This window comes from Pseudoroseicyclus sp. H15, from assembly GCF_054353345.1.
Genome location: NZ_JBTHJE010000006.1, coordinates 112367 through 167385 on the forward strand (window position 1 = coordinate 112367; position 55019 = coordinate 167385).

Genomic DNA, 55019 nt, shown 5'->3' on the forward strand with positions numbered 1-55019 from the left:
GGAGACGGTGTTCGTCACCTACTCCTCGCCGCCGGTCGAGCGCATCATCGAGGCCATCCAGCAGATGTGGAAGGCCAACCTCAACATCGACGTCGAGATCCAGGCCAGCGAATGGCAGGTCTACTACCCCGAAGTGCAGAAGGTGGAATACCAGATCGCGCAGATGGGCTGGGGCGCCGATTACCCGCACCCGATGACCTTCCTCGACATCTTCCTGTCCGACAGCCCGAACAACCTGGCTGGCTGGCAGAACGAGGAATACGACGCCGAGATCGCCGCCGCCAAGGCCGCGACGGACGAGGCGGAATCGCTGGCCGACATGCGCGAGGCCGAGGCGATCCTCATGAACGATCACATCATCCTGCCGATGTACCACCGCTACGCCTACATGATGATGTCGCCCGAGGTTGAAGGGTTCTGGCGTTCGACGCTGAACGTCCCCTACTTCCGCGACGTGACCATCTCTGAGTAAGCGGCTCGGGGGCGCCCTTCGGGGCGCCCCTCACAAAAGCACCGGGGCGCCCCTCGCCGGGCGCCCCTTCCCCAAAGGAACCCTGGCGCCCCCGGCATTGATCGTGCCGCACCCGCGCCTAGAGTGACCTCAAGGCCGTAGGGCGCCCGCCCTGAAGACCGGCCGCCATCCCCAACAGGAAGGGACCACATGCGCCTCAATTCCCTCATGGCCAGCCTCGCCGCCGGCGTCTCCGTCGTCGCGATGGCCCCGGCCTTCGCCGAGACCCCGGCGGACACGCTCGTCATCGCCGACGCCATCGACGACGTCATCACGCTCGACCCGCATGAAGTGGGCGAGATCGGCGGCGTGCTCGTCTCCACGCAGGTCTACCAGACCCTCGTGACGGTCGACGTCAACGACGCCACCAACATCATGGGCGTCCTCGCCGACAGCTGGGAGATCAGCGACGACGGCCTGACCTACACGTTCCACATGAACCCCGAGGCGACCTTCGCCTCCGGCAACCCGGTCACCGCCGAGGACGCCGCCTACTCCTTCCACCGCATCGTCAAGATGGACGGCCGCACCGCCTTCATCATCACGCAGTTCGGCTTCACGCCCGAGAACGTGGAAGAGCGCGTCGTCGCCCTCGATGACGAGACGCTGCAGATCACCATCGACGAAGCCTACGCGCCGTCCTTTTTCCTCGTGACGCTGTCGTCCTACGTCGGCGCCATCGTCGAGAAGGCCGCCGTGCAGGAGCATGAGGTCGACGGTGACTTCGGCAACGCCTGGCTGAAGACGGGCGAGGAATCCGTGGGCTCCGGCCCGTTCACGCTGGCGCAGTGGGACCCGTCGGTCGCCATCGTGATGGAGCGCAACGAGAATTACTGGGGCGATGCGCCCGAGATGAACCGCATCGTTCTGCGCCACGTCGCCGAGAGCGCCACCCAGCGCCTGCTGCTGGAGCAGGGCGATATCGACATCGCCAACAAGCTCTCGCCCGACGATCACGCCGCGCTCGCCGACAACCCCGATGTCGAGACAATCAACGGCCCCTCCTCGGTCATCTACTACATGGGGATGAACGAGCGCGAAGAGCCGCTCGGCAACCCGCAGGTGATCGAGGCGATGAAATATCTCATCGATTACCAGGGCATGGCCGACACGCTGGCCGCCGGCACGGTAAAGGTCCACCAGACGATGATCCCCGAGGGGTTCCTCGGCGCGGTCGACTACAACCCCTACAGCTACGACCTCGAGCGCGCTCAGGAGCTGCTGGAGGAATCCGGTGTCGAGCTGCCCATCGAGCTCGATATCGTGGTGTGGAACAACGCCCCCTACACCGATTTCGCGCAGGCCCTGCAGGCCACCATGGCGCCCGCCGGGATCGAGCTGAACCTGGAGGTCGTCGACGGCGGCCAGTGGCTCGACCGCTACCGCAACCACGATCTCGACGGCTGGATGGGCCTCTGGGGGCCCGACTACCCCGACCCCCATTCCAACGCCAAGGCCTTCGCGGTGACCGCGGCGGATTCGCCCGATGGCGTGGATACGCTGGCCGACCGCTTCGGCTTCGATCCGGGCGAGCTGTCGCCCCGCACCATGGCCGCCGTGCGCGAGCAGGATGCCTCTGTCCGCCAGAGCATGTATGAAGAGATCCAGCGCGAGCACACCGATATCTCGCCCTTCCTCTACATGTTCCAGGAACAGCGGGCCATCGGCGTGCGTGCCGGCCTCGAAGGCCTGACGCTCGGCGTCACCTTCGCCGACGACCGCTACTGGAACGTCACGAAGTAAGCCTCATAAACCATTGGCCCCGCCGCGCTTTTCCGGGCGCGGCGGGGCCGCCTCCTCCCCGCGGGGCCACCCCGCCCAAGCCGATTGCTCGCCCATGACCACCAATCCCGGCACCCGCTCGACGCAGGCGGCAGGGCGCGTCTTGCGCCTTGGCGGCAGCCTCGCCAACGTGGCGCTGACCATCGTCATCACGCTCCTCGGCCTCGTGGCGCTGACCTTCTTCATCGGCCGCATCGTGCCCATCGACCCGGTGCTGACCATCGTGGGCGAGAAGGCCCCGCCCGAGGTATATGACCGCGTCTACCGCGAGCTCGGGCTCGACCAGCCGCTGATCACCCAGTTTCTTTACTACCTGCGCGACATCTTCCGCGGTGACCTCGGCCAGTCCTACACGACCGACCGCGCCGTCCTTTCCGATATCCTGCGCTTCTTCCCTGCCACCTTCGAGCTTGCCGTGCTCGGCATCATCATCGGCGTCGCCCTCGGCGTGCCCGCCGGCGTCATCGCCGCGGTGAAGCGCGACACGTGGGTCGACCATCTCGTGCGCATCGTCGCCCTCATCGGCTACTCGGTGCCGATCTTCTGGCTGGCCCTGATGGGCCTCCTCGTCTTCTACGCCAAGCTGCAATGGGTCGGCGGGCCGGGGCAGCTCGATATCGGCTATGCCTATTCCTACACGCGCGTCACCGGCTTCATCCTCGTCGACACGGCGCTGAGCGGCGACTGGGCCGTCTTCGCCAATGCCGTCAGCCACATCGCCCTGCCCGCCCTGCTCATCGGATATTACTCCATGGCCTATATCAGCCGCATGACCCGCTCGGTCATGCTGGAACAGCTCTCCAGCGAATACGTGCTGGCCGCCCGCATCAAGGGCGCCTCGGAATACACGGTCGTCGTGCGCCACGCCCTGCGCAACGCCGCCATCCCGCTGGTCACCATCGTCGCCCTCTCCTTCGGCGGCCTCCTCGAAGGCTCGGTGCTGATCGAGACGGTCTTCTCCTGGCCGGGCCTCGGCAATTACATCGCGCAGTCGCTGCTGGGCGGAGACATGAACGCCGTGCTCGGCGGCACGCTGGTGGTGGGCACGATCTTCGTGCTGCTCAACGTCGGCTCCGACCTGCTCTACCGCCTGCTCGACCCGCGCACCAAGGCGGCCGCCCAATGAGCGAGACAGCCGCCCCCCGCGCCTCCGCCCTGCAGGCCCGCCTTGCCGAGCTCGGCCGCTTCGCCCGCGCCTTCCGCCGCAACCCACTGGGCATGGTCGGGCTCTTCATCGGCCTCCTCCTCATCCTCGCCGCGATCTTCGCGCCGTGGCTGGCAACGCATGACCCCTACCTGCCGAACTTCGGCGGCCGCCTCAGCCCGCCGGGGGCCGAATACTGGCTCGGCTCTGACGAGCTGGGCCGCGACATCTACACCCGCATCCTCTACGGCAGCCGCATCACGCTCTTCATCGTGGCGCTGGTCATCTTCACCTCCGCCCCAATCGGGCTCTTCATGGGGGTGGTTTCGGGCTATTTCGGCGGCTGGATCGACGCGGTGCTGATGCGCGTGACCGATGTCTTCCTCGCCGTGCCGAAGCTGCTGCTCGCGCTCGCCTTCGTCGCCGTGCTCGGCCCCGGCATCGTCAACGCCGCGCTCGCCATCACGCTGACCGCCTGGCCGCCCTATGCGCGCCTCGCCCGGGCAGAGACGCTGGCCGTCCGCAATGCCGATTACATCAACGCCATCCGCCTCGCCGGCGCCTCGCCGATCCGCATCATCGCGCGGCATGTCGTGCCGATGTGCACCTCGTCCATGCTGGTCCGCGTGACCTTCGACATGGCGGGCATCATCCTCATCGCCGCCGGCCTCGGCTTCATCGGTCTCGGCGCGCAGCCGCCGCTGCCCGAATGGGGCGCGATGATCGCCTCGGGCCGGCGGTTCATCTTCGACCAATGGTGGGTCGCCGCCATGCCCGGCGCCGCGATCTTCCTCGTCTCGCTCGGCTTCAACCTGTTGGGAGACGCCCTCCGCGACCTTCTCGACCCCCATGCCGTGAGGCGGACATGAGCGCCCTCTTGACCATCGAAGACCTCACCGTCGCCTTCCCCCGCGACGGCGGCGGCGAAGAGCCCGCCGTGCGCGGCGTGAACCTCACCATGGGCCGCGAAAAGGTGGGCATCGTGGGCGAGAGCGGCTCGGGCAAAAGTCTCACCGCGCGGTGCATCCTCGGTGTACAGGCCGTGCACGCCCGGCGCACGGCCCGTGCCATGCGTTTTGACGGGGTGGACCTGCTCACCGCCAGCCCTCGCCAGATGCGCCAGCTTCGCGGCGGGCGCATCGGCATGGTCATGCAAGACCCCCGCCACGCGCTCGACCCGGTGCAGCGCATCGGCGACCAGATCGTCGAGGCCATCCGGCTGGGCGACCGCAAGATCAGCCGCCGCGACGCCTGGGCCAAGGCCCGCAACATGCTGGAATCGGTAGAAATTCGCGAGCCCGACCGCGTGATGCGCCTCTACCCGCACGAGGTCTCGGGAGGCATGGGCCAGCGCGTCATGATCGCCATCGTCTTCGTGCGCGAGCCCGACCTCCTCATCGCCGACGAGGTCACCTCCGCCCTCGACGTCACCGTCTCCGCCCGCATCCTCGAACTGCTGGACGAGATGGTCACCCGCCGCAACATGGGCCTCATCTTCATCAGCCACGACCTAAATCTTGTGTCCCGCTTCTGCGACCGGGTGCTGGTGATGTACGCGGGCCGGGTGGTCGAAGAGATCGCCGCCGCCGACCTCCACAACGCCCAGCACCCCTACACGCAGGGCCTTCTCGCCTGCATGCCGCAGATCGGCGGCCCGCAGGAGCCGCTGCCGGTGCTGCAACGGCAGGAGAGCTGGCGGGACGAGGGAGCAGGCGCATGAGCGAGATCCAGATCGAGGGGCTGACCGTCTCCTACGGCGAGGGCCGCGGCCAACGGCAGGTCGTGCAAGGTGCGGATATCGCGGTGGAAAAGGGCGAGTGCTTCGGCCTCGTCGGCGAAAGCGGCTCCGGCAAGAGCACCATCCTGCGCGCCGCCATGGGCCTCGCCTCGCAATGGGAGGGCCGCATCGAGATCGCCGGGATCGACGCCCGCAAGGGCCCCCGCCCCGCCTTCCTGCGCAAGGTGCAGATGGTCTTTCAGGACCCCTACGCCTCGCTCCACCCGCGCCTGCTCATCGGCGAGGCCATCGCCGAACCCATGCGCGTCAACCGCCTGCCCCGCGTTGCGGAGCGGACATTGGAGCTCCTCGAAGCCATCGGCCTCACCGCCGCTCACCGCTACCGCTACCCGCACGAGCTCTCCGGCGGCCAGCGCCAGCGCGTTGCCATCGCCCGTGCCCTCGCGCTTGACCCCGAGGTGCTGCTGCTCGACGAGCCCACCTCGGCGCTCGACGTCTCCATCCAGGCGGAGGTTCTGAACTTGCTGAACAAACTCCGGGCCGAGCGCGGCCTGACCTACCTGATCGTCAGCCATGACCTGGCGGTGATCAGCCATATGTGCAGCCGCCTCGCGGTGATGAAGGAGGGCCGGATCGTGGAAACGCTGGGCCGAGAAGAATTGACCACCGGCGCCGCCGCCGAACCCTATACGCGCGATCTCATCGCGGCGAGCCGCTAGCATGGCCGTCGCGATCATCGGGGGCACGGGCTTTCTCGGCACCGCCATCGCCAAGGCGCTGGTGGCCCGCGGCGAGACACCCGTGCAAGTGGCCCGGCTGACCTCGCCCTACGAGGTGGTCGAGGGCAGCCTCACCGCCGCCGCCGACCGGGCGGACCAGCCCGCGCTGGAGGCGATCTTCGCCGAGCATGGGGTGACCGGCGTCATCGACGTGCTCACCCTGTCGCTGGAGAACACCCGCGCTCTCCTCGCCGCCACGGCGTCGGCGGGGGCGCGCTACGTGATGATCAGCGCCATCGACGTCTATGCCAATTACGGCGGGCTGATGGGGATGGAGACGCCGCCGGTGCTGGCCCGCCCCTCCCGCGAGGATGACCCGGTCCGCACGGCGCTCTACCCCTATCGCGGCAACCCGCGCCGGCCGAAGGGCTTCGACGATGCGCTGATCGACGATTACGACAAGGTGCCGATCGAGGCCGCCGCCCGCGAGGACGCGCGCCTCGATGCCACCATCCTGCGCCTGCCCGCCATCTACGGGCCGGGCGACAAGCAGGGCCGCTTCACCTGGATCACCGAGGCGCTGGCAGCCGGCGGGCCGATCCGCATGGACGAACGCGCCGCCGCCTGGCCGCAGACCTTCATCACGTTGCAGGATGCCGCCGCCGCCGTGGCCCTCGCCGCCACCAGCGACTGCGGCAGCGAGACCTTCAACATCGCCCCGCCCATCCAGCGGACAATGGGCGAGTGGGCCGCCCTCTTCGCCCGGCTGGCGGGCCGGGACGGCGCCATCGAGCTGCTGCCCCCCGGCAGCGGCGGCCTGATGCAGGAGCGCGCCGACACCACCAACATGGCCTACCCGCTCACCATGGACGGCACCCGCTTCGAGGCGCGCTTCGGCCCGGTGCAGCAGCGGCCCGAGGAAGAGGTGCTCCGCAGCCTGCTTCCGCAGACCGGCGGCTAGCCCTTCACCGCCCCCGCCGTCAGCGCCGAGACGATGAAGCGTTGCAGGGCGAGGAAGCACAGGATCGCGGGCACGATGGTGATGAGGCAGGCCGCCGCGAGCAGCTGCGTCGTGCTCGCCGTGGCGCTGCCGGCGTATTTGTAGATCGCGACCGAGATGGGCCATTTGCTCTCGTCCGACAGCATCAGGAGCGGCACGAGGAACTGCGACCAGTTGAAGATCAGGTTCAGCGTCACCGCCGAGGCGATGGCGGGCGCGGCCAGCGGCAGCGAGACAAGGAAGAAGATGCCCGGCCGCCCGTAGCCGTCGATCATCGCGGCCTCCTCCAGCGCCCGGGGGATGGCGTCGAACCCCGTCTTCAGCAGCCAGATGGTGAGCGGAATGCCGATGGCGATGTAGATCGCGGCGGTGCCGGTGTGCGTCTCCAGCAGGCCCAGTGCCCCCATGTAGCGGTAGAGCGGGATCAGGATCACGAGGCCGGAGACCATCTGCACGGCGAGGATCGCCATCATCAGCCCGCCCCGCCCGCGGAAGGTGAAGCGCGAGAAGGCATAGGCCGCCGGCGCCGCCACGATGGCCGAGCCGACCGCGCCGAGGGCGGAGAGCTTGAAGCCATTCCAGAGGTAGCCGGGGAAGCCGGTATCGGTGAGGACGGTGCGGAAGTTCGCCAGCGTCGGCGCCTCGGGGATGAAACGCGAGGCGCCGAAGTAGATCTCCTGCGGGGTGCGCAGGGCGAGGGAGATGAGGAACAGGATCGGCGCCACGAAGATCGCGGCGATCAGCAGCGCGGCCAGATAGGTGGCCGCGTTGGCGAGATGGCGCCTCATGCCTGCGCCTCCTCGCCGCGCGGCAGGAAGAGCGCGTAGACCAGCGCGAGGACGAGGCTGATGAGCAGCAGCAGGATCGCCAGCGCAGAGCCGCGCGCGAGGTCGTAATTGAGGAACACCGTGCTGTAGGTGAAGAGCGACAGCACCTCGGTCGCGCGGCCGGGGCCGCCGGCGGTGAGCGCGGCGATGGCGTCGAAGGCGTTCAGCATCTGGATCGTCACGAGGATGGCGTTGACGAGCAAGGCCCCCCGCATCTGCGGCAGGGTGATGAAGACGAACTGCTCCCACCCCTTGGCGCCGTCGATCTCCGCCGCCTCGTAGAGCGCGGGGTCGATGCCCTTGCGCGCGGCGTAGAGGATGATCATCGACACCGCCGAGCCCTGCCAGACGCTGGCGACGACGACCGAGACCATCGCCATGTTGGCATTGGAGAGCCAGGCGACGGGCGCGCCGCCCAGAAGACGGATCAGGCTGTTGATCGTGCCATAGGGCGCCTCGGAGAAGAGCACCTGCCAGATCACCCCATTGGCCACGCCGGGCACCACCCAGGCGGCGAGCACGATGGTGCGCAGCGTCAGCATCCCCCAAAGCCGCTCCCGCTCGCCCCGCACGACCAAGAGCGCGATGCCGAGGCCGACGGCAAGCTGGCCGAGCACGGCGAAGCCCGCGAAGACGAAGGTATTGCGCAGGACGAGGCCGAGCGCGGGGTCGGCGAGGATGCCTTCGATGGCGGCGGTGGAGTAGCTGACCTCGCCCCCGAGCAGCGAGGCATCGGTGAAGGCGAGGCGCAAGGCGTCGAGAATGGGCACGAGGTAGAAGAGCCCCAGAAGCGCGATGGTGGGCAAGAGCCAGAGCGCCGGCCCGCTGGCAAGCCGGGATAGGGGGCCGCTGCCGCCGCCCCGCTCTGCCGCCGCGCTCATGAAAGCCTACTGGGCGTCATAGGCGGCAAGCGCGCCCTGATAGGCTTCGTCCAGCGCCGCTTCGGGCTCTTTCGCCTGCGAGAGCACCTCACCCATCGCCACCTGGATGAGGCTGGTGACCTCGGGATAGAGCGCCACGGCGGGGCGGGCGACGCCGTCTTGCAGGCTTTCGGCGAAGAGCTGGTATTCCGGCGCCTGATAGACCTCGTATTCGTCGTAATAAGAGGCGAGCGTCGGCAGCTGGTTCTGGAAGGCGTTGCCGGGCCCGGCGTAGAGGCGGGCGATGTCCATGCACATCTCGATCTTCTCGGGATCGTCGGTCAGGGCAGCGATCGTCCAGCCGCCGGAGCCGGTGGCGCGCTGGTCTTCCGTCGGGCCGGGATAGGCCGAGACCTCCCATTTGGCGGCGATATCTTCGGGCAGGCGGGCGTTGATCTGGGCGTATTGCCAGTTGCCGCCGATGAACATCGCGGCGGTCTGAGCGGCGGCGGCGGCGAAGAATTCCTCGTAATCGGTGATGGTGGAGACGCGGGCGGGCGCGGCGCCGGATTCGACCAGGTCGTCGTAATATTCGAGCGCGGCGAGGAATTTCTCGCGGTTCTCGCCCTCGCCAAAGACGGGGCGGCCCGTCTCGTCGAAGAGCTTGCCGCCCTGGGCCCAGAAGTTCGGCAGCCAGTCGAAGGTCGTCCCCTCGGTGCGACCGCCGTTGAAGAGGATGCCCTCGTAGCCCTCGTCGGCGGCGGCGAGCGCGGCCTCTTTCACCTCGGCCCAGGTTTGCGGGGCCTCGGGGACCAGCTCGGTGTTCCGGTAGAGAACCTGCAGGCTGGTGAACCACCACCAGGCGTAGAGCTCGCCATCCGGCCCCGTCACGCCCTCGCGGGCGAAGGGGAACATGTCGGAGACTTCCTCATCGGTGAGGTAGGAGGTGATGGGCGTCAGCACCCCGGCCTCGATGAAGGCGGCGACGTTGGGGCTGTCGACCATGGCGCAATCAGGGCCGCGACCGGCGCGGGCCTGTTCGAGGATGCGGGCCTGCTCTTGCGCGGAATCGCCCGTCATCAACTCGGTGTCGATGCGCCAGCCGGGATGGGCCTCGATGAAATCGGTGAAGAGCGCCTCGTAGCCCTCCTTCGTGGCGGGATCGGCGCTGTAGAGGTCATAGGCCGTGAGGCGGAAGGTCAGCGACTTCTCGGCATCGGCAGGGCCGACGCGATCGCGCGTGACCGTGCTGTCCTGCGCGAGCGCCGGAGCGCCGGCGGCGACGAGGGCGATGAGCGAGGCGGCGAGGCGGGGTTGGGTGAGACGATGCGACATGGGCACTTCCTTCTGGAGGATAGGGCTTGAGCGCCCCGGGGCTGGCCAACAGGTGGCCCGGGTTCAGGGACGATCAAGGGCTATTGGTGCAAGGATGGCAAGGGCGGAGGGGGGCCTCCTGCCCCCCGCTGCCTGGCGGCAGCCCCCCCGGAGGTATTTTCGGCCAGATGAAGGGGCCCGTCAGGAGAGAACCTTGCCGGTCGCATTATCGATGAGATGGGCCTGGGTGAAGTCTGCGCTGAGCGTGACGGTCTCGCCCGGCCGCGGCGCCTGATCGGGCGAGAGGCGGGCGGCGGCCTCGGTGCCGGCGAGGGTGAGGTAGATGAGCGTCTCGGTGCCGAGCGGCTCGGTGACGCTGACGTGGGCGGGGCCGAGAGAGGCGCCGCCGGGGGAAGGCGACAGAGCCTCGGGGCGGAGACCGAGGGTAAGGTCGCGGCCACGGTGCTTCGCCCAGGCATCGGCGCGGGCGGCGGGCACGGGCAGGCGCGGGCCGTCCTTCAGGGCGAGGGTGAGGCCGCCCTCCCCCTCTTCCAGCGCGCAGGGGAAGAAGTTCATCATGGGCGAGCCGATGAAGCTGGCCACGAAGCGCGTGGCGGGGTGGCGGTAGATCTCCATCGGGGTGCCGACCTGCTCGATACGGCCCTCGTTCATCACCACCACGCGGTCGGCCATGGTCATCGCCTCGACCTGGTCATGGGTGACGAAGACGGTGGTGGTGGGCATCGCCTGGTGCAGGCGCTTGATCTCCAGCCGCATCTGGGCGCGCAGGCGCGCGTCGAGGTTGGAGAGCGGCTCGTCGAAGAGAAACACCCGCGGCTCGCGCACCAGCGCCCGCCCGATGGCGACGCGCTGACGCTGCCCGCCCGAGAGGGCACGGGGGCGGCGGGGCAGCAGCGGCTCGATTTCTAGCAGGCGCGCGACTTCATCGACGCGCTTCGCCACCTCCACCCGGCCAAGGTTGCGGCGGCGAAGGGCGAAGGCGATGTTCCGCCGGACGCTCATATGCGGGTAGAGCGCGTAGCTCTGGAAGACCATCGCGATGTCGCGCTGGCCGGGGGTGAGGTCGTTGACGCGCCGCCCACCGATGCGGATGTCGCCGGAGGTGACGCTGTCGAGCCCGGCGATCATGCGCAGCGTGGTCGATTTTCCGCAGCCGGAGGGGCCGACCAGCACGACGAATTCGCGGTCGGGGATCGTGAGGTCGAGGCCTTTGACCACTTCGGTCTCGCCGAAGGTCTTGGTGACGGATGAGAGCACCAGCTCTGCCATGGGTGGCCTTTCGTCAGCCGCGGCGACGTGCCCGCCCGCAGCCATGTAGGCGGGGGGCGGGCGCGGTCCATCATCCATCCCCCGCCGGGGGGTGGGATGCAAGCCGACATGCCATGAGATGCCGGTGATCCGGGCAGGCGCCGGCGCTTCTGGGGGGCGGGCGGCGCATCGATGGAAGCGGCGCCCTACCCCCGCCGCGCCCTCTCCACGTCCGGGTCGGGCACCGGAACCGCCGAGAGGAGGCGCCTCGTATACGCATGCGCCGGGCGGCGGATGATCTGCTCGGCCGTGCCGGTCTCCACCGCCTCGCCGGCGGTCATCACCATGATGCGGTCGGCGAGGCCGGCCACCACGGCGAGGTCATGCGCCACCAGCAGGTAGGCCACCCCGGCCTCGCGCTTGAGGTCGACGAGCAGCTCCAGGATCTCCTGCTGGATCGACACGTCGAGCGAGGAAACCGGCTCGTCGAGCACGATGAGGCGCGGGTCGAGCATCAGGGCGCGGGCGATGGCGATGCGCTGGCGCTGCCCGCCCGAGAACTCGTGCGGAAAACGGCCGAGCGCGGCGCGCGGCAGGCGCACCCGGTCGAGCATCGCCTCGGCCCGCGCCCGCGCCTCGCCGCCCCGGCCATGGATGCGCATCGGCTGGGCGAGGATGTCGGCCACGGTCATGCGGGGGTCGAGCGAGGAATAGGGGTCCTGGAAGACCACCGACATCCGCTTGGAGGCTTCGCGGCGCACGGCGCGCGTGGCCTTTGCCATGTCGACGCCCTCGAACTGCACGCTGCCTGCGGTGGGCGGGTGGATGCCGAGGATGCAGTTGAGCAGCGTCGTCTTGCCCGAGCCGCTTTCGCCGACGATGCCGAGCGTCTCTCCGGGCGCGAGATCGAAGCTCACCGCATCGAGCGCCCGCACCCGCCGCTCTTCCAGCGTGCCGCCGGAGGCGCGGGGGCGGATGAAATCACGCGTGAGGCCCTGCACCTGCAAAAGCGGCGGGCCGGGGCGCTCCACCGGCGGGGCGAACTCCACCCGGTCGAGCCGGGGTGCGAGAGAGAGCAGGCGCCGGGTGTAGGGGTCGCGCGGAGCGGTGAAGAGGCCGTGGACATCCTGCTCTTCGACCAGCGCGCCGGCCTTCATGACGGCCACGCGGTCGGCCAGCCCGGCCACGATGGCAAGGTCATGGGTGATGAACAGCATCGCCGCCCCCACCGCCTCGCGCGCCTTGGCCAGCGTCTCCAGCACCTGCGCCTGCACGGTGACGTCGAGTGCGGTCGTGGGCTCGTCGGCGATGATGAGGTCGGGCTGGTGCACCATGGCGAGCGCGATGACGATGCGCTGGCGCATCCCGCCCGACATCTGGTGGGGGTACTGGTCGAGCCGCGTGGCGGCATCGCGGATGGCGACCACCTCCAAGAGCTCGGCGGCGCGGGCGCGCATGGCCTCGCGGCTCATCGGGCCGGCGAGGCGCAGGCTTTCCTCGAAATGGGCGCCGATGGTCAGCACCGGGTTCAGGCTCGTCGCCGGGTCCTGCAGGATCACCGCGATGCGGCGCCCGCGATAGGCCCGCCAGCCCTCAAAGCCGAGCCGGCCCATGTCGTCCCCGTCGAAGATCAGCGTGCCGGTGGCGACAGATTGGTTGGGCAGAAGCCCCGCGATGGAGAGCGCAGTGAGCGACTTGCCCGAGCCGCTCTCGCCCACCAGCGCCAGCACCTCGCCGCGCCTGATGTCGAGGCTCAGCCCCTCTACCGCCGTGCCGCCGTCGAACCGGACGGAGAAGTCGCGGATCTCGACGAGGTTCTCCGCCGCGGGCGCCGGGGCCCCGGCCCCCTTGCGGGCGGCGGCGACGAGCGGGTTGTCGAGATCGGCGCGGGGGTTGAAGGCGTCGCGCAGACCCTCGCCCACGTAATTGATCGACAGCACGATCAGGATGATCAGCACGCCCGGCGCATAGAACATCCAAGGCCGCGTCAGCACCGCCGTCTGCGCGCTGGAGATGAGCAGCCCCAGCGAGGTATCGGGCGGCTGCACGCCGAAGCCGAGGAAGGACAGGCCGGTCTCCGACAGGATCGCCACGCCGACGAGCAGCGCGGTGGAGACGATGATGTGATCGGCCACGTTGGGCACGAGGTGGCGCAGCATGATGCGCGGCGCGCTGCCGCCCATCACCTGCGCGGCGCGCACGAAGGGCATGTCGCGCAGGCTGAGAGAGACGCCGCGCACGAGGCGGGCGACCGAGGTCCACATCAGGGCGGCGAGCACCAGCGCCAGCCCCAGCCACGAGACCCCTGCCCCGGCCAGCGAATTGCCGAGGAAGGCGGCGAGCGCGATGGTGGGCACGGTCAGCACGAGGTCGACGAGCCGCATGATGCCGGCATCGACCCAGCCGCCGAAATAGGCCGAGACGACGCCCATGATCGTGCCGATCACGCAGGCGATGGCGGCCACGCTGCCGGCGATGGAGAGCGATTGCTGCATGCCCCGCATCGAGAGCGCCAGCATGTCGCGCCCCAGCGTGTCGGTGCCGAGGGGGTGGGCGAGCGACGGCGGCTGCGACAGGTCGGGCGTGATGTCGGTATGGCTGTAGATCCACAGATGCGGGCCGAGGATCGCGGTTGCCACCAGCAGCACCAGCACCACGAGGCCGAGCATGGCCATCGGGTTGGCCCTGAACCGCCGGGCGGCGAGGCCCATGCGGCTGGCGCCGGGGCGCGCGTCGGTCAGGCCGGGTTCAGTGAGCGCCATAGCGGACCCTCGGATCGATCAGGGCATAGACGAGGTCTGCCACGAGGTTGAACAGAACGACGGCGGTGGCGGCGATGAGCAGCCAGGCCATCACGGCATTGGCGTCGCGGTTGCCGATGCTCTCGATGAGAAAGCCGCCCATGCCGCGCCATTGAAACACCGTCTCGGTGATGACGACGCCGGAGAGCAGCGCGGGCAGGTCCAGCGCAACCACGGTGACGATGGGGATGAGCGAGGGCCGCACCACATGCGCGCCGATGATGCGCCGCCGGCTGAGCCCGCGCAGCACGGCGAACCGCGCGTGATCGCTGCCGAGCGATTCCACCACGGAGGTGCGCTGATAGCGGCTCCAGCTCGCGTAGTGGATGAGCGTGAGCACGATGGTGGGCAGCACGAGGTGCCCGGCCATGTCGAGCAGGAGCGGCCAGAAGCCGCTTGGCGCCGGCACCGAGACATCGCCCACGGTGTAGAAGATGCGCGCCTGCGCCGCGCGGTTGGCCGCGATGCCGCCCTGCTTGAGCAACACCGCCAGCCAGAACGAGGGCAGCGCGATCAGGATGAAGGCCGAGCCGGAGATGAGGTGGTCGAACCAGCGGTTGCGGAAGAGCGCCGCCAGCGTGCCTGCAATCAGCGCCAGCCCGAAGGCGATGACGATGGCCGTCACCACGAGCCGGAGCGTGACGCCCACCCGCGGCAGCAGCTCGGCGCCGATGTCGCGGTTGGGCAGAACGGAGGGGCCGAAGTCCCCCCGCACGAGGCCCGACAGCCAGATCGCGTAGCGCTCGACCGGTGGATGGTCGAGGCCGAGCCGCTGCTCCTCTGCCTGGATGACGGCTTCGGAAACGGGCGGCTGACGATCCTTCAGATCCGCCAGGGGGTCGCCGGCCATGGCCACCAGAAGGAAGACCATGAAGGTCGACGCCAGAAGAATGCCGGCGCTGTTGGCCAGCCGTCTGAGGATCAATCCGGTCATGAACGGGCCCCTTGGTTCAGATCGAGGGTGGCTGCGTCAGTCTTTCGCGACCGGCCGGATTCGGCCCCAGTGCCACCACGGCACCGAGTATTCCAGCTGGTCGGCCCAGCCGAAGAATTCCTTCGAGCGCGCGTAATAGGTCGCGTACCACAGCAGCGGCACATATTCGCAATCGCGGGCCAGAACCTCCTGCAAGCGCTTGTAATGCTCGCCCCTTTCCTTGCGCGTCAGCGCGGAGCGCGCATCGGCATAGGCGGCATCGACATCGGCATTGTGGTGCTGGCCCATGTTGTTGAGGCCGGTCGAAGAGTACTTCGTCGAGGTGATCTCGGGATCGGGCGCCATGGTGCCGCCCACGATGATCAGATCGAAATCATGCTCCTTGCGGATCTTGCGCGACCAGTCGACCGAGCTCAGCCCCTCAACGTTGACGGAGAAACCGACCGCCTCGAGGTTGGCCTTCACGATATCCGCCAGCCGTTTGTGGCCGAAGAACGTTTCCATGAAATAGAGGTTCAGATGCTTGCGGATGCCGTCTTCGCCCTCGGGCAGGCCGGCTTCGTCGAGCAGCTCCTTCGACTTGGCGACATCATGATCGGGCGCCACGGCCTCGGGGTTGAAGGCCCATTCCACCGTTTCCAGCAGGTAATGCGGCCAGGCGAAGGAATAGCCCGGATCGGTGATCTTCTCGATGTCGGCGCGGTTCACCGCATGGGCTACGGCGTCGCGCCGGCGCTGATCGTCCCAGTCGCCGCTGCCGTGGTTGAAATCGAGCAGCGCCATGCCGGGACCCTTGCCGCGCATGATCTCGACATCGGCCCCCTCGACGAGGTGCATCCGGTCGAGCGTGAGCGTGTCCTGCGGGAAGAAATGCGCCTCGCCGCGGGTGACCATGCGCACGCATTCGTCGCGGTCGGGCTCAATCTTCAGGATAAGGCGGTCGATCTCGGGCTGCGGGCCCCAGTGATCCTTCACCGCCTCCATGATGATATGCTCGCCCTTGGCCCATTCGACGAGGCGGAACGGGCCAGAGCCGACGGGCTTCATGTTGTAGGGGTTCGTTTCCCAATCCGTGCCCTCGTAGAGATGCGCGGGCAGGAAATGCGAGAAGATGAAATTGCCGAGCTGCACGAGGAAGCCCGCGTTCGGGGCCTTCAGGTGGTAGTCGACGGTATAGTCGTTGACCATCTCGATGTGATCGACATCGGTCAGGAACATCGCCCCGGTGTAGCCCATCTTCATGACATGCGTGTGCGTGTAGACGACATCGCGCGCGGTGAGCTTCTCGCCATCCTGCCAGCGGGCCGCCTGATTGAGGTGGAAGCGCCAGCGGCGCGCGCCGTCGAGCATTTCCCAATGGGTGGCGAGATCGGGATAGGAGCCCGAGAAGTTGTACCACTCGGTCAGCACCATCCGGTTATAGATGTTGTTGCACACGATATAGCCGGCGCTAGCGGTGTAGTTGCGGAACACGTCGTTGAAGTGAACCGCGTCGTGGGGCGTCGCCACGACGAAATCGATGGTCATTCTATCCTCGGTCTTTGCTTGGGATTGCCCGTCTCGGGCGCAGGGGCGAGCGGCGCCGCCCCTGCCCTGCCACCTGACGTTCAGGCGGCAGTCGGGTTGAACCGCCCGCCGGGCAGACTGCGGGGCAGTCGAACCGGCGGGCGGGGTATGGCTGAGATGTGCCGGGGCGCTCGGGGCCTTACGGCTTCATGCCCCATTGCTCGATATTCATCGTGGTGCCGTATTTCGACGGGTTCACGAAGATATTGGCGTAGGCCTGATTGAACACCGCCATGTTGGTGATCGGGAAGAGCGGCACGACGATGCCGTCCTCCAGCAACGTCAGGTCCAGCTCGTTGGTCAGCTCCACCGTCTTGGCATCGTCGAGCGTGGCGGAGATCTCTTCGACCAGCGCATCCACCTCGGGGTTCGAATAGTCGAACCAGTTCCGCCCGGCGCCGGTCTGATACCATTGCGCGAGGGAGAGCGCGCCGAGATCGAGCGCCGTGGCGGTGGTGTAGATGTCGAACGCGCCTGCGCGAGCCTCAGGGCTGTAACGCGAGCGGTCGGCCGCATCGATGAAGGTGGTGATGCCGATGGCCGCCAGCTGCGACTGCGCGAGCTGCGCGAATTGCATGCGCAGCGGGTCGATCGAATAGGTCAGGATCTCCAGATCGCGCAGCGGCTCGCCGCTCGGCAGCATGAGCTTGCCATCCACGAGGCTGTAGCCGGCCTCTTCGAGGATCGCGAGTGCCCCTTCGGCATCGCCGATGCCCACACCGGCGGTGGTGGTGTTGTCACGCTCGGCCACTTCACCCGCGACCGTCTGGCCGGGGATATAGGCGGCGGAGGTCATCACCTCGGCGCCCTCGACATACTGGCCGATGGTGCGGCGGGTCATGTCTTCGGTATCCAGCACCATGGCAATGGCGCGGCGCAGCGGCAGATCGGACATCACGTCGCCCGAGGGCTTGATGATGAAGTGGTAGTAGGTGAGCGTCGGGCCGATATCGATGCCGACATCCCACATCTGGTTCACCTGCTCGACAGTATCGAGCGTGGCGCCGCCGTAAAGCGCATCGACCTCGCCGTTCTGCAGCGCCGTCACCTGCTCACCGACAGCGGCAATGTAGCGGAAGACCACGGTGTCGAGGTTCGGGCCCTCGCCGTACCACTCGGGATTCGCCTCAAGCGTGAGGGCGACGCCGTCCTGGTACTCGCCGACCATGAAGGGGCCGCCGGACCATTCGGGCACGTTCTCGGCGAAGCCTTCGTTGAAGCTCGTCGCGAGGTCGCCATAGGTCTCGGCGATATGGGCGGGCAGGATGTAGGGGAACAGCGTGCGCCAGGGCGCGAAGGGCGCATCGAAGGTGATGCGCAGCGTCTTGCCATCCTCGCTCGCCTCCATCGAGGTGACGAGGTCATAGCCTTGCGTGAAGGCGGCCTGGCAATCGCCGCAGACCTCCGGGTCCTGCACCATCTGGGTGTATTCGAAATCGGCCGCGGTGATCGGCGTGCCGTCGGACCAGACCGCATCGGGCTGGATGACATACTCCACCACCATCGGGTCTTCGCTGACGATATCGGCCGAGACCAGCAGCGCCTCGTTCAGCGTCACGCCAGCATCAGTGCCGGTGAGGAACGGGTGCGGGTAAATGGGCCATTGCTGCTGGCGGTTGGTGGTGATGTCACCGTTGGCCGTGAGCGGGTTCCAGTTCGGCGGCGGGTTGGTCGTGGCCAGGATGAGCTGGCCGCCTTGCACGACCTCCTGAACTTCGGCCTGCGCGTTGGCAGATTGCGCGGCCAGCGACAGGCCGAGGGCCGTCGACGCCGCCAGGGTGAGAATGCGTTTTGACATGATGGCTCCTTTTCAAATCACCGTCTCGTCGCCGCCGCTTGCCCGTATCGGGGCCTCGTCCGACTGCGCTCTTCCCCGGACGCTAGGAGTGAGCTAATGTTCAGGTCAATTCAGATATGTTCATAAACAAAACAGGCGATGCCCTTGCCAGAAGATGCTGGAATTTTGACCATCGCCTTCCAGGTGCGCGAGCGATTGCCCGTGCGAAAGGCCCGCGCCCTGAGCCAGACCATCATGGAAATGGTCTCTGACGGCGCCCTGCCTGCCGGCACGCGCATGCCCACGGTGCGCGACATGGCGAAGGCGCTGGGGATGAGCGCCTCCTCCGTCGCCACCGCCTGGGGCGAGCTGGTGGAGTGGCATGTTCTGCAAACCTCGCGCCGGGGCGGCACGCTGGTGCTGGGGCCGGCGGTTACCCCGAGAGCCACGCGCTACGATGCGATGATGCGCGCCTCTGAGGGCTGCACGCTGAACCTCGGCCACCTGATCTGCGACCCGGCGCTGCTGCCGCCCGTGGGGCCGGCGCTGGAATTCGCGGCCCGCGCCGCCGACATCAACACCACCGACCCCGAGCCGATCTCCAACGCGCTGCGCGCTGCCGTCGCGCCCGACTGGCCGGTCGAGACAGATGCCTTCCTCGCCACCCACGGCGGGGTGGATGCCATCAATCTGGCGCTGCGCAGCACGGTGCGGCCGGGCGACAAGGTGATAGTCGAGAGCCCCTGCATGACGCGGCTGCTCGACATCATCGATTTCCTCGGCGCCACGGCCGTGCCGGTGGAGTATGGCCCGGACGGACCAGACCTCGATCAGCTCGCCGCCGCGCTGAAGACCCGCCCCGCCGCGATGGTCTACCAGCCGGCCTCGCAGCACCCGACGGGCCGCAGCATCACGCCGGAATGGATCGACAAGGCCGCTGTGCTGCTGAAGGACGCGCCCTTCCCGATCGTCGAGATGGTGCAGACGCCCTTCCTCGTGCGGGGGCCGATCCGCTCGCTCGGCACCCGCCTGCCGCAGGCGGTGGTGCAGATCTGGTCGTTCAACTTCTTCTTCGGCTCTGACCTGCGCGTCGGCGTCGTCGGCGGCGCGCGGCTACATGTCGACCGGATGTGGCTGCAGCTGACCTATTCGTCACGCTGGGTGAGCCGGCTGATGCAGAACGCGCTGGCCTTTCAGATCACCGATCCCGGCGCCCGGCGGCACCTCGAGGCCCTGCTCGACGCCTGCCATGACCGGCATCAGCGCTTCACCGAGGCGCTGGTAGCCGAGGGTTTCCCGATCGCCCATCAGGACGGGCCGGCCATCTGGCTGCCGGTAGAGGACGAGCATGTCGCGGCGATGCAGATGAGCGGGCATGGCACAGTCGTGCACCCGGGCAGCTTCTTCACCGCCGCCCCCATGCCCCGCCAGCATGTGCTGATCAACGGCACGGCGGTGGCGGCGGGCCATGCGCCCATCGCGGCGCAGCTGGCCCGTGCCGCCGGGCTGAGCCGTGGCTTCCGACCGGACGCAGGCTAAGCGGGGCGGCTAGGATCGGCTGGTGAGCCGCAGAGCCATCGGCACGAGGACCAGCAGGATCAGGATCCGCGCGAAGTGGTGGGCGGCGATGTACGCCGGGTCGAAGCCGAGGAGCAGGCCGATGGCGGCCATGGCCTCGACGCCGCCGGGCGCGAAGGCGATGACGACCTGGCCGATGGGCAGGCCGGTCAGGCGCCAGGTGACGGCGGCGAAGGCCATCGCGATCACCAGCGTGGCCAGCACGACAACCAGCCCCGCCGCGACGTAGCGGACGAACTGCCTCGCCGAGATGCCAGAGACCCGGGTGCCGAGCACCCCGCCGGTGATCGCAAAGCCGATGAACACCGCCCAGGCCGGCGCCGGCCCTTCGGCGAGGCCGAGCACATGGGCCAGCCCGCTCAGCACCATGCCGGAAATCAGTGCAGCCGCCGGCACGCCCAGGCGCCCGCCCGCGATCCCGAGAGCCACCGCGAGGGCCAGCAGCACGGCGAGCGGCAGCAAAGCCATGGGCGCATGCGCCGGCGCGGCGGCGACGTCTGGCGCGCCGATGGCGACGGCGATGGGCGGCACGACTGCGACGAGGATGAGCACGCGCAGCACCTGCAGCACCATGACGGCGGCGGCGTCACCGCGCCCCTCGGCCGCGATGGCCAGCGCGTTCGACATCGTGCCGGGCGCCGTTCCCAGGATCGCGGTCGGGGCGTTGAGGCGGAAGAGACGGGTCAGGATGAAATGCCCCGCCGCCAGCGTCGCGGCGAGCGAGGCGACCAGCAGAACGAGGCTGACCGTCCAGTGCGGCAATTGCTCGACGATGCTGGCGTCGACCCCTGCCCCGAGCGAGACCCCGATGGTCGCGAAGGCGATATCGCGCAGCCGCGTCGCCAGCGTCACCGGCACCCCGGCGGCGCCAACCAGCGCCACGCCGATGGTCGCGCCGATCAGCGGCGCCGCCGGCAGGCCGATGAAGGCCGCAATCGCGGCCCCTGCCAGTGCCACCGCCAGCGCGGTTACATGCGGCGCAATCGCCCGCAGCATCGTCATGTTGTCTCACCTCTCGGGCGGTCTTTCAGCCTGCGCCCGGATGCGCTGGCCGCAGGCCCTGACGATCGGAGCAAAAGCTCCGATCCCGGTGAGCGGGTACATCAAGACGCTCGCCAAGGTCGAGACCGGGATGGTGCGTTCCCTGCCCGAGCCCCCAATCGCGGGAAACTGAGCGCCCTGCCGTGCGGCTTGCCTCGACAATCCGGCCGAACCGGCCTCTCTTGACCGCTATGGCATCAACGCCCTTCACGATCCGGGCAACCGGAGGCCATACAAGGGAAAAACACGGCGGGGGCGCAGCCCCCCTTTGGAACCTGCAAGACCTCTGCGACGCTGTACCAACCCCAGACCCGGAAGACAGACATTATGAGTAACCGACTCTCGAGCCTCCTTGATCTCTCCAAGCGGGCGGTGGTGCCCATTGTCGCAGCGCTCCTGGGCCTCATCGCCTTAGCCCTTGGATGGATCTGGCTCGCGGTGCTTCTGGCGGCAGTCGTGCTGCTCGGCCTCTACGATGCCTTCCAGACCCGCTGGTCGATCACCCGCAACTATCCCGTGGCCGGTCGCATCAGGTGGCTGTTCCACGATCTGCGCCCCTATCTGCACAGCTATATCGTCGAGGACGATCTTGGCGGCACGCCCTATTCGCTCGCCGCGCGCCGGCTCGTGCAGGCCCGGGCGGACGGCGTGACCGACACGCAGCCCTTCGGCACCGAGCGCAATACCGATGAAGAGACCTATCACTGGGTCGGCCACTCCATTTCGCCCACGAAAGACCCGGCAAAGTCGCCGCGCGTCGATGTCGGCTCAGACCAGTGCAGCAAGCCCTATTCGGCTTCGGTCCTGAACATCTCGGCCATGAGCTTCGGTGCGCTCTCGGCCAATGCCGTGCGCGCGCTCAACCTCGGCGCCCAAAAGGGCGGCTATTACCACGACACCGGCGAAGGCGGCCTGTCGCCCTATCACCTGGAAAACGGCGGCGACATCGTGTGGGAGCTCGGCTCGGGCTATTTCGGCGCCCGCGACAAGGACGGCAATTTCGACCCGGAAAAATTCGCCGAAACCGCCCAGCGCGATGTGGTCAAGATGACCGAGATCAAGCTCAGCCAAGGCGCCAAGCCGGGCCACGGCGGCCTGCTGCCCGCCGCCAAGGTGACCGACGAGATCGCCAAAATCCGGCAGGTGCCGGCGCATCAGGATTGCCTGTCGCCGCGCGGCCATTCGGCCTTCTCCACGCCCATCGAGATGCTCGAATTCGCCGCGAAGATGCGCGACCTCTCGGGCGGCAAGCCGGTTGGCCTGAAGCTCTGTATCGGCCAGCCGCATGAGCCCTTCGCCATCATGAAGGCCATCCTGAAGACCGGGATCACCCCCGATTTCATCGTCGTCGACGGCGGCGAAGGCGGCACAGGGGCCGCGCCGGTGGAGTTGTCCGACTGGGTGGGGATGCCGCTGTCGGAAGGGCTGATCCTGATGCGCAACGCGCTGGTCGGATCGGGCGTCAAATCGCAGATCCGCCTTGCGGCGAGCGGCAAGGTTTACTCCGGCATGGGGCTGGCGCGGAACATCGCCCAGGGCGCCGACTGGTGCAACGCGGCGCGGGCCTTCATGTTCTCGGTCGGCTGCATCCAGGCGCAGCGCTGCCATCTTGGCACCTGCCCCACCGGCGTCACCGCGCAAGACCCAAGCCGCCAGCGGGGCCTCGTGCCCGAGGTGCAGGGTGAGCGCTCGGCCCGCTTCCATGAGAAGACCGTGGATGCGCTGATGGAGATTGTCGCCTCGGCGGGGCTCGACCATCCCGGCCAGCTGGAGCCGCACCACATGATGCACCGCAATGGCCCCGAAAAGGCCGTGCCGATGGATCAGGTGCACCCCTTCCTCGCCGAGGGGGCGCTGGTGAACGCGCCGGACGAGACGATCTACGCCGATTTCTGGCGGGCAGCGCAGGCCGAAAGCTTCCGCCCCGCGCTGGATCTCGCCCGGGCGCGGGCAAGCTGAGAAGACATTTCTGAGAAGGATAAGAGTATGGCCAAGGTTGCGGATGTCGTCGTGGACGCGCTTGTCGAGGCGGGCGCCAAGCGCTGCTGGGGGATCGTGGGCGACACGATCAATCACTTTACCGATGCGGTGCGCCGGTCTGACCTGAGGTGGGTGCATGTGCGCCACGAAGAGGCTGGCGGCCTGGCCGCAGGGGGCGAGGCCTATTTCACCGGCGAGCTTGCCGTCTGCGCCGGCACCTGCGGGCCGGGCTCGCTGCATTTCGTCAACGGCATCTACGAAAGCCACCGCAACGGCGCGCCCGTTGTGCTCATCGCCTCTGACGTGGCGCGCGCCGAGGCGGGCCTTGGCTTTCCGCAGGAGGTGGATCAGCGCAAGATCTACGAGCAGCACAGCGTGTTCTGCGAGTACATCTCTCACCCCGATCAGGCCCGCCGCATCATCGTGCAGGCCGCGCAGGCGGCGCTGACGATGCACGGCGTCGCCGTCGTCATCGTCAACGGCGACATGTTCGAGGAAGATACCAAGGACGAGATGGCATGGTCCGTCCATCGCCCCCAGCCGGTCCTGCGCCCGGCGGAGGAGGAGCTCGACGCGCTGGCCGAGCGGCTGAACGCGGCGAAGACCGCGACGCTCTACGCCGGCATCGGCGCCCGCGATGCCAGGCCCCAGCTGCTCGCGCTGGCCGAGCGGCTTTCGGCCCCCATCGCCCATACCAGCCGATCGAAGGAATTCATTGAGCCGGCGAACCCCTACAACGTCGGCATGATCGGCATTCTCGGCAACAAGTCGGGGGTCGAGGCGGTCGACGGCGCCGATCTGATGCTCTGCCTCGGCACCGATTTTGCCTATACGCAATTCTATCCGGGCAAGGACAAGGTTATCCAGATCGACCGCGACCCCACCCATATCGGCCGCCGAGCGCCGGTGAGCCTGGGCCTTGTCGGCGATGTCGGCCCGACCATCGACGCCCTGATCGGCCGGCTAACCCAGAAGGACGATACCAAGCATCTCGAAGCCGCGCGCAAGCAATGGCAGAACGATCTCGAAGGCTACACCCACGAGGCCAAGGAGAGCGACCCGGAGCTCATCCACCCGCAATTCGTCACCCACGCGCTCGACAGGCTGGCCGCGGCCGATGCGATCTTCACCGCCGATGGCGGCTCGCCCATGGTCTGGCTGCTGCGGCACCTCACCGCGACCGGCGAGCGGCGCTTCCTGACCAGCCTGCTGCACGGCACGATGGCCAATGCCTATCCGCAGGCGATGGGTGCCGCCGCGGCCTATCGCGGCCGGCAGGTCATCTCTATGAGCGGCGACGGCGGGCTGGCGATGCTGATGGGTGACCTCCTGACGCTCAAGCAGGAAAAGCTGCCGGTGAAGATACTGATCTACAACAACGGCTCGCTCGGTTTCGTCGAGATGGAGCAGCGCGTTGAGGGCCTGCTCGACAGCTATACCGAGCTCGAAAATCCCAACTTCGCGCGGCTGGCGGAGGCCTGCGGCCTGCAGGGCTGGCGTGTCGAGACGGCGGACGAGCTGGAAGGCGCGATGGCCGCCTGGCTCGCCGCCGACGGGCCCGCGGTGCTGGACGTGCGGGTGAACCGGATGGAGCTGGTCATGCCGCCCAAGATCGAGGCCGGCCAGGTCGCCTCGACCGCCCTCTTCGGCATCAAGGGCGTCCTCGACGGCCGCGTCCGCGAAGTGGTTTCGCTGCTGCGCGACAACTTCCTTCGGTAGGGTCGCAGGCTCATCCGGGGCGGCCCCTCTTGCGCTGACGGCCCTCAGCCACGCGCAAGGGACCGCCCCGGACCGCCATGACAGCTGCCCTCCGTCAGCCGTTGTAGGCCACGGCGATATCCAACACCCAGGTCACGCCGAACCGGTCGGTCAGCATACCGTAGAGCGGCGACCAGCCAGCGGTGGCCAGCGGCTGGCGGACCTCTGCCCCTTCGGACAGCGCCTGCCAGAGGCTCTGCAGCTCTGCCTCGTTGTCACCGCGGATGGAGAGGAAGAAGGGGATCGTGCCGCGGTCATATTCCATCGCACCGGGCACGTCATAGGCCATCACGCGGAAGCCGGCGGGGCTTTCCACCTGCCCCCACATGATCTGATCCGCCTCGTCCGGGTTTTGCACGGCGTGAGCGTCGGCATAGGTGACCGCGACCAGATCGCCGCCGAAGACGCTCTGGTAGAAGGTCAGCGCCTCGCGCGCCTGGCCGCGGAAGTTGAGATGGGCAGTGGTGTTGATCGTCATTGCAAGGTCTCCTGTTGCGATCTGCGATGCCGAAGGTTTAGGTCTGTCCAACTGCCAGTTTGCGTCAGTTGCAGGAGAGCGTCCCATGGCCCGCACCGACCGCCTTCTCCGCCTTCTGCAGGCCATGCGCGTGATGCCCGCGCCGATCACCGCAGCCCGGCTGGCCGAGGAGACGGGCGTGTCGCTCCGCTCGCTCTACCGCGACATCGACAGCCTGCGCGCCGCCGGCGCCCGGATCGAGGGCGAGCGCGGCTACGGCTATCGGCTGGTCGAGGATTACGCCCTGCCGCCGCAGACTTTGGACCGCGACGAAATCGAGGCCTTGGCGCTCGGCCTGGCCGAGGTGCAGCACATGGGCGACGCGACCCTGGCGCGGGCGGCGGCCTCGGTGCTGGCGAAGGTCGGCGCTCGCCTGCCGGAGGGGCACGAGCAGCTCCTCGTGCACGCCATCTCGCAGGTCTACCGCCCGGATAACCGCTTCGCGCCCACAGCCAACATGGACCTGATCCGCGCCGCCTGCTGGCAGGAGCGGGCCCTGCGCCTGCGCTACGTCGATCAGCGCGGCGCGGCATCCGAGCGAGAGATCTACCCGCTGGCCCTGATGTACACCGAACGAACACTGACCGTCCTGGCCTGGTGCTGCCTGCGCGAGGACTTCCGCAGGTTCCGCAGCGACCGGATCGAGGCCGCCGAGGACACCGGCCGAAGCTTCCGCCCTGCCCGCGCGTCCCTGCTGCGGGAGTACCTGGCGCGGCTGCAGGAGGAGGAAAGGCTGGGCGCCTCTGAATTCGTCTCCTAGGTTTGCGGAGGGTCTGCCCGGAAGTGCCGCGTGCTGTCGTGGCCGACACCGCTCCGAATGCTGTCGGCGCCAAGTTGCGGCAAGATCGTGCTGCCGTCTCTCCCGACATTGAGTGAGGCCAGAATCCCTGCAACCATGCGGCCTGCGGATTCGATCCGGCCGGCCAATATCGATCTCCTCGCGAACCGGAGTGTGAGAATGACCCAATCACCGCTGACGTCTGCGGGCCACGATGACCCCCCCCGCGAGGACGTGGCCCGAGACGACCAGCCAGCGCCTTTGCGCCTGCGGGATGCTCCGAACTGGCTGTATCTGCTTCGCGAGTTCGAGTCGCTCTATCGCTATGGCTCCGCCGGGGGCGCCAAGTCGATCCGCTCGCACCGCAAGAAGGTGCGCGATGCCCTGTCGGCGATCATCATGGGTAACCCTCAGATGACCCTCTCCCCGCCTGCCGAAAAGCCGGTGGTCGTGCATTTCGGCCGCGCCCTCGATCTTGGCGAGCGCGGCGCCATGCAGGGCATGGCCCGGGCCCTGCGCGAGCTTCGCGCCTCGCTCGACTGGCGCTATGGCTACGAGAAGGTGCCCAGAGCCATGGCGCAGAAATATGCCTATTGCGAGATCGCAGGGCCGAACGGGCCCATCCAGTCAGACAGGCTCATCCTTGGCTTCGTCCTATTCGCCCCGAACACAACCTATCCGCAACACAGCCACTCGGGCATCGAAGAGAGCTACATATCGGTGTCCGGGTCCTGGTCCGAAAACGATGCCGCCGTCTACGCGCCCGGCTCGCTCATCCTCAACAAGCCGGGCGAAGAGCACCGCATCACAACCGGAGACCTCGACCCCTGCCTTCTGGCCTACGCTTGGGTCGGCCCGCCCGAGCGCCTCGCTTCCCCCGGCATGAAACTGACGCCGACGCGGAAGGCGCGTGCAACCCGGAAACCCTGAGGTCCTGCCGACAAGATCGCTCATAGCGACCTCAGACTTACGGAGGTGAGGCGAGCGAGCTTTGGGTTCGCGCTCGCCACTTAAGGCTTAAAGTCCCTCGTTAGCCCCGGATCGGGATGCTTCAGGGCCGCACCTCGGACTGTCCGTCTGCAGCAATTGCGAGACCCGCCGAAGGGCGCCAGTGGGCCTTGCCAGTTTCCCCGATCGGAGAAGCGCGCTCACCGCCCACCCCGGCCGTCAACTCCTAGGCGATCCGGCGGAGCGGTGGCGCCTTCTCCCCCCGCTCCGAGGCGTTCTGGAATTCGGCCACAACGTCGCTGAGCAGATTGGTCGCAGAGGTCAGAGCTGTCGTCGCGGCGGAGGTTTCTTCGAACATGGCTGCATTCTGCTGGGTCAGCTGATCGAGCTCATCGATGGTTTCCTTCAGATCGGCAATGCCCTGGGAGTGGGTCCCGACCGTCGAGGCGATATTCTCCATCGAGTCCGATGCCTTGCGAACCGCCTCGAGAACGTCGCGAAGCACGGCACCGGTGTTGTCGACGAGCTCCACCCCGTTTTGAATCTGGCGCGCTGTATCGTTGATGAGAACGCTGATTTCCTGCGCCGCGTCGGAAGACCGGCCCGCAAGCGCACGCACCTCCGAGGCGACCACGGCGAAGCCCTGCCCGGCCGAGCCCGCCCGCGCGGCCTCGACCCCGGCGTTGAGCGCCAGAAGGTTCGTCTGCAACGCCACATCCTCGATCAGATCGACGACCGACATGATCCGGTCAGAGCTGCTCTTGATCTGCCCCATGGCATCCAGCGCACCATCGACCACCTTCATGCCATTTTCCGCAGCATCCCTTGTCTCGCCGGTCGTCATCGCCGTGTTTCGGGCGTCTTCCGATGCGAAGGACATCACCTCGCTGATCTTGTCGATGCGCGAGGTCACCATGCCCAGAGCATGGGCCTGTTGCTCTGTCCTCTTGGCGAGCTTCTCGGAGGCCCAGGCAATGTTCGTCGTATCCGTCTTGATCGAGTCCGCGTTCTTCTGGACGCGGGCCATCGCGACCGACAAGGCACTGACAGCGTTATTGAATTCCTGTCGCAGCGGCTCGAACTGATCGGGAAAGATCGTCGCGATCCGCGTTGCGAGGTCGCCTTTCGCCAGCTTGCTCAGCGCCGCGCTCAACTGTGCCATGACATCGAGCTGCTCGGCTTCCTTCCTGGTCAGGTTCTGCTGCAGCTCCTGCGAGCTTGCCAGCGCATCGGACAGCCGTGTTGCTTCCTGCTCGATCTGGTCGCGCTGACTGAGCTGCATGTGCAGCAGGTACGACAGGCCCAGGGTTTCGGCGACCCAGACGGTGCCGTGCAGCGCCAGGCGCCCCAGATCGACCAGAAATCCGCTGCTTGGATAGATCAGCGTCGGCATAAAGAGCGTCAGCACCAGATGGTGCACAACCACGAGCCCCGAGGCGGCGAGAAGCGCCCGCTGATCCTGCAGGATGACCAGCCCCGCCAGCACGGCGAAATAGACCAGGTGGGAATCGAGTTGCCACGGGTTCCCCGCCAGAGCCGCCGTCAGCAGGGGCAGCTGGCCCATGGTACCCAGCGACACGGCCAGCCGCGCGATGCCGCCGCCCTGGCGCTGAAGCACCATCGCGATCGAGGCGATCGCCAGCGAGATCACCAGAAACGGCCAGGGTGACAGGCCCGCCAGCCACGCACCGACCGCTGGGACGGGCGTCATCATGACGTTGATATAGCCGATCAAGCGCAGGCCCTTTGCCTGCGCCGCGTCCAGCGACGTGGTGGTGTCGGTCATTCTAAACTCCGCAAAGTTGCGCTGCGATCGCGCCGTCGAGGACCAGCCAGGCCCCTTCCGATTTCAAGCGCTCAGAAAAGCCCTCGGGATGAGTGTCAGCCACGGCGAGCAGGGCCATCGGCGCGCTCGTGGGGCCGATGGGGCGCCCGCCCGCGCGCCGAAGAATGTCGGGCAAGTCGCTCATGGGCCCGACCACAAGAAGGGTGGTTGCTGTTGGAACGGGCCGGCCTGCCAGAGCCAGCACAGGCGCGGCAAACAAAGGCCCCAGGACCAAACATATCATCGCGACAACGCGCATCCCGGCCTTCCCAAGAGAACCACTCTGTCCCGTGGGATAGCGCCGCGCTCTTACCGTGCAGTTAAGGCGCCTGCGCTGTAGACGGCTGCGTCGTTCCGGGGGTGATCTTCCGGGCCGAACGCCTGCCGCTTCTCCAGACCAATGCCCGTCAGACGACCAGACCGGGTATGCGGCGGGCATCCACCAGGTCGTGACAATGGTCGATGAAGGCTTGCACCCGGCGCGTGACATGAGCCGACCGCGTCGTCGCGATGCCGAGGTGCAGCGGCTCCACGTCTCCGGTCAGTGGCAGGAATATCAGCGGCTTGCCGTCCGGCGCGGTGTCGGAAACCGTCCGCATGTTGGCTATGCCGAAGCCGAAGCCGTTGGCCACCATGCTGCGCTGAACCGCCATCTCGCGTGTCCGCTCGATGACCTGAGGCCGCTGCCCGTGGCTGCGGAAGAGCGACAGGAAGTACTCGGAGCTGTACGGCAGATCGAGGAGGACCATGGGGTACTCCACCAGATCCGCAACGCTGAGATGGCTTCGCCCGGCAAGGGCATGGTCGGGCGGCAGGAAGACGTAGGGCGGAAGCTTCACCAGCGGTTCGAACGAAATATCGTTGATCAGCGACAGGTCATAGGTCAGGGCGATGTCGATCCGGGCGCTGCGCAGCGCCTCGAAAATCTCTGCCTGGTCCATCTCCAGTTGCGAGAAATCGACGGCGGGGAACTTGTCCTGGAACTGCCGGCGCAGCTCGGGCAGCACGATCTGAGCGAAGGTGCGCAGGCAGCCGACGCGCAGCGAGCCGCCCACGGTGTCTGACTCGATATTGGCGAGGTCGTTCAGCTTGTCCGCCTCAGAGAGGATGCGCCGCGCCTGCTCCATGAAGGCCTGGCCCGAGGAGGTCAGCACCGATCCCTGTGCATGCCGGCGGGTGAAGAGCTGTACCCCGAAGCCCGCCTCAAGCTGGGCGATGGCCGACGACATGGAGGGCGCCGAAACATTCACGATCTCGGAGGCAGTCGAGATGCTGCCCGCCTCGCCCACCGCGACGAAGTATTCCAGCTGCCGGAGAGTGAAGCGCAGGGGCATCGCAGGTCCTCGGTTCGGAATGGGCAGTTCGGGATGGACCCCAGTCTTCACCGGGCCGGCCGCCAGTTCAATCGTCTCCCGGTACGCCGTAGGAGGGCGCGGCCTCGGGGTCGAGCGCGCGGGTGACATAGGCCTCCATCTGCGGGCGGTAGACCGACCACGCGCTCTCCAGCGCCGTGATCGGGCAATCCTCCGTCCAGTCGATGCGCAGCTCGGCCAGCGGCCAGCTCATCTTGTCGACCAGCAGCAGCCCCGCCGAATGCACCGGCCCCGCTTCTCCGCCCGCGTCCAGCCCGGCCCGGAGCGCGCCCATCAGCCGGTCGCCCAGATGGCTGCTGCTGTTGGAGAACTGGCTGACCATGACCTCCGGCACCCCGGTATCGGCCAGAAGGTTGCCCGCCGCCGCCACGTCGGTGTCTTGCGCGCTGCTCCACAGGCCCAGCACCTCGCTGCCTGACCAGACCGCACTCTGCCCCGAGCGGCCCACCGCGAGGATCTGCCGGTAGGCCATGTAAGAGCCCGTACGCTCGAGGATGAGCACGGCCTCGCGCGCCGTCGCCCCCCGCTCCATCAGGTCCAGCGCCTGGGGCCCGAGCCGGGGGTCGGTCACGTTCTGCGAGGCGACGACGCCGACGCCGGCGCGCGCATGCGAACAGCGCGCCGCCACGGCGGGCGAGGAGGAGGAGACGACCATGCCGAACATGCCGGAGGTCGAACAATGGGCGACTAGGGAGAAGGTCATGCGCTGTCCAGTCGGTGCGTCGGGTGGGTCAGTCGGGGATCACCGCGGTGCCGTCGATCTCGACCAGCCACTCGGGCCGGGCGAGCGCGGTCACGACGAGGCCGGTCGAGACGGGATGCACCCCTTTGATGTACTCGCCCATGGTGCGGTAGACGGCCTCGCGGTGCCGCACGTCGGTGATGTAGACCACCACCTTGCACAGATGCTCCATCGTGCCGCCCGCCTCTTCAATGAGCTGGCGGATGTTCTGCATGACCTTGTGGGTCTGCTCGACCGGGTCGTGGCTGGCGATGTTCTCGGCGGTGTCGAGATCCTGCGGGCACTGCCCGCGCAGAAAGACCGTCCGCCCCCGGGCGACGACGGCCTGGGCGAGATCGTTGTCGAGCGCCTGCTCGGGGTAGGTGTCCTTCGTGTTGAAGGGGCGGATGCGGGTGTGTGCCATCTGGGGTCTTTCAGTTTTCTGTATTGCGCTCGGGCCGGATCAGCCGGCCACCTCCAGCACGATCTTGCCGAAATTGTCGCCACCTTCGAGCCATGCATGAGCGTCGCCCGCCTCCTCCAGCGAAAAGCGGCGCGACAGGACGGGCCGCACCCGGCCCGGGCCGATCAGCGGCAGCAGATGCGCCGCCACGTCGCGGGCGATGCGGGCCTTCTCGTGCGCCGGTTTGGGCCGCAGCGTCGACGAGGTGAGCCAGAGCCCCTTGCGCATGACCTTGGACAGATCGACCTCGGCCACCGGCCCGGCCATGAACGACAGGCTTACATGGCGGCCACCCGGCGCGAGGCAGTCGAGGTTCCGTCCAAGGTAGTCGCCTCCGACAATGTCGATGACGACGTTCACGCCTTGCCCCCCTGTCCGCTCCTGCACGTGCGGCACGAAATCCCCCGCGCGGTAGTCGATCGCGCTGGCGCCGATCTCGGTGAGCCGGGCGCATTTGTCCGCCCCGCCGGCGGTGGCGATGACCTGCGCGCCGGTCGCAAGCGCGAGCTGAAGGCCGAGTGTGCCGATGCCGCTCGCCCCGCCATGAATCAGAACGGTGTCGCCAGCCCGCAGCCCGCCCCTCTCGAAGAGGTTGTGCCAGAGCGTGAACAGCCCTTCCGGCAGCACCGCGGCCTCCGCCATATCAAGCCCGTCGGGCACCGGCAGGCAGCACTCGGCGGCAGCAATCGCGTGGGTCGCATAGCCGCCGCCTGTCAGCAGCGCCATCACGCGCGCGCCGATGGCCGGGGTCTGCACCCCCTGCCCCACGGCCACCACCGTTCCCGCGACTTCGAGCCCGAGGATGTCCGTCACCCCCGGCGGCGCCGGCAGGGCGCCGCTGCGCTGCATGACATCCGGCCGGTTCACCCCCGCCGCCGCCACCTCGATCAGCACCTCGCCCGGCCCCGGCTCGGGCATGGGCCGCTCCACGAGGGTCAGCACCTCGGGCCCGCCCGGTTTTGTCGCGGCAATCGCCTTCATCGTCGTCTCCGTCATCATTGCAAGAGCCCCGGCAGCCAGAGCGAGAGCGCGGGCACGAGGATCAGCAGCACCAGCAGGCCAAACATGGCCGCGAGGAACGGCATGTTGGCCCGGGTGACCGCGATCACCTCTTCCTGCCCGATGCGTGCCGCCACCAAGAGGGCCAGCGCCACCGGCGGCGTCACCTGCCCGATCGCCACCGTCACCACCATCAGCACACCGAAATGAACGAGATCGACGTCGAGCGTCAGAAGCGAGGGCAGCAGCACCGGCATGATCATCGGGATCAGCGGGTCGAGGATCATCCCCGCGATCAGCGCCAGCAGCAGGAGCGCCGTGATCTGAAGGACGACGGTCTCGAAGGGGAAGAGCACGGCCATCAGGTCGGCCAGCGCCACCGGCACCCGCGCCTGGCTTAGCGCCCAGCCGAGCGCGGTGGAGAGGCCCACCACCATCAGCACCTCGCCGGTGAGGATCGCGGCATCGACGGCCACGCGGTAGAGCGCCTTGAGATCGAGGGAACGATAGACCCCCATCGACAGGAAGAGCGCATAGGCGACCGCGAAGGCGCCCGCCTCGGACGGGGTGAACAGGCCGAAGACCAGACCGCCGAGAATGAGCGCGGGCATCCCCATCGGCAGGATCGCGGCGCGGCCCGTGCGGACCAGTTCGCGCCATTCAAAGCTCTGCGCGGGCTTCCAGCCGTGCCGGCGCGCTAGCACCGCAACGGTGCCCATCAGAACCAGCGCCATGAGCAGGCCCGGGATTGCCCCGGCAAGGAACATCGCGCCGAGCGAGGTGCCGGTGACGGCCGAATAGAGGATCATCGGCGAGGACGGCGGCACCAGCACGCCGATGCCGGAGGAGGTCGCCGTCAGCGCGGCGGCAAAGGGCCCGGGGTAGCCCGCGGCCTTCATCTTGGGGATGATGACCGAGCCGCTGCCCGCAAGATCGGCCACCGACGTGCCGATCATGCCGCCGAACATCAGGCTGACGCCGACGTTCACATGCGCCAGCCCGCCGCGCATCCAGCCCAAGAGGGCCGAGGCGAAGGCGAAGAGCCGGTCGGCGATGCCGCCCGCGTTCATGATGCCGCCCGCCAGAATGAAGAGCGGCAGCGTGACGAGGATCGCGTCGGACAAACCGCCCAGGGTCTGCTGCGGCATCGCCAGCATCCAGCCGCCGGAGAAGGTGAGGAAGAATACCACCGAGGCGGCGAGCGCCACGATGATCGGGAACCCCGCAAGCGCCATCACGCAGAGCGTGACGATCGTCCAGACCGCCAGCCCCATCATGCCCGGCGCCCCCCAAAGGCGGCGCGCAGCCCGCGCCAGAGCAGCACCAGCGCGATGCCGGCCATCGAGACCATCAGCGCCGAGATGCCGAGGCCCTTAGGCAGCCGCAGGATCGGCGAGACATCCCCGCCGAAGAGGCCGAGGTAATTGCGGATCTGCCAGGCGAAGAAGCCCAGCGCCCCGGCCCCGATCAGCCCGCAGGCGGCGTCGAGCCAGCGCTGCCGGGCGGGCGAGAGCCGCACCACCAGGACGTCGCAGGTGATCAGCGTGCAGCGCATCGCGCCCAGCAGCAGACCCACCGAGGCGACCCAGATCATCGCCGAGATCACGGCTTCTTCCGTCCATGGCAGCGGAGCGTTGAACAGGTAGCGGCCGAGGGCGTTTGCCAGCACCAGGAGGGTGATCAGCCCCATGAGCCCGGCCGCCAGCGCCTCAAGCGCGCGGGTCGCGAACCCGGGCAGCGGCACCCGCCGGGCGGCCTGGGACAGAAACTCCCTCGCGCCGATCATCTGCCAGCCTCCGGCAGGCCGCAGCGGAAGAGCCGGCCGTAATCCGGGCAATCGTCGTCGACGCCGGCGAGGCGCAGGGAATGCCAGAACGACGCCTGCACGGCGCTCACCACCGGTTTGCCCAGCTCCTTCTCCAGCGCGCCGATCACGGCGGCGGAGCGGAAGTTGGTACAACTTATGAAAACCGCCTCGGCGTCGGGGTGGTCCATCTCGCAGACCATGTCGAAGATCTTTTCGAGCGGCACTTCGGCGAGGGCCTGGTCTTCGTCGATCCGCAGGTTGTTGCTGGCCAGCACCTCGTGGCCATTCTCCCCCAGCCAGCGGATCGCCCGCTCGTGGACCGCGTCGACATAGGGCGTCGCCAGCACCACGGGGCCCGCGCCGAGCGCCTTCAGCGCCGCCAGCGAGCCGGTCGAGGCGGTTGTGACGGCCTTGCCCGGCGCCCAGCCCCTCATCTTTTCGCTCAGCGCCTCGTCATAGGCCGAGCCATGCAGGAAGGAGCCCGAGGTACCGCCGAAGCAGAGCACGTCGATCGGTGCCGAGGCCAGCAGGCGCCCGGCCTCTTCGAGCTGCGGCGCGTCCATCATCGCCTGAATGCCCTCGACGGTGACCTTGGGCAGCTTGATGCGCGTGGTATGGATCGCGACGCCCTTCGGCGCCATCGCCCACATCTCGTTCTCCATGACGACTGAAGAGGCCATGAAGATCAGGCCGATGCGGGCCCGCTCGCCGTAGCCGTCATACGCGAAAGCGGGGGCCTCGCGGCCCCCGTTCCGTGCGGTATTCGCAGCACTCATTCCAGAATGCCCTCGACCTGAATGAGGAATTCTTCGCCGACGATGCCGGCGAAATCCGCGCGCAGCGGCGCGGCGGCCTCCTTGAAGGCGGCGAGATCGGGGGTGTTCACCTCCATGCCCGCTGCCTCGAACTCGGCGACGAGCGAGGCGTCGCTTTCATCAGAAAGGACACGCGTCGCCTCGGCGCCGGCTTGGGCGGCGGCCATCACGGCCTCCTGCTCCTCGGCAGAAAGCGCATCCCAGGCAGAGCCGGACATGGCGAGCGTGATCGGCGTATAGACGTGGTTGGTCAGCGAGACGTAGGACTGCACCTCGTCGAACGAGAATTCCTTGACCACCGAGAGCGGGTTCTCCTGCCCGTCGATCACGCCTTGCCGCAGGGCCACGTAGACCTCGCCAAGGGCCATCGGCGTCGGCGCGGCGCCGAGCGCCTCGAAGGCCATGATCCGCGTTTGCGAGCCGGGGGTGCGCAGCTTCAGCCCGGCGAGGTCTTCGGGCGTGTTGATCGGGCGAACCGAGTTCGAGATCGCCCGGAAGCCGAGCTCGCCGAAGGCCAGAACCTGCAGGTCGTTGGTCTCGCGCAGCGAGGCGGAGAGCACCTCGCCGAGCTCGCCGTCGAGGGCGGCGCGGGCGGTCTCTTTGTCCTCGAAGAGGAACGGCAGGTCGAAGACCGCGAATTTGCTGTCGAGCTCCACCACGTCAGAGCCGAGCGGCACCACATCCACCTGACCGGCGCGCAAGAGCTCGGTCAGCGCGGCCTCGTCGCCCAGCGCGCCGCTCTCATAATAGTCGGCGGTAAACCCGCCGGCAGCGTCGATCTCGTCGCGGAAGGTCGAGAGCATCACGTTGAGCGGGTCGCCCGGCGGCGTCTCGACCGCCATGCGCAGATCGGTTTGGGCGAGGCCCGGAGTGGCGGCAAAGGCGGTCATCGCCGCGGCGAAGGCAAGGGGCAGGTATCTGGTCATCTTCGTCTCCCGATGGGGCGCACCATGTGCACGCCCAGTCCGTGACTGGACTGTTCTGTGAACGACCTGTCTGTCTCGCCATCAGGGGCCCTTTCAGCCCCGGAGCGGCACAGAGATCATGAGAGGAGGCTGGCCGTCGCCGGGCACCCCAACAACTCGATTATTCCTTTCCGCTGGATAGAAATTTCCGTGGTGAAGGCGTAAGTCACTGATAAGTAATAACTGATTTTGAGGCCCCCAGCGCCAGGATGAGCCGGGCACCCCAGGCCGCCCAAGAATTGCGCAGGCATGAGCAGCAGGCAGGCGTGTCGCACGCGCGCCTGCGCCCGGCGCGCGCCGGCCGGGTTGTGCGTTTTGAGGAATTCTGAGGAGTGCCCAGCGCCGCGCTGCCTTGGCCGCGCAGTCGCCGGGGGGTCGCCTGCGGGGCCGCGATCAGCCCTGCCGGACCATCTCTGACATGGCGCCAAGCGCCAGTAGGTAGCCCTGTACGCCGAAGCCGGCGATGATGCCGGTGGCGACCTTCGACATGTAGGAATGGTGCCGGAAGGGCTCGCGCTTGTGGATGTTGCTCATGTGGCATTCGATGATCGGCCCGTCGAAGGCCATGAGCGCATCGAGGATCGCGATCGAGGTATAGGTCAGCCCGGCGGCATTGATGATGAGACCATCGGCCTCCAGCCGCGCCGCCTGAATCCAGTCGATGAGCTGGCCTTCGTGATTGCTCTGCAGGAAGTCGAGCTCCAGCCCCAGCTCCCCCGCCCGCGCGCGGCACTTGGCCTCGATGGCGGGAAAGCTGTCGGTGCCATAGGTCCCTTTCGGGTCGAGCCCGTAGAGATTGGCGTTCGGGCCATTCAGGAAGACGACTTTGGGCATGGGGCGCTCCGGCGTGATGCGATCAGGCGTGCTGCGATCAGGCGTGGTGACGCAGAGCATCGGCAGCCGGCTCTGCCTTGGCGCCCGGCTTGTCGTAGGCGGCATAGCCCCGCTGCACCATGACATGCGTCGCAAGGTACTTGGCGTCGTACCAGCACCCGTAGATGAACGACGAGGCCCGGTTCGTCAGGTCCGGCAGCCCAAGGAAGTAGATGCCCGGCTCGGCCGAGATGCCGCGCTTGTGGAACGGCTGCCCCTCGCGGAAGGCGCCCGGCACATCGAGCCAGGAGAAATCGAAGCGAAAGCCCGTGGCCCAGATGATCGAGGTGATCCCCGCCTCGGCCAGATCGAGCGACAGCACCGGGTCGGTCACGCAGGCGGGGTCGGGCAGGATCTCCCATGCCTCCGGCTCTGGCGGCAGGTCGATGCCGGTGCGCGCCACGAACTCGTCGGCCTCCTCAAGGACATTGAGATAGGCCCGGTCGCCCGCGGCAATATTCTCGGCCAGATCGCCCGAAAAGCGCAGCACGCCGTCCTCATACGAGTGGGTCACCCCCAGCACGGTCATCCCGCCATGGGCGAGCCGGCGGAAGTCGATGGTCTTGCCGCCGTTGTAGCCGCTGACGGCGAAAGCGACGTGTTTCTTCTTCGGCTCGGTCTTGATCTCGTCCCACTTGCCCAGAACGCCCAGCCACCACACGTAGTCGCGGTTCCGGTAGGAGCGCGGCGGGCGGTAATGCTCGCCGATCGACAGATAGACCTTGCGGCCGGCATCCTGCAGCTCTTCGGCGATCTGCGAGCCCGAGGCGCCGCCGCCCACGACGAGGACAGCGCCCTCGGGCAATTGGCCCGGGTTCTTGTAGGTGGCGGAGTGCATCTGGGTGACGCCCGCGTCATCGGGAACGATCTGCGGCCAGCTCGGCGTCTGGAACGGCCCCGTCGCCGCCACGACCCGCTGCGCGATGATCTCGCCCTCGGAGGTGGTGACCAGATAGCCGGGCTTGCTCTCGCGCGCGCGCACCGTCTTGACCTCGACCCCGGTGCGGACAGGCGCGCCGAACGTCTGGGCGTAGTCTTCGAAATACTGGGCCATGCGCTCCTTGGGCGGGAAGCACTCGGGGTCGACATCGTCCATCTCCAGCCCCGGAAACCGGTCGTGCCAGGCGGGGCCATTGGCGACCAGCGAATCCCAGCGCTCCGAGCGCCAGCGTTCGGCGATGCGGCTGCGTTCGAGAACGATGTGGGGAATGGACAGATCGGTCAGGTGCTTGCTCATCGCGATGCCCGACTGCCCGCCGCCAACGATGACCGTATCTGTTTCTTCGATTGTCATTCCATGTCCTGTCTTCTGGATCGCCTCCGCCCGAGAGGAACCTGCGATCCAGACGCCAAGGTGGAAAGAAGAATATACCTAGGCAGAGGAGAGGAAGAATCTGTGCCGGCCCGGGGCCAGGCTCGAAAGTCGCGAGCTATGCGGGTGTTCATAGCGAAGGGGCGCCATCTGCAGGTTATGACAGACCTACATGACTGATATGATGATGTTTTCTGAGAAACGCCTGCCTTAATTCTGGCAGCCTGGTGGCGGAGACGAAGGGATTCGAACCCTCGAGACGGTTTCCCGCCTGCACCCTTAGCAGGGGTGTGCCTTCGACCACTCGGCCACGTCTCCGCCGGCGGGTTTATCAGCCGAGGGCGACGAGGAACAAGGCCCATTCGTCACCGACAGCCGAAAAGGCGGGTGGCGGCGGTTAGGATCATTTTAAACGAAGGCGCATAAATCAGCTCCAAACCGGTGGATTGGAGACGGATATGAAACTGCGGGTCGTGCTGCTGCTGATCCTGGCGCCCCTCGTGCTGCTGGCGGCCGAGCTCACGCTCACCGACCTCAACCGCCTGAAGAACAACCGAGACGCGGCGCGGCTTGCGCGTGCGCTGACGGAGGAGACGCATCTTGTCGGCGATCTCGTCCACGAACTGCAGAAGGAGCGTGGCTTCTCGGCCGGCTTCATCTCGTCCGGCGGAGTGAATTTTCCCAACGAACTCGCGGCGCAACGCGAGGCGACCGATGGCGCTCTTGCCGATGTCCGGCGCGGGGCGCAGGGGCTTGCTGCCGCGGATGAGCAGAGGTTTCGCGGTATAGAGGACCAGCTGTCCGCGCTGGGCGAATGGCGTGGCCAGGTCGATGACCTGACCGCCACCGTTCCTCAGATGGCCGGCTATTACACCGGACTGATCACCGATCTGATGACGTTCGCACAGATCGACGTCGGTGGCGCCCCCGATCTTGACCGGCTTCTCAGCTCCCGCGCCCTCGTTGACGAGGCAAAGGAGCGGGCGGGGCTGGAGAGGGCCACAGGCGCCACGGGCCTCGGCGGGGGCTTCACACCGGCCATACATGACCGCTTCGTCTCCCTCGCGGCTCTGCAGCTTGCCTTCCTCGACCAGGCGGAGGCCGCGCTCGGCGGCAACGAGTCGCTGATCGCTGCCTTGCGGGAATCGGACGAGGCAGTCGCGGTTCAGGCGCTGCGGCAGCGCATGGCGGCGGAGGGTGTGATAGAAGGTCTGACGGCCCAGGAGTGGTTCGCGACCTCCACCGCCTGGATTGACCGTATCCGCGAGACAGAGCTGATCCTCGCGCAGGACATCGACGAGACAGCGCACCGGATCGAGGCCTCGCAGGATGCCATGCTCCGCCGACAGGCGCTGACGATGGGCGTTGCGATGGCGCTGTTGATCGGCCTTTCGCTGATCATCTGCGAGCGGGTTGTCTGGCGCATCCGTCGCATCACCTGCGCCGTCGACCGCTTCACGGCAGGCGAATACGACGCGGCCCTGCCGAAGGCCGGCGGCAAGGATGAGCTAAGCCAGATGTCCCGCGCCGTGGCGGCCTTCAAGGATGAAACCCTGGCGATGCGCCGCGCGGCCGAAGAGCTTAAGGCGAGCGACGAGGCGTTGCTCAACGCCAAGCATGGCCGGGTTGTCGAACTGGTGACAGAGGGGCTCGCCGCCTTGGCGCGGGCCGATCTTACCTGCCGCTTCGAGGAGCCGCTCGATGAGGAATACGACCGGATCCGGCAGGATTTCAACGCGTCCTCCGACCGGCTGCGCAGCGTTCTCGCCTCTATCGCCAGCACGATCACCGAGCTCGACCGCGCCTCGGCCGGGATGAGCGGCTCGGCGCTTGATCTGGCCGCGCGCACCAACGAGCAGGTCGATACGCTGCGCGACACGTCGGAGCGGGTGGGCACACTTTCGGCCCGGGTGGAGAGCTTTGGCGACGAGATTCGTTCGGCCTCTGGCTTGGCGGGCACCGCGCGCGAGAACGCCAGCCGCTCGGCCGGTGTGGTGCGCGAGGCAGTACAGGCGATGGACCGGATCGAGAAGAGCTCCGACACCATCGGCCAGATCATCTCGCTGATCGATGACATCGCCTTCCAGACCAACCTGCTGGCCCTGAATGCGGGGGTTGAGGCCGCCCGTGCGGGCGATGCCGGCAAGGGCTTTGCCGTGGTGGCCAGCGAGGTGCGGGCTCTGGCGCAGCGCAGCTCGGACGCCGCCAAGGAGATCAAGGATCTGATCGAGAAGTCCGGCGGCCATGTGAAGACGGGCGTCGACCTCGTCAATCGCGCCGGCGCAGCGCTGGAAGAGATCTCGGACGGTATTGCCCGGGTCGACGACGTGCTGGGCCGCGCGGCTTCGACCTCGACGGAGCAGATCGGTGCGCTGAAGGATCTGGCCGGCGCTATGCAGCGGATGAGCGAACTCGCCGGCCAGAACACACAGATGGCCGACCAAACCCGCAGCGCCGCCAGTGACATCGCCGGCCGCTCGGCTCGCCTGGCCGGGCTTATCCGCGACTTTGCGTTGGAAAAGAGTGGCGGCGAGCAGCGGCGGGCGGCCTGATGGTTTGCGCGCTGGCGGGGCAACGGACGCCTTCAGGACGTGCGTATCGAGCCGAAGCAAAGCCGCACCCCAGTGACGGGGACGATATGGTGCTCGGCCCGACATTCGGCTGCCGGGCGGCCCCCTCTCACCTCAGGCTACGGCAGAAGAGCGCCCTCAGGTGTTGAACAGGAAGTGCAGCACGTCGCCGTCCTTGACGACGTAGCTCTTGCCCTCGGCCCGCATCTTGCCGGCCTCCTTGGCGCCCTGCTCTCCCCCGCCGGCGATGTAATCGTCATAGGCGATGGTTTCGGCCCGGATGAAGCCCTTCTCGAAATCGCCGTGGATCACACCGGCGGCCTGAGGCGCCAGGGCACCGACCGGGATCGTCCAGGCCCGCGTCTCCTTGGGGCCGACGGTGAAGTAGGTCTGCAGGTTCAAAAGCTGGTGGCCGGCGCGGATCAGACGGTCGAGGCCCGCCTCCTCCAGCCCCATCTCTTCGAGGAACATCGCCTGCTCTTCGTCTTCGAGCTGGGCGATCTCTTCCTCGATCTGGGCGGAGATCACGACATGGGCGTTGCCCTCTTTCGCCGCCATCTCGGCCACGCGGGCCGAGAGCGCATTGCCGCTGGCGGCGGCGGATTCTTCGACGTTGCATACATAAAGCACCGGCTTGGCGGTGATGAGCTGCAGCATGCGCCAGGCCTTGGCGTCTTCCTCGGCCACCTCGACGGTGCGGGCGGGGCGGCCAGCCTCGAGCGCTTCCTGCGCGGCGGCGAGCAGACGCTCCTGGTCCTTCGCCTCCTTGTCGCCGCCCTTGAGCTTGCGCACGAGGTTGGCGCGGCGGCGCTCGACGCTTTCGAGATCGGCGATCATCAGCTCGGTCTCGATCACCTCGGCATCGGCAATCGGGTCGACCCGGCCTTCGACATGCGTCACGTCACCGTCTTCGAAGCAGCGCAGCACATGGGCGATGGCATCCGTCTCGCGGATGTTGGCGAGGAACTGGTTGCCCAGACCCTCACCCTTGCTGGCGCCCTTCACCAGGCCGGCGATATCGACGAAGGTCATCCGCGTGGGGATGATCTGCTTCGAGCCGGCGATGGCGGCCAGCTTCTGCATGCGCGGGTCGGGCACCGCCACCTCGCCGACATTCGGCTCGATGGTGCAGAAGGGAAAGTTGGCCGCCTGCGCCGAGGCCGTCTTCGTGAGTGCGTTGAACAGCGTCGACTTGCCGACATTCGGCAGCCCGACGATCCCCATGCGAAACCCCATCGTTCCCTCCATGCGTTGAAGCGCCCGCATCTATCGCGGGCGCGGGCGGAGGGTCAAGGTGGGGCAAGCCCGCCGCAGCGAACCGCAGATAGCTGGCAGCTCCATCGTGGTGACCGTCGGTGACCCAGCCGCCACTCGCGGCTGGTTCGATGCGCTGGCCGAAGGTGACCGGGTGCGGATGGAACTGGAGAGCAATTTCTTTTCCGCCGCATATGGCAGCCTGACCGCCTGCCAAGGCAATCGCCGGATGGCTGTGACCGTGCAACCCGAGGGCTAGGGTCCTGCCCCACCGCGAAGCCATTGCCTTTTGCCCCGCTGCTTGGCACACCCGCTGACGGCCAGAGGGGGTTTTCGCATGACACGGATCGACGCGCGCTTCGCCAAGCTGAAGGACGAGGGCAAAAAGGCCTTCGTCGCCTATGTCATGGCTGGCGACCCCGACTACGAGCGCTCGCGCGACATCGTCCTCGCCCTGCCCGGCGCCGGGGTGGACATCATCGAGCTCGGCGTGCCCTTCACTGATCCGATGGCCGATGGCCCGACCATTCAGCGAGCCGGTCAGCGGGCGTTGGCGGGCGGGCAGACCCTGAAGAAGACGCTGCAGATCGTTCGCGAGCTGCGCGAGAGGGATCAGGAGACGCCCGTCGTGCTGATGGGCTACTACAACCCGATCTATTCGCGCGGCGTCGAGGCCTTCCTCGCCGATGCCAAGGAGGCCGGCGTCGACGGGCTGATCGTGGTCGACCTTCCGCCGGAGGAAGATTCCGAGCTTTGCCTGCCGGCCCAGAAGGCCGGGCTCAACTTCATCCGCCTCGCCACGCCGACGACCGATGACGCGCGGCTGCAGACGGTGATGCAGAACACTTCGGGCTTCGTCTATTACGTCTCGATCACCGGCATCACCGGGGCCGCCGCCGCCGAAGCGGCCGATGTCGGCCCGGAGGTCGCGCGCATCAAGGCAGTGACGGATCTGCCCGTCGTCGTGGGTTTCGGCATCCGCTCGTCCGAGGCGGCGCAATCCATTGCCGGCGTGGCCGATGGCTGCGTCGTGGGCTCGGCCATCGTGGCCGAGATCGGCGCCGGCAAGAGCACCGAAGAGGTGGCGTCCTATGTCGCCAGCCTCGCCGAGGGCGCGCACCGGGCCTGAGGGCCTAGCCGGCCGCCGTCCATATCGGTGCAGAGAGCAGGGACGAGATCTCGCAGGCCGGCACCGGGCGGCAGAGGTAGAACCCCTGCGCGCAATCACAGCCATGCTCGCGCAGGAACTGCAGCTCTTCCTCCTGCTCGATCCCTTCCGCCGTTACAGCCAGCGACAGCGACTTCGCCAGCGCCAGCACGCCCGACACGATCTTGGCGTTCTGGGTGTTCGCGCTGCGCGAAATGTCGGTGACGAAACTCCTGTCGATCTTGATGCGGCTGATGGGCAGCTGCGTCAGCGTCGAGAGTGAGGAGGTGCCGGTGCCGAAATCGTCCATCGCGATGGTTACCCCCATCGCCGCCATCTCGGCGATGACAGAGCGCGCCTTGCTCAGGTCGCGCAGTACCGCCCGCTCGGTGATCTCGATCTCAAGCCTGCGGCCGGGAAATCTGTGGCGGCGCAGAATGCTACCGATCCTGCAGGCGAGGTCGGCGTTGGAAAACTGGCTGGGGCTGATGTTGAAGGACAGGCTCGCCTCGGTCGGCAATTTCAGCAGCTCAGAGCAGGCCTGCTCCAGCAGAGATTCCGACAAACGGTCGATCAGGCCCAGATCGTCGGCCATCGGCACGAAGATGTCGGGCGAGACATAGCCGCGCCGCTCGTGCCGCCAGCGGGCCAGCACTTCGAAGGCGCGGATTTCGCCGGTCTCGATGCTGTAGATCGGCTGGAAGAAGGGCACGATGTCCTGCGCGGCGACGGCGGCCTTCAGATCGGTTTGCAACTGGGCGGTCTCGCGCAATTGCTCGCCCAGCTCCAGATCGTAATGCACGACGTTGTCGCGCCCGTTGGCCTTGGCCTTGTACATCGCCTGATCGGCGTTGCGCAGCAGCTCGGGCCCCGTCAGCCCCTCCTGCCAGCGGGCGATGCCGATGGAGCAGGAGATATGCACCGTCCAATCCTCGATCTGGAAGGGGCGCGAGATGGCGCTGAGCACGCGCTGCGCCATGTGGGCGGCGGCGCGGGGGCTGTCGTCGCGCACCAGAATGGCAAACTCATCGCCCCCCATGCGCATCACCTCGTGCTCACCGCCGCTCAGCGCAAGCAACCGCTCGGCGACAAGGCGCAGCAGCAGGTCGCCGGCATGATGGCCGCGCAGATCGTTGATCGGCTTGAAGCGGTCGAGGTCGATCAGCAGGACAGTCATCGACGCCTGCTCTTGCGTGGCCCAACCGTTCTGGCCGAGAGCGGCGATGGCGAGGTTGAGATAGCGCCGGTTGTGCAGCCCCGTCAGCGGGTCGTGATGGGCGATGCGGCTCGCCTCGGCCTCGGCCTCGGCGCGGCGGTGGAGGGCGCGGCGCAGCCGGTTGATGGTGCGCACCAGCACGATGGGCGCGATCAGGCCGAAGATCAGGATGATGTTGAGGAGTTCGTCGACCTGGTAGGCTTCATAGTCGCGGGTGCCCCGGTAGACGGCTTCGAACGCATCGGTGAGGTGGAACAGCACAAAGAGCGCCAGGCCCAGAAGAACCATCCCCAGATTGAACGGACTGCGGAAGAACTTCCACACCATTGCTCAATACCTTCCGCCCGGCGTACGTCGGGCAAACACAAACAACACCTGCGTCAACGCTCGATGAATCGAGAGCCCTGACAAGGAAATAAACCGTCAAAATCAGGCCGACTTGCGGCCTGCGGGGGGCGATTGTACGGTCTGAAGACAGCGGAGCCGCACCATGCCTGTCGTCACTCAGATCAGCGATCTCAAGCGCCTGCATGCCCGGCGCACGCCCCGCATGTTCTACGATTACTGCGAAAGCGGCAGCTGGTCGGAACAGACTTTCCGTGACAATTCAAGTGACTTTGGGTCACTTCGCTTCCGGCAGCGCGTCGCCGTCGACATGTCGAACCGCTCTGTCGCGGGGCGTATGCTGGGTGAAGAGGTGGCGATGCCCGTGGCGCTCGCCCCCGTCGGCATGCTGGGGATGCAAAGGGCAGATGGCGAAATAAAGGCAGCCCGGGCGGCGAAGGCCTTTGGCGTGCCCTTCACGCTGTCGACCATGTCGATCGCCTCGATCGAGGATGTGGCCGAGCATGCCGGCCCCGGCTTCTGGTTTCAGCTCTACGTTATGAAAGACGAGGCCTTCGTCGATGCCATCATCGAGCGGGCCAAGCGGGCGGGATGCACCGCGCTGGTGCTGACGCTCGACCTGCAGGTGCTCGGCCAGCGCCACAAGGATCTGAAGAACGCCCTCACCGCCCCGCCCCGGCTGACGCCGAAGAACCTCGCCAACATCGCCGCCCATCCCCGCTGGGCGCTGGAGATGCTGCGCACCCCGCGCCGCAACTTCCGCAACATCCTCGGCCACGCCTCCGGCGTTTCTGACCTCGCCAACCTGATGAGCTGGACGGCGGAGCAGTTCGACCTGACGCTCGACTGGGATAAGGTGCGCCGGATCCGCGAGAAATGGGGCGGCAAGTTCGTGCTGAAGGGCATCCTCGATGCCGAAGATGCCAAGCTGGCGGCCGAGGTGGGCTGCGACGCGCTCATCGTCTCGAACCACGGCGGGCGGCAACTCGACGGGGCGCTATCGTCGATCCGCGTGCTGCCGTCGGTGCTGCGCGCGCTCGAGGGGCTGGAGCGGCGGCCCGAGGTGTGGATCGACAGCGGCATCCGCTCAGGCCAGGACATCCTGCGCGCCGTGGCCATGGGGGCCGATGCGGCGATGATCGGCCGGGCCTATGTGTACGGCGTCGGCGCCATGGGCGAGGCCGGCGTGACGACAGCGCTGGAGCTGCTGCGCAAGGAGCTGGATATCTCGATGGCCTTCTGCGGCCACCGACAGCTGAGCGACGTGGGCCGTGAGATCCTGCTGGTGCCGGAAGATTTCGAAGGCCGCTGGCAGCTGAACCCGTAGGGCGGGCTTCAGCCCGCCGCCACCCCGCCCTACGCCGCCGCGTCCGCCCGCAGGCGCTTCGGCAGCACCGGGTAGCGGCGCAGCATCATCACCGCCGGGATCACCAGGCCGATCATCACCGCCACTGCGGCGAAGCTGATGCGCAGGCCAAAGAGCTCCGCCAGCCCGCCCATCAGCGCGGGGCCGACGAAGAACCCCACCATGCCGCCCATCCAGGCGCGGCTTAGCGCATGGGTCAGCTCCTCACGCTCGACCCGCTTGCCGAGCATCGAGTTGGCGGTGGGCACCAGCACCGCCAGGCCGAGGCCCATGAAGGCCACGCCGAGCAGTACCACCCAGGGCGCAGGCGCGGCGGCGACGATGAGCGCACCGATTACGCCAAGCCCGCCAGAGAAGAGCACCAGCCGCTCCTCGCCGAACTTCGCGGCCCAGATCTGCCCGGTGATGCGGCCGAAGCCCATGGTCAGCCCCAGCATCGTCGGCCCGAAGGCGCCATTGCCCGGCGCGCCGCCGAGCGTGCGCTCGATATGGATGGCCGACCATGCCTCGGTCGCGTTCTCGCCGACGAACGAGGCGAAGAGCACCAGCGACACCAGCCCGATCACGCCCCAGCGCGGCCCGGAGCTTCCCGCCTCGGCAGAAGGAGCCTCCTGCGGGATGTCGGGGCCGCGCCGGGTGATCAGCAGCGGCACCAAGGCCATCGCAGCCAGCGTCAGGGCCAGCGTGATGGTGCCCTGCCCCACCTCGGCCCGGCGCATCAGGGCCGTGGAGAAGGCGGCGATGGCGAAGGCGAAGGAGAACATCGAGTGGCAGAGGTTCTGCAGATGCCCGCCATGCGCCTTCTCCAGCGAGCCGATCCGCACATTGGCCTTGATGTCGAGCTGCGCCACGGCGGCGCCCATCACGAAGAACAGCGCCCCCATCGCCACGACGCCGCCGGCGAGCAGCGGCAGCAGGAAGGCCAGCGCCATCCCCAGGCCGAGGAAGGGAAGCGCGGCGGGGCCGAGCACCTTGTCGAGACGGGGCGCGAGATACATCGAGGTGACCGAGCCGAAGGCCGAGCAGAGCGTGATCGCCCCCATCTGCCCGTCGCTGGCCCCGACGGAGGCCTTCACGTCGGGCATCAGCCCCGCCAGCCCGCCCCAGAAGATGCCGATCGCCGCCAGCGCCGAACCCGGCGCCCGCGCCAGGCGCAGGCTTTCAAGAAATGTCATTGCTCGCCCCCCGCTGCCCTCGGGCCTCCCCAGCCCGCAGGCCGGCCCATCGGGCGTTCCGCCTGCTCTGCCATCGCCGCCGGCCCCGTGCAAGGGCGCGCCCGCTCTTGCTGCCGCCGGGCACAGGGGCCAGTCTGGCAGTAGCAAAGGAGGCCCAGAATGAGCGACGAAGAGAACGCCCGCCACGCCGCGAAGATGGCCAAGAAGAAGGCCGCCCGCGAGAAAATCATGGCCACCAAGACCGGCGAGAAGGGGCTGGTGATCGTTCATACCGGCAAGGGCAAAGGCAAAAGCACCGCCGCCTTCGGCATGATCTTCCGCTGCATCGCGCATGAGATGCCCTGCGCGGTGGTGCAGTTCATCAAGGGCGGCATGTCCACCGGCGAGCGCGACCTGATCCTGTCGCGCTTCGACGACCTCTGCGACTTCCACACCATGGGCGAGGGCTTCACCTGGGAGACGCAGGACAAGGCCCGCGATACCGAGATGGCGCAGGCCGCCTGGGCCAAGGCGAAAGAGCTGATCGCCTCGGGCGAGCGGCACATGGTGCTTCTTGACGAAATCAACATCGCTATCCGCTACGGCTATGTCGACGCCGCCGAAGTGGTGGCATTCCTCGCCGCCGAGAAGCCGCCGATGACGCATGTGGTGCTCACCGGGCGCAACGCGGCGGAAGAGATCATCGAGGCCGCCGATCTGGTGACCGAGATGGAGTTGGTCAAACATCCCTTCCGCTCCGGCGTGAAGGCGCAGAGAGGTGTGGAGTTCTGATGCGCATCGCCGAGGCGACATGGGGCGAAGTCGAGGCCTATCTTGAGCGCGACGACCGCTGCGTCCTGCCCCTCGGCAGCACCGAGCAGCACGCGCATCTCAGCCTCGCGACCGACAACATCCTCTCCGAACGCGTCGCGGCGGAGGCGGCGGAGCCGCTGGGCGTGCCGGTCTTCCCAGCCTTGGCCTACGGGATCACGCCCTATTTCATGGCCTTCCCCGGGACGGTCAGCCTCAGCCTTGCCACCTACGCCGCCGTGGTGCGCGAAATCCTCGACAGCCTCTACGCCACCGGCTTTAGCCGCATCCTCATCGTCAACGGCCATGGCGGCAACACGCCCGTGCAGCCCGTGACGGCGGAATGGATGGCGTCGCATTCCGGCGCGCGCTGCCGCTTTCACGATTGGTGGCGGGCACCGAAGACCTGGGAGAAGGTGCAGCAGATCGATCCGGTGGCGAGCCATGCCAGCTGGATGGAGAACTTCCCCTTCACCCGCCTGCCCGGCCGCCCGGTGCCGCCGGAGCAAAAGCCCTATGTCCCCTTCAACCGCCTGCGAGACCGCGACGCGGCCGGTGTGCGCGCCCTGATCGGCGACGGCAATTACGGCGGGCACTACCAGAAGAGCGATGACGAGATGGCCGCGCTCTGGGCCGTCGCAGTGGAAGAGACGCGGGCGCTGCTGGAGGGCGACTGGGCGTGACGTCGACGGGCGACCGATGATCTTCTCGCGCAAGGGCGCCGACATAGCCCATTGGGAGGCGGCGGCAGACGATTGGGTGCGCTGGGCCCGCGCCCCCGGCCACGACCCCTACTGGGCCTACGAGGGCGCCCTGCGCGCCTTCATCGGCCCGGGCGCCGGCGCGGCAATTGACATCGGCTGCGGCGAGGGGCGCGTCTCGGCTCTGCTGAGGGCGCTTGGCTATCACGTCACCGCTCTCGACCCGGTCGAGCGGATGATCGCCGCGGCGCGCGACAAGGGCTCTGCCGATGCCTATGCCATCGCTCCCGCCGCCCGCGCGCCCTTTGCCACGGCCAGCTTCGACCTGGTGCTCATGTGCGACGTCATCACCCGGCTCGACAAGCCCGCCCCCGCCCTCACCGAGGCCCGGCGCCTGATGCGCGAGGGCGCGCGGCTGGTGCTGACCCTGCCCCATCCCTTCACGGCCGGCGCCGAGATCGAGGGCGAAGGCGGCGCCGCGCGGCTGATCCGGGAGGAGAGCTACTTCGCCCGCGAGCGCCGGGTGACCCGGCTGGAAGGCGGCGATCTCGCGCTCGACGAGGCGGGATGGACGCAGCCCCTGACCTTCGTCACCGAGGCGCTGCGCCACGCCGGCTTCGCCATCACCCGGGTGATCGAGCCGCAGCCGGTGGCCACCAGCCCCTGGCGCGAGCGCGAGACCTGGGCGAAGTTCCCCGCCCAGCTCTGGGTCGAGGCGCGGGCCTAGCCCTCCCCCTCCACCTGCTCTTTCAACCGGCCGAGCGCCCTGTCCCACTTGGCACCGACGGCCGCAAGAAAGCCCTCCGCCTCGGCGGCCCTCTCCGCCTGCAGCCGGTAGCGCGTCTCACGCCCCTCGCGCTCCCCCACGACCAGCCGGGCCTCCGCCAGCACAGCCAGATGCTTCGAGACGGCCTGGCGGCTCATCGGCAGCCCCTCGGCCAACTGCCCGACGGACAGCGCCTCTGCCCGCATCAGCCGCTCGACCAGCGCCAGCCGCGTCGGATCACCCAGCGCGGCGAAGGTGGCCGCCAGCTCAGCCGGCATCCGAACCTTCGACATGCGCCTTGATGCGCCCGGCCTGGATCTTCCAGCCCTCGGCGTTGCGCTCGGCCATCGTGGCTCGCTGACCCTCCGGCATCGCATCGAAGCCACTCTCGGTGATGGTCACCCGCGTGCCCTGCCCCTCTTCGACGAGCCGGAATGTGACCAGGGTCGTCTGTGCCAGATCGCTTGCCTCGCCCCACGGCCAGCGGAAGGCGAAATGGGCGGGCGGCTCCATCGCCGTCACCTGCACCCAGAAGGGCGTGCCCTCGTGGCCCGGCTCTTCCAGCGTGCCCTCTATTCGCTCGCCCGGCACGAAAGGCCCGGCGAAGCGGCAGCGAAACCAGCGGCCGAACGGCTCCGCATCCGCCAGCGCCGCCCAGACGCGGGCCCTCGGCGCGTCGATGAAGATGTCCGTCGTGACAGCATCCGTCATATGCAACCTCCCGGTTGCGTCAACCTGATCACATCAAGGCCAGACATGCAACCTATTCGTTGCACATCTCACCCCCTTTCGCCGGCGCCGGGGCGCGTCTAGGGTCGCTCCGACTCCACATATGATGAGGATCCCATGCCCGATACCGCCCGCGCCCCGAACGATCTCGACAGCTTCTGGATGCCCTTCACGCCCAGCCGGACGTTCAAGGACAACCCTCGGATGATCACGGGCGCCAAGGGTATCCACTACACGGATGCCTCGGGCCGCGAGCTGATCGACGGCACGGGGGGCCTGTGGTGCTGCAACGCCGGCCACGCCCATCCCGGCATCACAAAGGCGATCCAGGATCAGGCGGCCGGGCTGGACTATGCCCACAACTTCAACCAGGGCCATCCGATCGCCTTCGAAGCCGCCAACCGCGTCGTCGCGCTGGCGCCGGGCTTCGACCACATCTTCTTCACCAACTCCGGCTCCGAAGCCGTCGACACCGCGATGAAGATCGCGCTCGCCTATCACCGCGCCAAGGGCGAGGCCGGCCGCCGCCTGCTCGTCGCCCGCGACAAGGCCTATCACGGCATCAATGTAGGCGGCACCTCGCTGGCCGGCCTGCCGCTCAACAAGGCGCAGTTCGGGCCGCTCTACCCGCATGTTCACCACATGCGGAACACCGGCACGGAAGAGAACCGCTTCTCGCGCGGCCAGCCCGAGAGCGGCGCCGAAATGGCCGAGGATCTGGAGCGCATCGCCGCGATGCATGGCGGCCAGAACATCGCCGCCGTCTTCGTGGAACCCGTCGTCGGCGCCGGCGGCGTCTATCCGCCGCCGAAGGGCTATCTCGAGCGGCTGCGCGAGATCTGCGACAAGCACGGCATCCTTCTGGTGTTCGATGAGGTCATCACCGGCTTCGGCCGCACGGGCGAAGCCTTCGCCTACCAGGCCTTCGGCGTGACCCCCGATCTCATCACCTGCGCCAAGGGCATCACCAATGCCACCGTGCCGATGGGCGGCGTGCTGGTGCCGAGCCATGTGCGAGAGGCCTTCCTGCAGGGCCCGCGGGCGATGCCCGACCTCTTCCACGGCTACACCTATTCCGGCCACCCGCTGGCCAGCGCCGCCGCCATCGCCACGATGGATGCCTATCGCGACGGCGAGATCTTCGAGAACGTCAGACAGGTCGCGCCGGTCTGGGAGGATATGCTCCACGGGCTGAAGGGCCTGCCGGGCGTGAAAGACATCCGCAACTTCGGCCTCCTTGGCGCCGTCGAGCTGGAGCAGGACGGCGATGTCGGTGCCGCCGGGCGTGCCGCCTACCTCGCGCTCTGGGAAGAGGGGCTGATCGTGCGCCCCATCGGCGACAGCTGCGCCATGTCGCCGCCGCTGATCCTGACCGAAGACGATATCGGCCGCATCGGCGAGCTCTGGCGCGCCTACCTGACGCGGTGACCGGGGGCGGGGTCATGCCCCGCCCCCCCCATCCGCTTGGTGCCGGCGCCTCCGCGCAGGATTGCCCCCGCGCTCAGCGTATCTGCGCGCAAGGAGCGCAAAATGTCGCAGGCGGAGGGAAGGCGGGGCGTGACACCACCCTTCACCTTGATTACAGGCGCCCCTTCCGCTCACTAGACATGCCAGCTGTTCGAGGACCTGCCCCAATGCTGCCCAAGCGCGACGCCTTCCTGCTGCCCGACGGCCAGGCCTATCTCGACGGCAATTCCCTCGGCCCCCTGCCCGCCCATGCGCCGGCGCGGATGGAAGAGGTGATGCGCCGCGAATGGGGCGAGATGGCGATCTCGGGCTGGAACCGCGCCGGCTGGATCGCCCAGCCCGAGCGCCTCGGCGACCGCATCGCCCCCCTCATCGGCGCGGGCCCGGGCGAGGTAATCGTGGGCGACACGCTGTCGATCCGCCTCTGGCAGGCGCTCGCTGCAGCGCTGCGGCTGACCGACCGCAAGGTCGTGCTCACCGACAGCGGCAATTTCCCCTCAGATCTCTACATGGCGCGCGGCCTGCTGGAGCAGCTGGGCCAGGGCCATGAACTGCGCGTCGTGGCACCGGAAGAGGTGGAGGCCGCGCTGACGGAGGAGGTGGGCGTGCTCATGCTCACCGAGGTCGACTACCGCCTCGGCCGCCTGCACGACATGGTCGCCCTCACCCGCGCCGCCAAGGCCGTTGGCGCCCTGGCGCTGTGGGATCTCGCCCATTCCGCCGGTGCGCTGGAGGTGAACCTCCGCCGCGCCGGTGCCGATTTCGCCGTCGGCTGCACCTACAAATATCTCAACGGCGGCCCCGGCGCGCCCGGCTTCATCTGGGCCGCCGACCGGCACCATGGCGCCCTGCACAACGCCCTGCCCGGCTGGCTGGGCCATGCCGACCCGTTCCATTTCAAGCTCGATTACCACGGCGCCAAGGGCATCCGCGGCATGCGCATCGGTACGCCCTCAATCCTGGCCATGGCGGCGCTCGATTGCGCGCTCGACGCCTGGGACGACGTCGACATGAAGGCCCTGCGCGCCGCCTCGATCCACCTCTCGGAGCGTTTCATCGCGGGTGTCGAGGCCGCCTGCCCCGAGCTGGAGCTTGCCTCGCCGCGCGATCCGCAGGCGCGCGGCAGCCAGGTGAGCTTCCGCCACGAGCAGGGCTACGCCATCATGCAGGCACTCATCGCCCACGGCGTCGTCGGCGATTTCCGCGCGCCCGATCTCATCCGCTTCGGCATCACGCCGCTCTATATCGACGAGCAGGAGATCGACCTCGCCGTCGCAACCCTGGCCGATGTGATGCACCAGAAGCTCTGGCAAAACCCGGCCTATGCGACGCGCGCCAGCGTGACCTGAGAGCGCGTTGCACCGCGGTTTTCATCAAATCCGGCCGTTTGCTCTTCGCTAATCCCTCCGCCCCATTCTGCCGACGGGGTAGATCGGGGGTGCGGGATGACCGCCACAAGAGAACAGACGGGACCATTGCGCCCGGCGCCACCCGGCGGCGAACTTCACGTGCCGCGCATGGGGCGCTTGACGTTTCGACCGGCGCGCGCAGCCGACATGGCCCTGCTGCAGGCCATCCGCGCAGCCGCCTTCGCGCCGGTCTTCGCCAGCTTCCGCCAGATCACCGGCCCCGGCATCGCCGGCGTGGCGCTGGCCGAGGCGGAGGCTGACCAGCAGGCCGATCTGCAGCGCATCTTCAGCGCCGCCAGCCTGGAAGAGCTATATGTCGCCCGTCTCGGCGCCGGGACGCTGGGCTTCATCACGCTGCTCCTCAACCACAGTACCAAGGTCGGCGAGATCGGCCTCAACGCCATCGACCCCAGCTTTGCCGGCCAGGGCCATGGCACCGCGATGTACCGCTGGGCCCTGGCCGAGATGAAGGCGCGCGGCATGAAGGTCGCCACCGTCGGCACCGGCGGCGATACCTCCCACGCCCCCGCCCGCCGCGCCTACCAGAAGGCCGGCTTCGGCCCCTACCTGCCCGCCCGCTGGTACTACGCCGAACTCTAGCCTCCCGTCTGCTCTCGCTTTTCTCAAAATATCCCGGGGGGCCGAAGGCGGGGGCAGCGCCCCCTCTGCCCTCTCCGCCCGCGCCTCAGCCCAGCCAGCTGCGATAATCCGAAACAAGCAGATGCGCCGGCACCTCATCCTCCTCGATCTTCGCGAACCGCCCGATCGGCTCGCGGAAGATATTGTCCGTCTCGTCGTCGTTCACGGTGGAGACCTCGCCGATCAGCACATCGCCGCCCTCGCCCCAGAAGGCATGCCAGTCGCCCGGCATCAGCGTCACGCTCTCGCCCGGCGCCAGCTGCAGGATCTCGCCGGGCGCAAAGTCGCGCGCGATGCCGTCGCAGAGCACGCGACCGTCCCTGTCCTCCGCGAAGCTTCCCTGATCGTCGGAGCCGTAGAGCTCAACCGCCAGTGTCGCGCCACCGCGGTTGATGATGTCTTCGGCCTTCAGCACATGGGTATGCATGGGTGAGAGCTGATCCTGCTTCGAAATCAGCAGCTTCTCGGCATAGCACATGCCGGTGCCGTTCTGCAGGTCGGCCAGCCGGCCATTGCGCAGGGTGAAGAGGAACAGCCCCATCTCGTCATAGCGGCCGGCGCCGTAATCGGTGATGTCCCAGCCGCAGCGGGCGGCGATGACATGCGCCGCCTCGCTGGCGCGGGCCTTGAAGTCATCGGGGCTCCACCGCGCGAAGGGCGGCAGGATGAAGCCGTGCGAGCGGATCATCTCATCCGCTTCGGCCATAATGGCATTGATGCGAGAGCGTTTCATGCGGTCCCTCCCTGTCGGGCCAGAAATGCGCGAGACGCCGGAAAGGAGCAAGAGCTTCGCCGTGAGAGCCACGGAAATCGCGCGATTTCCGTAACGAATTCCGCGCGGAATTCGTGGCGCCAGCGGCGAGGTCAGACAACACGCCGGATCGGGGCGCGGTTGCAGAAGATCACGAACTGTCCCGCATTCTCGACGACCTGAAAGCCCCGGCGGGTCATCTCGTCAATAAAACACTGACGCCCGACATAGCGGTCGACATCCCGCACCTTGCGGCGGACGACACCGCCGAGGCTGGCCTGGCGGCTGGCGAACAGCTCGGCGAAGAAAGTCTCTTCGGTGAAGGGTGGCAGAGCAGGCATAACACCCACCCTCCCCAATCAAGGTAAACGCTTGCCTAAGCGCTCATCCGCAGCGGCTGGCTGCCGCGGGCCCAGGCGCGGGCCGCCTCGCCGAAGGCTTCGAAGAGCGGGCGCGAGACGGGGTCTTCGGCAGCCCGGTATTCGGGGTGCCATTGCACCGACAGCGTGAAGCCCTGCGCGCCCTCGACATAGATCGCCTCGGGCGTGCCGTCAGGGGCGTGCCCGTCGATGACGATGCGCTGGCCGGGCCGGTTGATGCCCTGCCCGTGCAACGTGTTGGTCATCACTTCGGTCGCGCCGAAGAGCTTGTGGAACGGGCCGCCCTCCGTCAGCGTCACCTTGTGGCGCAGCGCGAACTT

51 protein-coding genes and 1 tRNA gene (2 of these 52 running past the window's edge) are annotated in these 55019 nt (G+C 67.7%); 22 read left to right on the plus strand and 30 right to left on the minus strand.

Annotation, left to right across the window (positions count from 1 at the left end; translation table 11 throughout):
• From ACXN5S_RS14450 to ACXN5S_RS14480, 7 genes are all read left to right on the plus strand, one after another.
• Positions 1 to 472: the final stretch of a peptide ABC transporter substrate-binding protein gene (locus tag ACXN5S_RS14450; protein ID WP_458606166.1), read on the plus strand. 1091 nt of this gene lie to the left of the window's left edge; 472 of the gene's 1563 nt are visible here — the last part of the coding sequence; the start codon falls outside the window, past its left edge; it ends in the stop codon at positions 470 to 472.
• Between the two features lie 189 nt (positions 473 to 661).
• A complete protein-coding gene (locus ACXN5S_RS14455; protein ID WP_458606167.1) occupies positions 662 to 2254 on the plus strand; it encodes an ABC transporter substrate-binding protein in 1593 nt (530 codons plus the stop codon).
• A gap of 94 nt (positions 2255 to 2348) precedes the next feature.
• Positions 2349 to 3419, plus strand: a complete 1071-nt coding sequence (locus ACXN5S_RS14460; RefSeq protein WP_458606168.1) for an ABC transporter permease — start codon at positions 2349 to 2351, stop codon at positions 3417 to 3419.
• A complete protein-coding gene (locus tag ACXN5S_RS14465; RefSeq protein WP_458606169.1) occupies positions 3416 to 4306 on the plus strand; it encodes an ABC transporter permease in 891 nt (296 codons plus the stop codon). The genes ACXN5S_RS14460 and ACXN5S_RS14465 overlap by 4 nt, the downstream gene beginning before the upstream one ends.
• The gene (locus tag ACXN5S_RS14470; RefSeq protein ID WP_458606170.1) at positions 4303 to 5157 is read left to right on the plus strand and encodes an ABC transporter ATP-binding protein; all 855 of its coding nucleotides are present in this window, start codon (positions 4303 to 4305) and stop codon (positions 5155 to 5157) included. The genes ACXN5S_RS14465 and ACXN5S_RS14470 overlap by 4 nt, the downstream gene beginning before the upstream one ends.
• Positions 5154 to 5894, plus strand: a complete 741-nt coding sequence (locus ACXN5S_RS14475) for an ABC transporter ATP-binding protein (protein WP_458606171.1) — start codon at positions 5154 to 5156, stop codon at positions 5892 to 5894. The genes ACXN5S_RS14470 and ACXN5S_RS14475 overlap by 4 nt, the downstream gene beginning before the upstream one ends.
• Before the next feature lies 1 nt (position 5895).
• Positions 5896 to 6855 (plus strand): NAD-dependent epimerase/dehydratase family protein, encoded by a 960-nt coding sequence (locus ACXN5S_RS14480; RefSeq protein ID WP_458606172.1) that lies wholly within the window; start codon positions 5896 to 5898, stop codon positions 6853 to 6855.
• On the opposite strand, the gene ACXN5S_RS14485 is transcribed toward ACXN5S_RS14480, so the two are convergent.
• From ACXN5S_RS14485 to ACXN5S_RS14520, 8 genes are all read right to left on the minus strand, one after another.
• The gene (locus ACXN5S_RS14485) at positions 6852 to 7682 is read right to left on the minus strand and encodes a carbohydrate ABC transporter permease (RefSeq protein ID WP_458606173.1); all 831 of its coding nucleotides are present in this window, start codon (positions 7680 to 7682) and stop codon (positions 6852 to 6854) included. The genes ACXN5S_RS14480 and ACXN5S_RS14485 overlap by 4 nt on opposite strands.
• A complete protein-coding gene (locus ACXN5S_RS14490; RefSeq protein ID WP_458606174.1) occupies positions 7679 to 8602 on the minus strand; it encodes a carbohydrate ABC transporter permease in 924 nt (307 codons plus the stop codon). Before ACXN5S_RS14490 ends, ACXN5S_RS14485 begins: the two co-directional genes overlap by 4 nt.
• Before the next feature lie 6 nt (positions 8603 to 8608).
• Positions 8609 to 9916, minus strand: a complete 1308-nt coding sequence (locus ACXN5S_RS14495) for an extracellular solute-binding protein (RefSeq protein WP_458606175.1) — start codon at positions 9914 to 9916, stop codon at positions 8609 to 8611.
• 180 nt (positions 9917 to 10096) lie between these two features.
• Complete coding sequence (locus ACXN5S_RS14500; RefSeq protein ID WP_458606176.1) at positions 10097 to 11185, minus strand: ABC transporter ATP-binding protein; 1089 nt, start codon at positions 11183 to 11185, stop codon at positions 10097 to 10099.
• A 185-nt stretch (positions 11186 to 11370) separates the two neighbouring features.
• On the minus strand, positions 11371 to 13926 hold the full coding sequence (locus ACXN5S_RS14505; protein WP_458606177.1) for a dipeptide ABC transporter ATP-binding protein: 2556 nt from the start codon (positions 13924 to 13926) through the stop codon (positions 11371 to 11373).
• Entirely contained in the window at positions 13913 to 14899 is a 987-nt protein-coding gene (locus tag ACXN5S_RS14510) for an ABC transporter permease (RefSeq protein ID WP_458606178.1), read from the minus strand. The genes ACXN5S_RS14505 and ACXN5S_RS14510 overlap by 14 nt, the downstream gene beginning before the upstream one ends.
• Before the next feature lie 36 nt (positions 14900 to 14935).
• The gene (locus ACXN5S_RS14515; RefSeq protein ID WP_458606179.1) at positions 14936 to 16426 is read right to left on the minus strand and encodes an ABC transporter substrate-binding protein; all 1491 of its coding nucleotides are present in this window, start codon (positions 16424 to 16426) and stop codon (positions 14936 to 14938) included.
• Positions 16427 to 16604: 178 nt separating this feature from the next.
• Positions 16605 to 18263 (minus strand): ABC transporter family substrate-binding protein, encoded by a 1659-nt coding sequence (locus ACXN5S_RS14520; RefSeq protein WP_458606180.1) that lies wholly within the window; start codon positions 18261 to 18263, stop codon positions 16605 to 16607.
• Between the two features lie 165 nt (positions 18264 to 18428).
• Between ACXN5S_RS14520 and ACXN5S_RS14525 the strand changes: the two genes are divergently transcribed.
• Entirely contained in the window at positions 18429 to 19781 is a 1353-nt protein-coding gene (locus ACXN5S_RS14525; protein ID WP_458606181.1) for an aminotransferase class I/II-fold pyridoxal phosphate-dependent enzyme, read from the plus strand.
• Between the two features lie 9 nt (positions 19782 to 19790).
• Here the strand turns inward: ACXN5S_RS14525 and ACXN5S_RS14530 are convergent, their stop codons facing one another.
• Complete coding sequence (locus ACXN5S_RS14530) at positions 19791 to 20822, minus strand: AbrB family transcriptional regulator (RefSeq protein ID WP_458606182.1); 1032 nt, start codon at positions 20820 to 20822, stop codon at positions 19791 to 19793.
• Positions 20823 to 21188: 366 nt separating this feature from the next.
• On the opposite strand from ACXN5S_RS14530, the gene ACXN5S_RS14535 reads away from it, so the two are divergent.
• Both ACXN5S_RS14535 and ACXN5S_RS14540 read left to right on the plus strand, forming a co-directional pair.
• Positions 21189 to 22820: an FMN-binding glutamate synthase family protein gene (locus tag ACXN5S_RS14535; RefSeq protein ID WP_458606183.1), complete on the plus strand. Its 1632-nt coding sequence runs from the start codon at positions 21189 to 21191 to the stop codon at positions 22818 to 22820.
• 27 nt (positions 22821 to 22847) lie between these two features.
• Positions 22848 to 24560 (plus strand): thiamine pyrophosphate-dependent enzyme, encoded by a 1713-nt coding sequence (locus tag ACXN5S_RS14540; RefSeq protein WP_458606184.1) that lies wholly within the window; start codon positions 22848 to 22850, stop codon positions 24558 to 24560.
• A gap of 94 nt (positions 24561 to 24654) precedes the next feature.
• Here the strand turns inward: ACXN5S_RS14540 and ACXN5S_RS14545 are convergent, their stop codons facing one another.
• Complete coding sequence (locus tag ACXN5S_RS14545; protein ID WP_458606185.1) at positions 24655 to 25077, minus strand: VOC family protein; 423 nt, start codon at positions 25075 to 25077, stop codon at positions 24655 to 24657.
• Positions 25078 to 25162: 85 nt separating this feature from the next.
• Between ACXN5S_RS14545 and ACXN5S_RS14550 the strand changes: the two genes are divergently transcribed.
• Both ACXN5S_RS14550 and ACXN5S_RS14555 read left to right on the plus strand, forming a co-directional pair.
• Positions 25163 to 25876 carry a helix-turn-helix transcriptional regulator gene (locus tag ACXN5S_RS14550; protein ID WP_458606186.1) on the plus strand — a complete coding sequence of 238 codons (714 nt, stop codon included), beginning with the start codon at positions 25163 to 25165 and terminating at the stop codon, positions 25874 to 25876.
• Between the two features lie 198 nt (positions 25877 to 26074).
• A complete protein-coding gene (locus tag ACXN5S_RS14555) occupies positions 26075 to 26824 on the plus strand; it encodes a dimethylsulfonioproprionate lyase family protein (RefSeq protein WP_458606187.1) in 750 nt (249 codons plus the stop codon).
• A 244-nt stretch (positions 26825 to 27068) separates the two neighbouring features.
• Here ACXN5S_RS14555 and ACXN5S_RS14560 read toward each other — a convergent pair whose 3' ends face one another.
• The 12 genes from ACXN5S_RS14560 to ACXN5S_RS14615 all read right to left on the minus strand — a co-directional run bounded on the left by ACXN5S_RS14560 (position 27069) and on the right by ACXN5S_RS14615 (position 38313).
• Positions 27069 to 28628, minus strand: coding sequence for a methyl-accepting chemotaxis protein (locus ACXN5S_RS14560; protein WP_458606188.1), 1560 nt, complete (start codon positions 28626 to 28628; stop codon positions 27069 to 27071).
• A gap of 446 nt (positions 28629 to 29074) precedes the next feature.
• Positions 29075 to 30001: a LysR family transcriptional regulator gene (locus ACXN5S_RS14565; protein WP_458606189.1), complete on the minus strand. Its 927-nt coding sequence runs from the start codon at positions 29999 to 30001 to the stop codon at positions 29075 to 29077.
• 67 nt (positions 30002 to 30068) lie between these two features.
• Entirely contained in the window at positions 30069 to 30743 is a 675-nt protein-coding gene (locus ACXN5S_RS14570) for a DUF1028 domain-containing protein (protein WP_458606190.1), read from the minus strand.
• A gap of 28 nt (positions 30744 to 30771) precedes the next feature.
• Positions 30772 to 31185: a RidA family protein gene (locus ACXN5S_RS14575; RefSeq protein WP_458606191.1), complete on the minus strand. Its 414-nt coding sequence runs from the start codon at positions 31183 to 31185 to the stop codon at positions 30772 to 30774.
• Between the two features lie 39 nt (positions 31186 to 31224).
• Positions 31225 to 32205 (minus strand): NAD(P)H-quinone oxidoreductase, encoded by a 981-nt coding sequence (locus tag ACXN5S_RS14580; protein ID WP_458606192.1) that lies wholly within the window; start codon positions 32203 to 32205, stop codon positions 31225 to 31227.
• Positions 32206 to 32219: 14 nt separating this feature from the next.
• Complete coding sequence (locus ACXN5S_RS14585; RefSeq protein ID WP_458606193.1) at positions 32220 to 33500, minus strand: TRAP transporter large permease; 1281 nt, start codon at positions 33498 to 33500, stop codon at positions 32220 to 32222.
• Positions 33497 to 34009: a TRAP transporter small permease gene (locus tag ACXN5S_RS14590; protein WP_458606194.1), complete on the minus strand. Its 513-nt coding sequence runs from the start codon at positions 34007 to 34009 to the stop codon at positions 33497 to 33499. Before ACXN5S_RS14590 ends, ACXN5S_RS14585 begins: the two co-directional genes overlap by 4 nt.
• The gene (locus ACXN5S_RS14595; RefSeq protein ID WP_458606195.1) at positions 34006 to 34806 is read right to left on the minus strand and encodes a maleate cis-trans isomerase family protein; all 801 of its coding nucleotides are present in this window, start codon (positions 34804 to 34806) and stop codon (positions 34006 to 34008) included. Before ACXN5S_RS14595 ends, ACXN5S_RS14590 begins: the two co-directional genes overlap by 4 nt.
• A complete protein-coding gene (locus ACXN5S_RS14600; RefSeq protein WP_458606196.1) occupies positions 34803 to 35771 on the minus strand; it encodes a TRAP transporter substrate-binding protein in 969 nt (322 codons plus the stop codon). Before ACXN5S_RS14600 ends, ACXN5S_RS14595 begins: the two co-directional genes overlap by 4 nt.
• 432 nt (positions 35772 to 36203) lie before the next feature.
• On the minus strand, positions 36204 to 36644 hold the full coding sequence (locus ACXN5S_RS14605; protein ID WP_458606197.1) for a type II 3-dehydroquinate dehydratase: 441 nt from the start codon (positions 36642 to 36644) through the stop codon (positions 36204 to 36206).
• Positions 36645 to 36681: 37 nt separating this feature from the next.
• Complete coding sequence (locus tag ACXN5S_RS14610; RefSeq protein ID WP_458606198.1) at positions 36682 to 37977, minus strand: flavin-containing monooxygenase; 1296 nt, start codon at positions 37975 to 37977, stop codon at positions 36682 to 36684.
• A 246-nt stretch (positions 37978 to 38223) separates the two neighbouring features.
• Positions 38224 to 38313, minus strand: a tRNA-Ser gene (locus ACXN5S_RS14615).
• A 140-nt stretch (positions 38314 to 38453) separates the two neighbouring features.
• On the opposite strand from ACXN5S_RS14615, the gene ACXN5S_RS14620 reads away from it, so the two are divergent.
• Positions 38454 to 40547, plus strand: coding sequence for a methyl-accepting chemotaxis protein (locus ACXN5S_RS14620; RefSeq protein ID WP_458606199.1), 2094 nt, complete (start codon positions 38454 to 38456; stop codon positions 40545 to 40547).
• A gap of 156 nt (positions 40548 to 40703) precedes the next feature.
• On the opposite strand, the gene ychF is transcribed toward ACXN5S_RS14620, so the two are convergent.
• Positions 40704 to 41801 carry a redox-regulated ATPase YchF gene (gene ychF, locus ACXN5S_RS14625; RefSeq protein ID WP_458606200.1) on the minus strand — a complete coding sequence of 366 codons (1098 nt, stop codon included), beginning with the start codon at positions 41799 to 41801 and terminating at the stop codon, positions 40704 to 40706.
• Between the two features lie 106 nt (positions 41802 to 41907).
• Here ychF and ACXN5S_RS14630 point away from each other — a divergent pair, with 106 nt between their 5' ends.
• Positions 41908 to 42078, plus strand: coding sequence for a hypothetical protein (locus ACXN5S_RS14630; RefSeq protein WP_458606201.1), 171 nt, complete (start codon positions 41908 to 41910; stop codon positions 42076 to 42078).
• 78 nt (positions 42079 to 42156) lie between these two features.
• Positions 42157 to 42948, plus strand: a complete 792-nt coding sequence (gene trpA, locus ACXN5S_RS14635) for a tryptophan synthase subunit alpha (protein WP_458606202.1) — start codon at positions 42157 to 42159, stop codon at positions 42946 to 42948.
• 4 nt (positions 42949 to 42952) lie between these two features.
• On the opposite strand, the gene ACXN5S_RS14640 is transcribed toward trpA, so the two are convergent.
• Positions 42953 to 44509, minus strand: a complete 1557-nt coding sequence (locus ACXN5S_RS14640; RefSeq protein ID WP_458606203.1) for a putative bifunctional diguanylate cyclase/phosphodiesterase — start codon at positions 44507 to 44509, stop codon at positions 42953 to 42955.
• A 163-nt stretch (positions 44510 to 44672) separates the two neighbouring features.
• Between ACXN5S_RS14640 and ACXN5S_RS14645 the strand changes: the two genes are divergently transcribed.
• Positions 44673 to 45854 carry an alpha-hydroxy acid oxidase gene (locus ACXN5S_RS14645; RefSeq protein ID WP_458606204.1) on the plus strand — a complete coding sequence of 394 codons (1182 nt, stop codon included), beginning with the start codon at positions 44673 to 44675 and terminating at the stop codon, positions 45852 to 45854.
• Positions 45855 to 45883: 29 nt separating this feature from the next.
• On the opposite strand, the gene ACXN5S_RS14650 is transcribed toward ACXN5S_RS14645, so the two are convergent.
• A complete protein-coding gene (locus ACXN5S_RS14650; RefSeq protein ID WP_458606205.1) occupies positions 45884 to 47068 on the minus strand; it encodes an MFS transporter in 1185 nt (394 codons plus the stop codon).
• 159 nt (positions 47069 to 47227) lie between these two features.
• Between ACXN5S_RS14650 and cobO the strand changes: the two genes are divergently transcribed.
• The 3 genes from cobO to ACXN5S_RS14665 are packed head-to-tail and all read left to right on the plus strand — an operon-like array spanning position 47228 to position 49285.
• Positions 47228 to 47839 carry a cob(I)yrinic acid a,c-diamide adenosyltransferase gene (cobO, locus tag ACXN5S_RS14655; RefSeq protein ID WP_458606206.1) on the plus strand — a complete coding sequence of 204 codons (612 nt, stop codon included), beginning with the start codon at positions 47228 to 47230 and terminating at the stop codon, positions 47837 to 47839.
• On the plus strand, positions 47839 to 48540 hold the full coding sequence (locus ACXN5S_RS14660) for a creatininase family protein (RefSeq protein WP_458606207.1): 702 nt from the start codon (positions 47839 to 47841) through the stop codon (positions 48538 to 48540). Before cobO ends, ACXN5S_RS14660 begins: the two co-directional genes overlap by 1 nt.
• A 16-nt stretch (positions 48541 to 48556) precedes the next feature.
• The gene (locus tag ACXN5S_RS14665) at positions 48557 to 49285 is read left to right on the plus strand and encodes a class I SAM-dependent DNA methyltransferase (RefSeq protein WP_458606208.1); all 729 of its coding nucleotides are present in this window, start codon (positions 48557 to 48559) and stop codon (positions 49283 to 49285) included.
• On the opposite strand, the gene ACXN5S_RS14670 is transcribed toward ACXN5S_RS14665, so the two are convergent.
• Positions 49282 to 49617 carry an ArsR/SmtB family transcription factor gene (locus ACXN5S_RS14670; protein WP_458606209.1) on the minus strand — a complete coding sequence of 112 codons (336 nt, stop codon included), beginning with the start codon at positions 49615 to 49617 and terminating at the stop codon, positions 49282 to 49284. The genes ACXN5S_RS14665 and ACXN5S_RS14670 overlap by 4 nt on opposite strands.
• The gene (locus ACXN5S_RS14675; RefSeq protein ID WP_458606210.1) at positions 49592 to 50035 is read right to left on the minus strand and encodes an SRPBCC family protein; all 444 of its coding nucleotides are present in this window, start codon (positions 50033 to 50035) and stop codon (positions 49592 to 49594) included. The genes ACXN5S_RS14670 and ACXN5S_RS14675 overlap by 26 nt, the downstream gene beginning before the upstream one ends.
• Positions 50036 to 50170: 135 nt before the next feature.
• Here ACXN5S_RS14675 and aptA point away from each other — a divergent pair, with 135 nt between their 5' ends.
• The 3 genes from aptA (at position 50171) to ACXN5S_RS14690 (ending at position 53529) form a co-directional block, all read left to right on the plus strand.
• Positions 50171 to 51481: an omega-aminotransferase AptA gene (gene aptA / locus ACXN5S_RS14680; RefSeq protein WP_458606211.1), complete on the plus strand. Its 1311-nt coding sequence runs from the start codon at positions 50171 to 50173 to the stop codon at positions 51479 to 51481.
• A 206-nt stretch (positions 51482 to 51687) separates the two neighbouring features.
• On the plus strand, positions 51688 to 52869 hold the full coding sequence (gene kynU / locus ACXN5S_RS14685) for a kynureninase (RefSeq protein WP_458606212.1): 1182 nt from the start codon (positions 51688 to 51690) through the stop codon (positions 52867 to 52869).
• Between the two features lie 207 nt (positions 52870 to 53076).
• On the plus strand, positions 53077 to 53529 hold the full coding sequence (locus ACXN5S_RS14690) for a GNAT family N-acetyltransferase (RefSeq protein ID WP_458606213.1): 453 nt from the start codon (positions 53077 to 53079) through the stop codon (positions 53527 to 53529).
• An 85-nt stretch (positions 53530 to 53614) separates the two neighbouring features.
• Here ACXN5S_RS14690 and ACXN5S_RS14695 read toward each other — a convergent pair whose 3' ends face one another.
• From ACXN5S_RS14695 to ACXN5S_RS14705, 3 genes are all read right to left on the minus strand, one after another.
• Positions 53615 to 54301, minus strand: coding sequence for a D-lyxose/D-mannose family sugar isomerase (locus ACXN5S_RS14695; RefSeq protein ID WP_458606214.1), 687 nt, complete (start codon positions 54299 to 54301; stop codon positions 53615 to 53617).
• 131 nt (positions 54302 to 54432) lie between these two features.
• Positions 54433 to 54660, minus strand: coding sequence for an N-(5'-phosphoribosyl)anthranilate isomerase (locus ACXN5S_RS14700; protein WP_458606215.1), 228 nt, complete (start codon positions 54658 to 54660; stop codon positions 54433 to 54435).
• Between the two features lie 35 nt (positions 54661 to 54695).
• A protein-coding gene (locus tag ACXN5S_RS14705) for a gamma-glutamyl-gamma-aminobutyrate hydrolase family protein (protein WP_458606216.1) crosses the window boundary here: on the minus strand, positions 54696 to 55019 show its 3' portion. 450 nt of this gene lie beyond the right edge of the window; 324 of the gene's 774 nt are visible here — the last part of the coding sequence; its start codon lies beyond the right edge, outside the window; the stop codon is at positions 54696 to 54698.

Excerpts from the sequence above, each read along its gene's own strand:
- ACXN5S_RS14455 (WP_458606167.1), top strand. The coding sequence starts at position 662 with ATGCGCCTCAATTCCCTCATGGCCAGCCTCGCCGCCGGCGTCTCCGTC.
- ACXN5S_RS14460 (WP_458606168.1), top strand. The coding sequence starts at position 2,349 with ATGACCACCAATCCCGGCACCCGCTCGACGCAGGCGGCAGGGCGCGTC.
- ACXN5S_RS14465 (WP_458606169.1), top strand. The coding sequence starts at position 3,416 with ATGAGCGAGACAGCCGCCCCCCGCGCCTCCGCCCTGCAGGCCCGCCTT.
- ACXN5S_RS14470 (WP_458606170.1), top strand. The coding sequence starts at position 4,303 with ATGAGCGCCCTCTTGACCATCGAAGACCTCACCGTCGCCTTCCCCCGC.
- ACXN5S_RS14475 (WP_458606171.1), top strand. The coding sequence starts at position 5,154 with ATGAGCGAGATCCAGATCGAGGGGCTGACCGTCTCCTACGGCGAGGGC.
- ACXN5S_RS14480 (WP_458606172.1), top strand. The coding sequence starts at position 5,896 with ATGGCCGTCGCGATCATCGGGGGCACGGGCTTTCTCGGCACCGCCATC.
- ACXN5S_RS14485 (WP_458606173.1), bottom strand. The coding sequence starts at position 7,682 with ATGAGGCGCCATCTCGCCAACGCGGCCACCTATCTGGCCGCGCTGCTG.
- ACXN5S_RS14490 (WP_458606174.1), bottom strand. The coding sequence starts at position 8,602 with ATGAGCGCGGCGGCAGAGCGGGGCGGCGGCAGCGGCCCCCTATCCCGG.
- ACXN5S_RS14495 (WP_458606175.1), bottom strand. The coding sequence starts at position 9,916 with ATGTCGCATCGTCTCACCCAACCCCGCCTCGCCGCCTCGCTCATCGCC.
- ACXN5S_RS14500 (WP_458606176.1), bottom strand. The coding sequence starts at position 11,185 with ATGGCAGAGCTGGTGCTCTCATCCGTCACCAAGACCTTCGGCGAGACC.
- ACXN5S_RS14505 (WP_458606177.1), bottom strand. The coding sequence starts at position 13,926 with ATGGCGCTCACTGAACCCGGCCTGACCGACGCGCGCCCCGGCGCCAGC.
- ACXN5S_RS14510 (WP_458606178.1), bottom strand. The coding sequence starts at position 14,899 with ATGACCGGATTGATCCTCAGACGGCTGGCCAACAGCGCCGGCATTCTT.
- ACXN5S_RS14515 (WP_458606179.1), bottom strand. The coding sequence starts at position 16,426 with ATGACCATCGATTTCGTCGTGGCGACGCCCCACGACGCGGTTCACTTC.
- ACXN5S_RS14520 (WP_458606180.1), bottom strand. The coding sequence starts at position 18,263 with ATGTCAAAACGCATTCTCACCCTGGCGGCGTCGACGGCCCTCGGCCTG.
- ACXN5S_RS14530 (WP_458606182.1), bottom strand. The coding sequence starts at position 20,822 with ATGACGATGCTGCGGGCGATTGCGCCGCATGTAACCGCGCTGGCGGTG.
- ACXN5S_RS14535 (WP_458606183.1), top strand. The coding sequence starts at position 21,189 with ATGAGTAACCGACTCTCGAGCCTCCTTGATCTCTCCAAGCGGGCGGTG.
- ACXN5S_RS14540 (WP_458606184.1), top strand. The coding sequence starts at position 22,848 with ATGGCCAAGGTTGCGGATGTCGTCGTGGACGCGCTTGTCGAGGCGGGC.
- ACXN5S_RS14545 (WP_458606185.1), bottom strand. The coding sequence starts at position 25,077 with ATGACGATCAACACCACTGCCCATCTCAACTTCCGCGGCCAGGCGCGC.
- ACXN5S_RS14550 (WP_458606186.1), top strand. The coding sequence starts at position 25,163 with ATGGCCCGCACCGACCGCCTTCTCCGCCTTCTGCAGGCCATGCGCGTG.
- ACXN5S_RS14555 (WP_458606187.1), top strand. The coding sequence starts at position 26,075 with ATGACCCAATCACCGCTGACGTCTGCGGGCCACGATGACCCCCCCCGC.
- ACXN5S_RS14560 (WP_458606188.1), bottom strand. The coding sequence starts at position 28,628 with ATGACCGACACCACCACGTCGCTGGACGCGGCGCAGGCAAAGGGCCTG.
- ACXN5S_RS14565 (WP_458606189.1), bottom strand. The coding sequence starts at position 30,001 with ATGCCCCTGCGCTTCACTCTCCGGCAGCTGGAATACTTCGTCGCGGTG.
- ACXN5S_RS14570 (WP_458606190.1), bottom strand. The coding sequence starts at position 30,743 with ATGACCTTCTCCCTAGTCGCCCATTGTTCGACCTCCGGCATGTTCGGC.
- ACXN5S_RS14575 (WP_458606191.1), bottom strand. The coding sequence starts at position 31,185 with ATGGCACACACCCGCATCCGCCCCTTCAACACGAAGGACACCTACCCC.
- ACXN5S_RS14580 (WP_458606192.1), bottom strand. The coding sequence starts at position 32,205 with ATGAAGGCGATTGCCGCGACAAAACCGGGCGGGCCCGAGGTGCTGACC.
- ACXN5S_RS14585 (WP_458606193.1), bottom strand. The coding sequence starts at position 33,500 with ATGATGGGGCTGGCGGTCTGGACGATCGTCACGCTCTGCGTGATGGCG.
- ACXN5S_RS14590 (WP_458606194.1), bottom strand. The coding sequence starts at position 34,009 with ATGATCGGCGCGAGGGAGTTTCTGTCCCAGGCCGCCCGGCGGGTGCCG.
- ACXN5S_RS14595 (WP_458606195.1), bottom strand. The coding sequence starts at position 34,806 with ATGAGTGCTGCGAATACCGCACGGAACGGGGGCCGCGAGGCCCCCGCT.
- ACXN5S_RS14600 (WP_458606196.1), bottom strand. The coding sequence starts at position 35,771 with ATGACCAGATACCTGCCCCTTGCCTTCGCCGCGGCGATGACCGCCTTT.
- ACXN5S_RS14605 (WP_458606197.1), bottom strand. The coding sequence starts at position 36,644 with ATGCCCAAAGTCGTCTTCCTGAATGGCCCGAACGCCAATCTCTACGGG.
- ACXN5S_RS14610 (WP_458606198.1), bottom strand. The coding sequence starts at position 37,977 with ATGACAATCGAAGAAACAGATACGGTCATCGTTGGCGGCGGGCAGTCG.
- ACXN5S_RS14620 (WP_458606199.1), top strand. The coding sequence starts at position 38,454 with ATGAAACTGCGGGTCGTGCTGCTGCTGATCCTGGCGCCCCTCGTGCTG.
- ychF (WP_458606200.1), bottom strand. The coding sequence starts at position 41,801 with ATGGGGTTTCGCATGGGGATCGTCGGGCTGCCGAATGTCGGCAAGTCG.
- trpA (WP_458606202.1), top strand. The coding sequence starts at position 42,157 with ATGACACGGATCGACGCGCGCTTCGCCAAGCTGAAGGACGAGGGCAAA.
- ACXN5S_RS14640 (WP_458606203.1), bottom strand. The coding sequence starts at position 44,509 with ATGGTGTGGAAGTTCTTCCGCAGTCCGTTCAATCTGGGGATGGTTCTT.
- ACXN5S_RS14645 (WP_458606204.1), top strand. The coding sequence starts at position 44,673 with ATGCCTGTCGTCACTCAGATCAGCGATCTCAAGCGCCTGCATGCCCGG.
- ACXN5S_RS14650 (WP_458606205.1), bottom strand. The coding sequence starts at position 47,068 with ATGACATTTCTTGAAAGCCTGCGCCTGGCGCGGGCGCCGGGTTCGGCG.
- cobO (WP_458606206.1), top strand. The coding sequence starts at position 47,228 with ATGAGCGACGAAGAGAACGCCCGCCACGCCGCGAAGATGGCCAAGAAG.
- ACXN5S_RS14660 (WP_458606207.1), top strand. The coding sequence starts at position 47,839 with ATGCGCATCGCCGAGGCGACATGGGGCGAAGTCGAGGCCTATCTTGAG.
- ACXN5S_RS14665 (WP_458606208.1), top strand. The coding sequence starts at position 48,557 with ATGATCTTCTCGCGCAAGGGCGCCGACATAGCCCATTGGGAGGCGGCG.
- ACXN5S_RS14670 (WP_458606209.1), bottom strand. The coding sequence starts at position 49,617 with ATGTCGAAGGTTCGGATGCCGGCTGAGCTGGCGGCCACCTTCGCCGCG.
- ACXN5S_RS14675 (WP_458606210.1), bottom strand. The coding sequence starts at position 50,035 with ATGACGGATGCTGTCACGACGGACATCTTCATCGACGCGCCGAGGGCC.
- aptA (WP_458606211.1), top strand. The coding sequence starts at position 50,171 with ATGCCCGATACCGCCCGCGCCCCGAACGATCTCGACAGCTTCTGGATG.
- kynU (WP_458606212.1), top strand. The coding sequence starts at position 51,688 with ATGCTGCCCAAGCGCGACGCCTTCCTGCTGCCCGACGGCCAGGCCTAT.
- ACXN5S_RS14690 (WP_458606213.1), top strand. The coding sequence starts at position 53,077 with ATGGCCCTGCTGCAGGCCATCCGCGCAGCCGCCTTCGCGCCGGTCTTC.
- ACXN5S_RS14695 (WP_458606214.1), bottom strand. The coding sequence starts at position 54,301 with ATGAAACGCTCTCGCATCAATGCCATTATGGCCGAAGCGGATGAGATG.
- ACXN5S_RS14700 (WP_458606215.1), bottom strand. The coding sequence starts at position 54,660 with ATGCCTGCTCTGCCACCCTTCACCGAAGAGACTTTCTTCGCCGAGCTG.